Raw genomic sequence first — 56020 nt, 5'->3', positions numbered from 1 at the left:
GCGTCGACGCCGCCGAGTTGGGCGATGTGACTGCGCTGATCGCGTCTCGCTTTCCGAATGCGAAGGTGATCGCGTCGGCGGTGCCGGGCATCGACGGCACGCGACCGCTGTCGCCCGATACGCTGCCCGCGTCGCTCCAGGATGTCGATGTGGGCGTCGTGAGAGGGCGCTTCGGCGTCGCCGAAACAGGCTCGGTGTGGTTCAGCGAGCAAGAGTATGTCGTGAACTCGATCGGCTATCTTTCGCAGCATCTCGTCGTGCTGCTCGATCCCGCGCTGCTCGTCGAAGGCTTGCAGCAGGTGTATCGACGGCCCGATTTCAAATCGGCGCGCTATGCGGTGCTCGTCACGGGACCGTCGGCGACGGCGGATATCGAAGGCGTGCTGATTCGCGGCGCACAAGGCGTGCGCTCGCTGACCGTCGTGTGGCTTGCATGAAGCGTCAGCGCTTCCAGAAGATCGCGACGGCGATCCCGCCGAAGGCCAGCCATTTCACGAGGTAATAGACGGTCCGGTTCCACGCTTTCAATCGCTTGGCCGACGAGCCGGATCGAATACAAATACTTGAACGCGCGGTTCAATCCGCCGGTGCGGTCGCTGACCCCGCTTCAAATAGCAGCGCCGCCAGCCGCGCCGGAAAAGTGAATTGAAGCCAATATCGTTGTATTTGGCGGCCGCCTGGATCTTGTTCGCGTCGAGCAGTGCGATGGCCTCGGCGCGTATCGCTTTCCAATGCGCCCTGATCGGGCGAGTTCGGGAAAGAACGTGGATTGCAGGTAGTGCGACGACGGCACGCGCCAGAACAGATGGATGAAGCCGTTTAGCGCCGACATAAACGTCGAATGATCTGAAAGCTGTCGGAAGAACCCGTGCCGGATCTTGCCGCGCCCGTGTATGTAAGCCGCACAAGCAATAAAGATCGCCAACACCAGCCAGCGCATTTATTGCTCCTTCGCGCACAAACGGCTACACAAATCCGGCCTGGACGGCAGGCTGGCGTTGGGCGCGCGAAAGGCGGGGCCAAAAAGCAAAAAGCCCAGTTGCGTGACTGGGCTTTTTGGCTGAAGCGCTTGGCTCCCCGACCTGGGCTCGAACCAGGGACCTACGGATTAACAGTCCGGCGCTCTACCGACTGAGCTATCGGGGAACAACTTAAACATGTGCAACTGAGATAAAAAACCCAGCCGATTGACTGGGTTTTTTTGAAACCGACTTGCTGGAGTATTTGGCTCCCCGACCTGGGCTCGAACCAGGGACCTACGGATTAACAGTCCGGCGCTCTACCGACTGAGCTATCGGGGAACATCTACAGCAGAGAAGCGAAAGTATAGGGGGCCAAGATTATCGTGTCAACGCCCAATCTTCACTCAATAACCAATTTTTTCAATTGGATCGAAACATTCGCTCTGGCGCGCGAATCAACGCTCGAGCAGATTCAGCTTGTCCTTGACGTCCTTGAACTCGTCCGCCTCGGGAAGCGATCCCTTCGTCTTGGTAATGCTCGGCCAGTTACGCGCCAGTTCAGCGTTCAGTTCTGTGAAGTGCTGCTGGTCCCCGGGCACGTCTTCTTCGGCGTAGATCGCGTTCACCGGGCACTCGGCCACGCACACGGCGCAGTCGATGCACTCGTCCGGATCGATCGCGAGAAAGTTGGGACCTTCGCGGAAGCAATCCACCGGGCACACGTCCACGCAATCGGTGTACTTGCACTTGATGCAGCTTTCGGTCACAACGTGAGTCATTCGGGCTCCTGCATGCGAAATTCGTGGGGGCCGCGCCCTGGGCGGCTACATGGGCCGGGCGGTGCGCGTGCCGAAACGCATATTGTAGCGTAACGGTAAAAACGGGCGCGAGCCGTACGCAGCGCCCTTTATATCGATTCGTGATGTATGTATGCGCCGCTTCGTAAAAGGACCGAGCACTGGCATGCCGTTGCGCGCATTCGGGTAACATGGCCCCAAAGGCACAAGGCCTGGCGTCGGCAGAAGGCCGAGCGCATGGCCAACCCGCGTGGATGTTCCATCAGAACCATGATCATCAATTCGCTGCTCGATACCGACCTCTACAAGTTCACGATGATGCAGGTCGTCCTGCATCACTTTCCCGCCGCGCATGTCGAATATCGCTTTCGCTGCCGCACGCCGAATGTGGATCTCGTGCCGTACATCGACGAGATTCGCGATGAAGTGCGCCAGCTCTGCAATCTGCGCTTCAAGGAAGAGGAACTGGATTATCTGCGGCGCATGCGCTTCATCAAAAGCGACTTCATCGATTTCCTCGCGCTCTTTCATCTGAACGAGAAGTCCATTCGCATCGCGCCGTCGCCGAAGAAAAATGGCGAGATCGACATCGAGATCGAAGGGCCCTGGCTGCACACGATTCTCTTCGAAATTCCGGTGCTCGCGATCGTCAACGAGGTCTATTTCCGCAACACGCAGCGTAAGCCCGAGTACGAAACCGGCCGCGAGCGTCTGCGCGACAAAATCAAGCTGCTCGCCACGCCGCCTGAATATTCCGATTGCAAGATCGCCGATTACGGCACGCGCCGCCGCTTCTCGGGACAGTGGCACGAGGAAGTCGTGCTGACGTTGAAGGACAAGCTCGGCGCGCAGTTCGCCGGCACGAGCAACTGCTTCTATGCGATGAAGCACGGCCTGCGTCCCTTGGGCACGATGGCGCACGAATACTTGCAGGCGTGTCAGGCGCTGGGTCCGCGTCTGCGCGACTCGCAGATTTTCGGCTTCGAGATGTGGGCGAAGGAATATCGCGGCGATCTCGGCATCGCGCTGTCGGATGTCTACGGCATGAAGGCGTTCCTGCGTGACTTCGACATGTACTTCTGCAAGCTGTTCGACGGCGCGCGTCACGATTCGGGCGATCCCTTCGACTGGGGCGAGCGTCTTCTCAGGCATTACGAGGAGAACCGCTGCGACCCGCGCACCAAGGTGCTCGTGTTCTCCGACGCGCTCGACATCCCCAAGGTGCTGCAACTCTACGAGCGGTTCCGCGGGCGCTGCCAGCTCGCCTTCGGCGTCGGTACGAATCTCACCAACGATCTCGGCTATCAGCCGCTGCAGATCGTCATCAAGATGGTCCGCTGCAACGGCCAGCCGGTCGCCAAGCTGTCGGATTCGCCCGGCAAGAACATGTGCGACGACAAGGCGTATCTCGCCTATCTGCGTCAGGTGTTCGGCATTGCGCAGCCGGTGGGCGAAGACTGACGGCCCCGCATTCGTGCATTCGGCCTATGCCGTTCGGCCGAGGTTCGTGCGCGAACGTCGCTCGCTATAATTCGAACGCGTCGTCGATCAGTCCGGCGCGCACGAATCTCAAGCACGCCAGACAGAGGACGGCACCATGGATACATCGGCCGCGCGCCGCAATATTCTCATGCGCATTCGCAGCGCGCAGCGCCGTCGCGGCACGCCTACGGAAGCCGAGCGCGAGGCGGCGCAGGAGTATGTCGAGCGGCATCCTGCGGGTCCGCGTCCTCCGCTGCCTCAGAACCGTGATGAGCTGATCGCGCGCTTCAGGCTCGAAGCCGAGCGTCTTTCCACGACGGTCGCCAACGTCGAATCGCTCGCGGATGCGCCCGCCGAGGCCGCGCGCTATCTGCAATCGCTGAATCTTCCCGTCGATGTCGTCGCGTGGCCCGCGCTAGGCGCTCTGCCTTGGGCGCAAGCGGGCATTCAAGCGGCGCTGCGCAAGCCAGCCGACGCCGATCTCGTCGGCATCACCGGCTGTTTTTGCGCAACGGCCGAAACCGGTTCGCTCGTGCTGCTTTCGGGCGCCGATACCCCCGCATCGGGCGCGCTTCTGCCTCAGACGCATATCGCGATCGTGCCGGCGTCGCGCATCGTGGCGGCGCACGAAGACGCGTTCGCGTTGATGCGCGCCGAAAGGGGCGAGTTGCCGCGGGCGGTGAACTTCGTGTCGGGGCCGTCGCGCACGGGGGATATCGAACAGACCATCGTGCTCGGTGCGCATGGGCCGTATCGCGTGCATGTGATCATCGTGCGCGGAGCCTGATCCGATGCGGCATTTTCTTTCCGGCGCGGTCTGCGCCGGGCTGGCGCTGACCGCGGCGCCAGCCTTCGCGGCAGCGCCCGATGGCGCAACGCTTCCTGCAACGTGGGGCATCCCGTTCATCGGCATCCTGCTTTCCATCGCGGTGTTTCCGCTTGTCGCACCGAAACTCTGGCATCACCACTTCGGCAAGATCGCGGCCGCGTGGACCGTCGCGTTTCTCGCGCCGTTCGCGCTCGCGTTCGGTCCCGGCACGGCGGGGAGCGTACTGGTTCACGCCCTGCTCGAAGAATACGTGCCGTTCATCGTCCTGCTGGCGTCGCTTTATACGGTGGCGGGCGGCATCTGCGTGCGCGGCAATCTGCACGGCTCGGCGCGTCTCAATACCGGGCTGCTCGCGCTCGGCGCCGCGCTTGCGAGCATCATGGGCACGACCGGCGCGGCCATGCTGCTGATCCGCCCGCTCTTGCGCGCGAACGACAATCGCAAGCACGTCGTGCATGTCGTCGTGTTCTTCATTTTTCTCGTCGCGAATGCGGGCGGCTCGCTCACGCCGCTCGGCGATCCGCCGCTCTTCCTCGGCTTTCTGAACGGCGTCGGCTTCTTCTGGACGACAGTGCATCTCGCGCTGCCGATGCTCTTCGTCTGCGGCGTGCTGCTCGTCGTGTTCCATGTGCTCGACAGCTACTACTGGCGCCGGCACGACGCGCGGCCTGCGTTTCTGGATCCGACGCCCGATACCCCGCCGCTCGGCATCGACGGCAAAGTCAACTTCGCGCTGCTCGCGGTGATCGTTGCGCTCGTGTTGATGAGCGGCTTATGGAAACCCGGCATCGCGTTCGACGTGTTCGGCACCGAAGTGAAATTGCAAAATCTCGTGCGCGACGTGCTGCTCATGGCCGTACTGCTGGCCTCGCTCGCGCTCACGCCCAAGCGCGCGCGCGCGGGCAACGCATTCGACTGGGCGCCCATCGAGGAGGTCGCGAAGCTGTTCGCGGCCATCTTCATCACGATCGCGCCCGTCATCACGATCCTGCGCGCGGGCGAGGCGGGCGCATTCGCGGGCATCGTGCACGCGGTGTCGGATGCGCACGGCAAGCCGATCGACATCGCCTATTTCTGGGCGACGGGGCTGCTGTCCTCGTTTCTCGACAACGCGCCGACCTACCTCGTGTTCTTCAATCTCGCGGGTGGTGACGCACGCACGCTCATGACCACCGACGCCACCACGCTCGCCGCCATCTCCGCGGGCGCTGTCTTCATGGGTGCGAACACGTATATCGGCAACGCGCCGAATTTCATGGTGAAGGCGATCGCCGAATCGCGCGGCGTGCGCATGCCGAGTTTCTTCGGCTATATCGCATGGTCGGGCGCGGTCCTCCTGCCGATTTTTGCCGTTCTGGGTTGGCTATTTTTCTAGGAGCAATCGATGAAGAAGGTACTTGTCGCGCGTCCCACCTTTCCTGATGTGATCGAGCGCCTGAAACAGTATTTCGATGTCGACGTGAACCTCGGCGACGTCCTCCCGCAGGAAGAGTTTGCGCGCCGTATTGCCGACAAGGACGGCGCATTCACCGCGGGCGAATGGGTGGGCGAGAAGGAACTGGCGGGTGCACCGAACCTGAAAGTCGTCTCGAACATGGCGGTCGGCTACAACAATTTCGACATGAAGGCGTTCGACGCGCACAAGGTTCTCGGCACGAATACACCGAACGTGCTGAACGAGACCACCGCCGATTTCGGCTGGGCGCTGATGATGGCGGCTGCCCGCCGTGTCACCGAATCCGAGCACTATCTGCGCGCGGGCAAGTGGCAGAAGTGGTCGTTCGACTCGTTTCTCGGCGCCGATGTGTACGGATCGACGCTCGGCGTGATCGGCATGGGACGGATCGGCCAGGCGCTCGCGCGGCGGGCGCGCGGCTTCGACATGCGCGTGATCTATCACAACCGTTCGCGCGTCGCGCCCGACATCGAGGCGCAGCTGAACGCCGAATATGCGTCGAAGGAAGACCTGCTCAGGCGCGCAGATCATGTCGTACTTGTCTTGCCGTACACGAAGGAGAGCCATCACACGATCGGTGCGGCCGAGCTCGCGCTGATGAAGCCCACGGCGACCCTCACGAATATCGCGCGCGGCGGCATCGTCGACGATGCGGCGTTGATCGTCGCATTGCGCGACAAGCGCATCGCGGCGGCGGGCATCGACGTATTCGAGGGAGAGCCGGACTTCAACCCGGATTTCCTGCTGCTCGATAACGTGGTGCTCACGCCGCACATCGCGAGCGCGACCGAGGGCACGCGCCGCGCGATGGCCAATCTCGCGGCGGACAATCTCATTGCCGCGCTCGGCGAAGGGCCGCAAGCCGGAAATCCGCCCAACCCGATCAATCCGGAAGTGCTGAAGAAATGACGGAATTGTTGTATGGCGCTGTCGCTTCGCTGGCGATCGCGCTGGTCGTGTCGCTCATCGCGCTCATCGTCGCGATGCGGCGTAATTCCAATGCGCACATTTACGATGAGTTCGAGGCGCTCACCGATCGTGTAAACGATATGGGCGAGGCGCATGCGCGCGCGCAAGAACGGCTCGAACGTGGTCTGCGAGGCGACATTGCCGAGAGCGCGCGCGTGTCGCGTATGGAATCGCAAAGCGGCTTCACGCAATTCCATCAGACGCTCGCGACGCAACTGGCGAGCACGTCGAGCGTGCAGAACGCGCAGTTCGACGCGCTCGCGCAGCAACTCGCGCAACAAAGCCAGCAGGCGCGCGAGGATCAGGGCAACGCGCTGAAGCGCTTCGCCGATTCGATGTCGCTGCATCTCTCGCAGCTATCGGAGGCAAACGAGCGGCGACTCGGCGAAGTGCGTGCGACCCTCGAAGCGCGTCTGAAGGACATCGAGGCCAACAACGCGACGAAGCTCGACGAGATGCGCCGAACGGTCGACGAAAAGCTGCACGCAACGCTCGAACAGCGCCTCGGCGAATCGTTCAAGCTCGTGTCGGACAGGCTGGAGCAGGTGCATCGCGGCCTCGGCGAAATGCAGACGCTCGCCGCCGGTGTCGGGGATCTCAAGAAGGTGCTCACCAACGTCAAGACGCGCGGCATCTGGGGCGAAGTGCAGCTCGAATCGCTGCTGGAGCAATTGCTGACGCCGGACCAGTACGCGAAGAACGTCGCGACGATTCCGACGAGCAACGAGCGCGTCGAGTTCGCGATCAGACTGCCGGGCCGTCACGATGCGCCTGGCGCCCCGGGCGATGCCGCGACGCCCGTGTGGTTGCCCATCGACGCGAAGTTTCCCCGTGAGGATTACGAGCGTCTGATCGACGCGCAGGAGCGGGCGGACCTGGCCGGCGTCGAGGACGCGTCGCGCGCGCTCGAAGGCCGTTTGCGCGCGGAAGCGAAGTCGATCGCGCAAAAGTACGTCGCGCCGCCGCACACCACGGACTTCGCGCTGCTCTTTTTGCCGACCGAAGGACTCTACGCCGAAGTGTTGCGGCGCCCGGGCCTGAGCGATTCGCTGCAGCGCGATTATCGGGTGACCATCGCTGGACCGACTACGTTGACCGCGCTTCTCAATAGTTTGCAGATGGGATTTCGCACGCTCGCCATCGAGAAGCGTTCGAGCGAAGTGTGGCAGGTGCTCGGGGCGGTGAAGACGGAATTCGGCAAGTTCGGCGAAGTGCTGGCAAGAACGAAGTCGCAACTCGAAACCGTCACGCGCTCGATCGAAGCGGCGCAGACGCGCACACGGCAGATGGGCAAGCGCCTGCGCGATGTCGAGGCGTTGCCGGGAGAACAGGCGGCGGGGCTGTTGGGTGATGCGTCATCGCCCGAAAGCGACGACGACATGTGACCTACTGGGCGAGGCGTTCGAGCGGCTCGCCCGTCACACGCACGATGCGCCAGTCGGGCAGCACCGTCGCGCCCATCTTCTCGTAGAAGTCGATGGCGTTTTGGTTCCAGTCGAGCACCGACCACTCGAAGCGGCCGCATTGGCGCTCGACAGCGAGCGCGGCGAGCTTCTTCAGCATCAGCGTACCGAGACCGCTGCCGCGCATCGACGGGCGCACGTACAGGTCTTCGAGATAGAGGCCGCGTTTGCCGAGGAACGTGGAGAAGTTCTGGAAGAAGAGCGCGTAACTCACGACTTCACCTTCCTGCTCCGCGACGAGCGCTTCGGCAGCGGGACGCGCGCCGAAGAGGGCCTCGTGAACGCCTTCCTTGGTTGCGATGAACAGATGCGTGAGCTTCTCGAACTCCGCGAGCTCGTACATCAAGCCGAAGATCGCGGCGACGTCGGCGGGCGTGGCCGCGCGGATCGTGACATTCCCGTTCGCGGTACTCACGCTTCCTCCGGCGCATCGGACAGCACGATCTCGATGCCGCCGAAACGCGACGCCACCCAGTTGTACGCGTGGCAGGCGATCCACAGCAGGATGAAGCCGAGAATCGCGTTGAGCAGCAGCGCGCTCGTGACGGTGCTCACTTCCACCGAGCCGTATCGCACGAACGCGACCACGACGCCGAGCAGCACGATCGGCACGCTGAAGGTCAGGTACACGAGGATCAGCGCCTTGGCGGTCTGTCCGGGTGCAATGAATGAGATCTGCTTTTTCATGGAAGGAAAGCCCCGTCTATCGATGTAGGAATGTTTGTGCTGGCGACGTTCGTTGCGGCGTGCGTCAGATCAGACCGTCAAATGGCACGATCTCGACTTCGTCGCCGATGTCGATGTCGCCGCGCGCGTGCTCCAGCACGATGAAGCAGTTGGCTTCGCTCATCGAGCTGAGCACGCCGGAACCCTGCGGGCCCGTGGTGACGGCGCGAAAGCGGCCGTCGTCGCCACGCGTTGCGATGCCGCGCTGGAACTCCGTGCGGCCCGCGCGTTTCTTCATCGGCTCGGCGGCGATCGCGCGGATGACCGTGAGCGGCTGGCGCGTCGCGCCCGACATTGCAAGCAACGCTTCGCGCACGATGAAGTAGAACGTCGCCATCACGGCAACCGGATTGCCCGGCAGGCCGAAGAAGAGCGCCGACTTGCCCGTGCCCGCGCGCTCGCCCGACCACAGGCGACCGAACGCGAGCGGCCGGCCGGGGCGCATCGCGATCTTCCAGAAGGCGACGTCGCCGAGCGAGTTCATCAGTTCGCGCGTGAAGTCCGCGTCACCGACGGACACGCCGCCCGAACTGATGACGACATCCGCGCTTTCGGTCGCATGGCGCAGCGCCTTCTCGAGCGATGCCCGATCGTCGCGCACGATGCCGAGATCGACCGTTTCTACGCCGAGTCGCTTGAGCATCGCGAAGAGCGTGTAGCGGTTGCTGTCGTAGAGGCTGCCCGGGCTCAGCGTTTCGCCGACCGAGCGCAATTCGTCGCCCGTCGAAAAGAAGGCGGCGGTGAGACGCTTGCGCACGGACACTTCGCCGATGCCGAGCGACGCGAGCAGGCCGAGATCCGATGCGCGCACGATGCGGCCCGCGAGCAGTGCCGGTTCGCCCTTCGCGAGATCCTCGCCCGAGAGGCGCCGGTTCTGGCCCGCGCGGATTTTTGCGGTGGAGAAGCGGATCGCGTCGCCCTCGCGCGTGACGAGCTCCTGTGGCACGACGGTGTCGCAGCCCGCCGGAATGAGCGCGCCCGTCATGATGCGCACGCATTGGTCCGCACCCGGCGTGCTTTCGAAAGGCCGTCCGGCGAGCGCCGCGCCCGCGACGGACAAATCGAGCGTGTCGCTGCCGCGCAAGAGCGCCTCGCTCGCGAACGCATAGCCGTCCATCGCGGAATTGTCGAACGCAGGTACGTCGATGGGCGAAACCACGTCATGGGCGAGCACGCGTCCGAGCGCGTCATAGAGACCAACGCGTTCGACCTGCGCGTCGCGCATGCGCGGCATGGCCCATTGACGCACGATTTCCTGCGCGGCTTCGACGGGAAGCGCGTCTGGATCGTACTGGGCGACGCAGGCGGAGAGTTCCTTGGACGTGGTCATGAATCGCGTGGATCGCGCCGGAACCCGGCGAAGAAGCAGCCACGAGGCCGCGCGGTGATTGAACGCCCGAACGCGGATTGCCGCAATGGCGGACGTGAGAGTCAGCGGCGTTCCAGCTCGGCCAGCTGCTGTAAATCGTTGATATTGTAAAACGCGCGTTCATCGTGAAATCGGACTTCCATCGCCTTGTGGCGCGCGTACCACGCGCGGACCTTGCGCTCTCCCTGGTCGAGCGAGGCGTCGAGATCGTCGGCGAGCGAGGTGCGCAGAAGTGCGAAAACCGGGTGCGCCATGACTTGTCCGGATCCATCGACCGTTGCGGCGTACGCGATGTCGCCGCCGTGCGTCTCGAGCGCCTGCATCAATGCGGCGCCGATATGTTCATCGACGAAAGGCGCGTCGCAAGGCGCGGTCAAGACGTATTCGGTGGTCGCGCCGCGTAGTGCGGCGGCGATGCCGGCGAGCGGACCGGGATATTCCGCCCGCGCGTCCGGAATGACGCGCGCGCCGAACGCCGCCCCCAGGCGCTCGTAGTCTTCGATGGAACGGTTTGCGCTGATCAGCAGCGCGCCCGCCTGAGGCGCGATACGGCGCATGACATGCAGTGCGAGCGGCTCGCCGCGAAACGGCTGCATGCCTTTGTCGACGCCGCCCATGCGCGAGCCGCGTCCGCCCGCGAGGACGAGGGCGGTGACATTCGATGAGGAGTGAGCGTTCAGCACGAGCGAGCGCCGCTCAGCCGCCGATGTACGACATCTCGACGCGACGCGCATCCTCGCGCGACGGTGCCGACGTGCTGCCGCGCAATTGCGAATAGCGGTCGCCGCGCGCTTCCCAGATGCGCGCGATGGCCGTCGCCACTTCCTCGTCGCTCGCGCCGCCGCGGATGAGCCCACGCAGGTCGTGGCCCGACACCGCGAAAAGACAAAGGTAGAGCTTGCCTTCGGTCGAGAGCCGCGCGCGCGTGCAGGAGTCGCAAAAGGCTCGCGTGACGCTGGAAATCACGCCGATTTCGCCGCTGCCGTCGCGATAGCCCCAGCGCTGCGCCGTTTCGGCGGCCGTATGCGCTTCGAGCGGTTCGAGCGGGAAATGCGCGTCGATGCGCTCGACCACTTGCGCCGACGGCAGCACTTCGCTCATGTTCCAGCCGTTCGACGCACCGACATCCATGTATTCGATGAAGCGCAGAACCGTGCCGCTGTTTTTGAAATGACGCGCCATCGGCACGATTTCCTGATCGTTCGTGCCCCGCTTCACGACCATGTTCACCTTGATCGGATCAAGCCCGGCGGCCTGCGCCGCTTCGATGCCGTTCAGCACGTCGGCGACCGCGAAATCGGCGTCGTTCATGCGGCGAAAGAGTGCATCGTCCAGAGCGTCCAGACTCACCGTGACGCGTGACAAGCCCGCGTCGTTCAGAGACCGGGCCTTGCGCGCGAGCAGCGAGCCGTTCGTGGTCAGGGTCAGATCGAGCGGGCGGCCTTCCGGCGTGCGCAGAAGCGCGAGCCGCTCGATCAGAAATTCGATGTTCTTGCGCAGGAGCGGCTCGCCGCCCGTCAGGCGAATCTTCTCGACGCCGTGCGCGACGAACACGCGAGCGAGGCGCTCGATCTCCTCGAACGAGAGCAGGGCGGCGTGGGGAAGGAACTGGTAGTCCTTGTCGAACACATCGCGCGGCATGCAGTACACGCAGCGGAAGTTGCAGCGGTCCGTCACCGAAATGCGCAGGTCGCGCAGCGGGCGCGCGAGCGTGTCCGTGAGCAGTCCGGCCGGCGACGTCGCCGCTCCGGAGAAATCCGGAATCGCGCTGATATCGGCGAGAGGAATGATGCGTCGGGACATGATGACTCGGCTCGGATCGGCCACTGCGGCCTTGTTCGAATGACGGTTGTAACGTCTCATTTTAGCGGAACCGGGCGTTCACACGCACCGACCCGAGGTCGCGGTTTTCCCGCGGTCCGGCTTTTGGCGGGGCGAAAAAAAACGCCATCGACGGAATCGATGGCGTTTTTCTGCTTTTGCCGGTTCGCCGAAGCAAACCGGCTCACGCGCGCTTAGTGGACGTGCTTGCTGGTTTCCACTTGCTGCATCGGCGTGGTGTCGGCAGGCGGGAGCGCCTTGCGCTCGCGCGGCACGCGCACCGCAGCCGGCTCGCGTGCGGCAGCGGCGTTCGCCTCGCGCAGCTTGCCTTCGTCGGTGTTGACCCAGACGAGACCCGCGCGCTCCAGCATCGGCTGGAGCGTTTCGACGGCGATCGGCGTCGACGTCGCGGGCGCGGCCGGCGCGGCGGACTTCACCGGCTCCGCAACGACGGCGACGGGCGCTTGCTCGGACACGGGGGCTTGCGCTTGCGTGCTCTCGACCGGCTTCACCGGCTCGACGATCGTTGCCTCCGGCGTCGGCGCGACCGCGGCGGTTTTCGCCGGCTCGGCTGCCTCGGCGGATTCAGCCGCTACCGGTTCGGCAGGCTCCGGCGCCGTTTCGACCCGCTGGGCCGCTTCGACAGGCTTCGACTCTTCCGTCGCGGCAGACGCGAACGGATCGGCCGTCGTCGTCTCGGCAACCTTGGATGTCGGTCCGAACGGGTTCTCGATCGCCGCGGAAGCGGGTTTGGCGAAGAGATCGAACGTGGCCGGCTCGGGCGTCTGCGCCTTCAGTTCGAAGGGCTCCGCTTCGATGGTCCGGGCAACCGGCGCTTCTTCTGCTGCGGCGGGCGCGTGCTCTTGCGGTTTCGCCTTGGCTTCGACCGGCTGAGCGACGGGCTGCTCGATCGCCTGCTCGACCGGCTGAGCTGCGGCGGGCCGGCTTTCGCGACGCGCGGCCGCTTCCTGCGCGGCTTCGGCGTCGAATACGCCGGCTTGCGCGGAGACGCTTTCGGCCGAACCTTCCGCCTCGGCGACGTCGGCTGCGTGATTCACCGTCATGCCATCCTCTTCGCGCTCGCGGCGGCCGCCACGGCGGCCACGGCGACGGCGGCGGCGCTCTTCACCTTCACGCGCGGCTGCCTGCTCGGCGGCGGCATCGATGCCGGCCTGTTGCGCATCGACATTGACTTGCACCGCTTCGACGATCTCCGACGGCACCGTTTCGCCCTGCGTCAGCGCCTCGACGGCGGCTTCCGGTTGCGGCTTGCGGCGCTCGCCACGTTCCGCGCGATCAGGACGTTCACCGCGTTCGGTGCGTTCGGTGCGCTCACCGCGTTCGACACGCTCGCCACGGTCGGGACGCTCACGGCGCTCCTGGCGCTCGGTCGCTTCCGGACGAGCGGCGCGTTCCGCGTTGCGATCGCGGGCTTCGCGCGGCTCACGCGCTTCACGCGGCTCGCGGGTTTCGCGCGCCTCACGCGGTTCACGAGCCTCGCGCGGCTCGCGGACTTCCCGCAGTTCACGTCCTTCGCGGCCGCCACGCGCCTCGCGATCTTCACGACGCGCGCCCTGGCGGCCCGCACCGTTGCCACCCGTTGCAGCGCCTGCGGCTGCGCCTTCACGCCCGGCGCCGCTGCCGCCACGACGGTTGCGGTTGCGATCTCCGCCGCCCGCGCGCTCGCCGCGTTCGCGCGGAGCGCGCGTGGCCGGCTCAGCTTCGACGGGCGCCGGAGCGGGCTGCGCTTGCGGCTGAATACCGAACAGATTCTTGATCCACGCGATGAAACCGCCGCTCGCCGGCACCGCGGCCTGCACGGGCGCGGCTTCGACGGGCGCGGGCTTGACCGGTGCGCTCGGCGCCGGCTTTTCGGGCGTGATGCCCTTTACGGCCGCTTCCTGCTTCGGTTTCACTTCTTCGGTGCGCTTGCTGTAGCCGGTTTCCGACTCCAGTTCGCTCGCTGCTTCGACGGCCATCTTCCACGACGCGCGCGGCTCGTCGAGGCGAGCATCGTCATGACGCAGACGTTCCAGCTTGTAGTGCGGCGTCTCGAGATGCTTGTTCGGGATCAGGACGACGTTGACCTTGAAGCGCGACTCGATCTTGTTGATTTCCGAGCGCTTCTCGTTGAGCAGGAAGGCGGTCACCTCGACCGGCACCTGGCAATGGATCGCCGCGGTGTTTTCCTTCATCGCTTCTTCCTGAATGATCCGCAGCACTTGCAGCGCGGACGATTCGGTGTCGCGGATATGACCCGTGCCGTTACAGCGCGGGCAGGTCACGTGGCTGCCTTCGGACAGCGCCGGACGCAGACGCTGGCGCGACAGCTCCATCAGGCCGAAACGCGAGATCTTGCCCATCTGTACGCGTGCGCGGTCGTGCTTGAGCGCGTCTTTCAGGCGTTGCTCGACTTCGCGCTGGCTCTTTGCCGACTCCATGTCGATGAAGTCGATCACGATCAGGCCGCCCAGATCGCGCAGACGCAACTGACGTGCGACTTCATCGGCGGCTTCGAGGTTGGTGCGCGTGGCGGTTTCCTCGATGTCCGCGCCCTTGGTCGCCCGCGCCGAGTTCACGTCGATGGCGACGAGCGCCTCGGTGTGATCGATCACGATCGCGCCGCCCGAGGGCAGCGGCACCGTGCGCGAGTACGCCGTTTCGATCTGGTGCTCGATCTGAAAGCGCGAGAAGAGCGGTACGTCGTCGTGATAGCGCTTCACCTTTTGCAGGTTGTCGGGCATCACGATATCCATGAAGGCGCGCGCCTGATCATGAATTTCGGTCGTGTCGATGAGAATTTCGCCGATGTCCGGCTGGAAGTAGTCGCGGATCGCGCGGATCACGAGGCTCGATTCGAGATAAATGAGCATCGGCTGGCCGGCGACGCCGCTCTGCGACGCGGCTTCGATCGCGCGCCACAGTTGCATCAGGTAGTTCAGGTCCCACTGGAGCTCTTCGGCCGAACGGCCGATGCCGGCGGTCCGCGCGATGATGCTCATGCCTTCGGGCAATTCGAGCTGCGCCATGGTTTCGCGCAGTTCCTGCCGTTCGTCGCCCTCGATCCGGCGCGACACGCCGCCGCCGCGCGGGTTGTTCGGCATCAGGACGAGATAGCGGCCGGCCAGCGAAATGAACGTGGTCAGGGCCGCGCCCTTGTTGCCGCGTTCTTCCTTCTCGACCTGAACGATGAGTTCCTGGCCTTCGCGCAGCGCGTCCTGGATGCGCGCGGAGCGCATCTCGACGCCATCGCGGAAATACTGGCGGGCGACTTCCTTGAACGGCAGAAAACCGTGGCGGTCCTCGCCGTAGTTGACGAAGCAGGCTTCGAGCGACGGCTCGATGCGAGTGACGACTCCCTTGTAGATATTGCCTTTGCGCTGTTCGCGCCCGGCAGTTTCGATGTCGATGTCGATGAGCTTCTGCCCATCAACGATGGCGACGCGCAATTCTTCTTGCTGCGTCGCGTTAAACAGCATGCGTTTCATGAAACGGCTCCAGAGCGGCTCCGTCCTTCCTCGTCGTGCGAATCGGCGTCAGTGACGTCAAACATCACGCGCGCGAAGCGGGAGGGTGGGCGTGCCACGCTTTTTGTGTGTTGTCACAAAGCACGCTGGAGCGGGACTTCTGGCGGGAGAATTGCCGAAAGCAGGCTGCGGCGCCCGAATGGGGCGGCCGCGCCGTGGGGCTCATTGCGAAGCGACTGCGAGGCGTTCGATGCGTCGCGCGGCGCGTGGCGAGGATGAACGGCGGCGCTGCGGTTCCGCGTCTCAAAATGGACGCGCCGAACCAACCCGCGCTCTTGCGAAGAGCCTGATTCCTCCCAACGGCGGCTGCGGGGCCGAGCGGTCTCGCACAAACCAGCGCGATGCTTCGTGACCGATCTTCCTTGCTGCCATGCCGCGCCGTCGCGGCCGCGGGCCCGATTGCTCCCGTCGGCGCGCGGCCGTGTGTCTCGCCTCATTTGCGGCGTTACCGCGCTTCGCAGAAATCAGCGCAGCAGCGGTTTTCGCCGGCAGTTGTTCGCAAAACCGGCGAGCTTCGATTTGTCTGTTTCGCCCGCTCGATGGCAGGGTCGATCCAGGCTGGCATCCGGATTTGCTTGCCGGGCGCCGTCGCTTCTCGCCGATAAAATTCTTTTTGACCAAAAATCCGTTACCGTCGGCGATCGACCCGACCGAACGCGCCTGTGGGCTCCGTCCCTGCCGGTGATATCGCCGTGCGTGCAACTCGTCGCTCTCGATTTTCCGGGTGAGCAACCGACCTTGGGCGCAAGTAAAATGATGGTTTATCGCTTGCACCTGTACAGTCTGATTAATTCCGGCCGCTGCTTGATCCTAAGCGTCGACTTTTTCAGGCTGCTCGCAAATTATATTCAGAATGAATGAGTTAGGCAAAACATCCCATAAACAGGTCGCAAGCGAACAGGTCTCGATGATTGAAGTCGACGAAACCGCCGCGGGTCAGCGAATCGACAATTTTTTGCTGCGCGTGTGCAAGGGCGTCCCCAAGAGCCATATCTACCGCATTCTTCGTAGTGGCGAAGTGCGCGTGAACAAGGGGCGCATCGACGCGGCGTACCGGCTCGAACTAGGCGACCTCGTGCGCGTGCCGCCGATCCGCACGGCGCAGCCGGACGAGGCGCCGGTTTCGTCGAACGCGCCGGCCGCCGAGTTTCCGATCCTGTTCGAGGATGACCATTTGGTCGTCATCGACAAGCCGTGCGGCGTCGCGGTGCATGGCGGCAGCGGTGTCGCGTTCGGCGTGATCGAGCAACTGCGCAACGCACGGCCGCACGCGAAATTCCTCGAACTGGTGCATCGGCTGGATCGGGAAACTTCCGGCGTGCTCATGCTCGCGAAGAAACGTGCCGCGCTCGTGAACCTGCACGAGCAGATCCGCGAGAATCGCATCGACAAGCGCTATTACGCGCTCGGTTATGGCGACTGGCAGAGCGATTGGGGCCGCAGACGCATCGTGAAGGCGCCGCTGCACAAGTACGTCGCGGCCGATGGCGAACGGCGCGTGCGTGTCGAGGAGAACGGGCTGCCGTCGCACACGGTATTCAATCTGATCGAACGCTGGCGCGGCTACGCGTGGGTCGAGGCGGAACTGAAGACGGGCCGCACGCATCAGATTCGCGTGCATATGGCGAGCATCGGCCTGCCGATTGCGGGCGACGCCAAGTACGGCGATTTCGCGTTGAACAAGGAACTGGCCCGTCCGAGCGCCAAGCCGTCGCTCAAACGCATGTTCCTGCATGCCTATCGCCTGAAAATTACCCATCCGGCAACGGGCGAGCCTTTGCAGTTTGAAGCGCCGCTGCCCGCCGAATGCAAGCGCTTCATCGAGCAACTCAAAAACGGAGAACCAGCTTAAATGGCGCGGCAGCAATTCGATCTGATCGTTTTCGACTGGGACGGCACGCTGATGGATTCGACCGCCCATATCACGCGCAGCATTCAGGCGGCGTGCCGCGATCTCGGCCTGCCGGTTCCCGCCGACGAGTCCGCGAGCTACGTAATCGGTCTGGGCCTGAAGGACGCGTTGCAGATTTGCGCGCCGACGCTCGATCCGTCCGACTACCCGCGCCTCGCCGAGCGTTACCGCTTCCATTTCCTGACGATGGGCCAGAAGACCGAGCTCTTCGACGGCGTGCGCGAGTTGTTGCAGGAATTGCGCGACCTCGGCTATTTCCTCGGCGTCGCGACGGGCAAGAGCCGCGTCGGACTGAATCGCGCGCTCGACGAATCGCGGCTCACGAGTCTCTTCGACGGCACGCGCTGCGCCGACGAGACATTCTCGAAACCGCATCCCGCAATGCTTCACGAACTCACGCGCGAACTCGGCCAGGATCTCGCGCGCACGGTGATGATCGGCGACACCACGCACGACCTGCAGATGGCGATCAACGCGGGCGCCGCGGGCATCGGCGTCGGGTACGGCGCGCATCCGGCGGACTCGCTTGCGGTGCTCAAGCCGCAGTTTTGCGCCGACAGCGTTGCGTCCCTGGCCGGCTGGCTGCGGGAGCACGCATGACGGCGCCCGCGCAGGATGCGGTGCGCGTGTGCGCTGCGGAAGAACTCGTCGATGGCGGCGCGGGCGTGCGCGTTCCGGCAACGGAGGCGAGCGGCGACGCCGTCGTCTTCTTCGTGCGCTACGACGGCAAGCCGCACGGCTATCTGAACCGCTGCGCACACGTGCCGATGGAGCTCGACTGGAACGAGGGCCAGTTCTTCGAAAGCTCGGGCCTATACTTGATGTGCGCGACGCACGGGGCGATCTACGAACCCGACACCGGAAAATGCGTCGGCGGTCCGTGCCGCGGCGCGCGCCTTCGGCCCGTGACGGTCGAGGAACGCGATACGCCGGAGGGCCGCGCGGTCTTCTGGCTCCCTGACGACGCGTTGCGTCCCGCCTGATTCCCTTCTCAACACGTTCATCACGCATGTCCGACAACCTTCCGCCGCGCGGCAACGACAATTGGGAGCGCGACGCGCTCGAACGCATCGCGCTTGCCGCCATCCGCGAGCAGCGCGCCGCGCGGCGCTGGCGTATCTTCTTTCGCTTCGTGTTTCTTGGCGTGATCGGGCTGATCGCGTGGGGCGTGTTCGATTTCACCGGCGAGCGCGTCGCGAAGGCGGGCAAGCACACGGCGCTCATCGACCTGCAAGGCGAAATCTCCGCGAACAGCAATGCGAGCGCCGACAACATCGACGGGGCGCTTCAGAGCGCGTTCGAGGACGAAAACACGGCGGGGGTGATCCTGCGCATCAACAGCCCGGGCGGCAGTCCGGTACAGGCGGGCATCATCAACGGTGAGATCCGGCGGCTGCGTACGAAGTACCCGAAGACGCCGCTGTACGTGGTCGTCGACGACATGTGCGCCTCGGGCGGCTATTACGTCGCGGCGGCGGCCGACAAGATTTACGTCGATCGCGCGAGCATCGTCGGCTCGATCGGCGTGCTGATGGACGGATTCGGCTTCACCGGCCTGATGGACAAGCTGGGCATCCAGCGCCGCATGCACACATCGGGCGCGAACAAGGGTGCGTTCGATCCGTTCTCGCCCGAATCGCCCGCCATGAACGCGCACGCACAGGAGATGCTCGATCAGATCCACACGCAATTCATCGACGCGGTGAAGCTGGGACGCGGGAAACGTCTGAAGGACGACCCGGAGCTCTTCTCCGGGATGTTCTGGACGGGCGAGAAAAGCGTCGAGCTCGGTCTCGCGGATGGTTTCGGCGATGCCAGCTACGTGGCGCGCGAGATCGTCAAGCAGCCGGATATCGTCGATTACACGCAGAAGGAGAGCATCAGCGAGCGTGTCGTGAAGCGCTTCGGCGCCTCGGTCGGCGATGCCGCCGTGCGCGCGCTCACGCTCGGCGGCAAGCCACAGTTGCGCTGATTACGACGCGAGCAACAGAAAAATCGCCGGACGCTTGTGCAGGTCCGGCGCGGTTTGTTTCTTCCAGTCGGCTGCGGTGCGCGTGACGATGGTTTCGCCCGGGAGCGTCAAGTCGACGGCGACGCAAATCAGCGTCGACGGCGCGCAGGTCGCGATCAGCGTGTCGAGCATCGCGCGGTTCCGATAGGGCGTCTCGATGAAGATTTGCGTCTGATTGGCTTTGCGCGATAGCTGTTCCAGCTCGCGCAGCCGCTTGCCGCGCTCGCCGGCATCGACGGGCAGATAGCCGTTGAACGCAAAGCTCTGGCCGTTCATGCCCGACGCCATCAACGCAAGCAGAATCGAACTCGGACCGACGAACGGCACGACTTTCACGCCGCGCTGATGCGCGCGCCGCACGAGCAGCGCGCCGGGATCGGCTACGGCAGGGCAGCCGGCTTCGGAGACGAGACCTGCGTCGGTGCCGGCCAGAATCGGCGCCAGAAGCTTGTCGATGTCGGCGGGCGGCGTGTTGACATTCAGCTCGCGCACGTCGATTTCCTGAATCGGCCGCTGCGTGCCCACTTTTTTCAGAAAAGCGCGCGTCGTTTTCGCGTTCTCTCCGATGTAATACGCGAGCGCAGCCGCCTGCGCGCGCACCGGTTCGGGCAGGACGTGCGCGAGCGCGTCGGCGTCGCCTTCGCCGAGCGTATTCGGGATCAGATACAGAACGCCGCTCATGCCGCCCCCAGAACCGGATATCCGGCGTTCACCAGCATGCCGGTCAGCGCGATCAGCGGCAAACCGATCAGCGCGGTCGGATCGTTCGAATCGATGGCTTCGAGAAGCGCGATGCCGAGGCCTTCGGCCTTCGCGCTGCCGGCGCAGTCGTATGGCGTTTCTACGCGCAAGTACGTCTCTATCTGCGCGTCTGAATAGCGGCGAAACCGCACGCGTGTGATGACGTCGGCGGATTGCGCGTTGCCCGTGCGGCTGTCGAACAGGCATAGCGCACTATGAAATTCCACGCTGCGGCCGCGCATCGCCTGTAGCTGTGCGACGGCTTTTTCGTGCGTGCCGGGCTTGCCGATCTGCTTGCCGTCGAAGGTCGCCACCTGGTCGGAGCCGATCACGAGCGCGCCGCCCCCGTGGCCATCGATGCGCTCGGCCGCGGCACGCGCCTTGGCGATCGACAGCCGCACGGCGGTCGCCTCGGGGGTCTCGCCGGCGAGCGGCATCTCGTCGATATTCGGCGAGACGACATCGAAAGGAATGCGCAGGCGCTCGAGCAACTCGCGCCGATAAGGTGAACTGGACGCCAGAATGAGGCGCAGCGGCGTTTTCAAAGCTTCGGACATGGAGCGGATCCGGCAAAAAGGGGTGTAAAAACGACGGACGGCAGGTCCGCCCTTAAGTATTTGACTCGAAAGAATAAAGCCGATATGATTTTGGGCTTTTCATCGGTACTTGCGCGGCGAACTTGCCTGCTCGGGCCGATGAGCCCGGTAGAAGAAGCGGGGCAGAGGCAAGCAGAAGCAGAAGCGCTTTCAGCTGAAAATGCCTGGCAGCACGCCAAGAAGCACGAATGTCGGCCCGATGCAAATTCGGGCAAGCCACGCGTGGTCCGGTGTAGCATCGCGGTGCATACTGAGCACTCACCGGAAGCACTAACCCAGCAAGGCCCAAGCAGGAGCGCACATGACTCAGAATCCTGGCAAACCTGTGAGCCCCGCCGATCTGCGCGCGCTCGACATTTACGACTTCGCCAAAAGCGGCAGGCAAGCGGCCGGCGCGCTGCGCTTGTCGCAGATGCCGCGCATGTTAGCCGAAGTGCCGGCGGAAGCGCCAGACCGCGACACCGTGTTCACCTGGCAGGGCGAGGGCTCGACCCAGCCGGAACTGCAGGACGACGGCACGGAGGCGCCGCAGCCGTATCTGCGCCTTGCGGTGCACGGCTCGGTGTGGCTCATGTGTCAGCGCTGTCTTCAGCCGTATTCGCAACATCTCGATGTCGACGCAACGTATCGGATCGTGGCGACGGAAGAAGAAGCGGACGAATTTCCGCTCGACGACGATGAAGTCGAAGTGATCGTAGGCTCGCGCCAGTTCGATCTCGTCGACTTGATCGAAGAGGAATTGTTGTTGTCCTTGCCGCTCGTGCCCAAGCACAACGTGTGTCCCGAGATCCACGAAAGCTTGCTTCCGGGCGCTGCGGACGACGAGCCGGATGAAGGCGGTGCGCAGGAAGCGGACGAAAAACCGAATCCTTTTGCCGTGCTGGAGAAGCTGAAGCAGGGCGGATCCGACAACAAGAAGCACTGAAATGGTTTTGTAGCACGCAACAAACTGGTAGCGCGATGTGCGCACCCGATGGCCGAACGGCCGAGGGCTGTCGGCGGATCGGGCTGTGTTAGAATTCGCAAAATTTTTCTGGAGTAATCATGGCAGTTCAGCAAAACAAGAAGTCGCCGTCGAAGCGCGGCATGCACCGTTCCCACGACTTCCTCACGACGGCTCCGCTGGCTGTCGAGCCGAGCACGGGTGAAGTGCATCTGCGCCACCACGTGAGCCCGAACGGCTACTATCGTGGCAAGAAAGTCATCAAGACGAAGAACGACTAAGCGTTCGTCGACGCCTGATGCGCCCGTCGTAACCGTTTTGCGGGCACGCGGGCGCAACTCGCTCTTGACACTTTCCCGGTACGACGAGAAGGCGGCATTTCACTGCCGCTTTTTTGTGCCCGAAATTCGTCGCATTCCATGACTGTAAAGATAACCATCGACTGCATGGGAGGCGACCACGGTCCGGCCGTGACCGTTCCCGCTGCCGTCAATTTCGTGCGCTCGCATCCCGACGCGCACCTGATGCTCGTCGGTCTCGAGCAGCCCATTCGCGCTCAGCTGAAAAAGTCGAAGGCCGTCGATGAGCCGCGCCTGACCGTCGTTCCCGCAAGCGAAGTCGTCGCGATGGACGACCCCGTCGAAGTGGCGCTGCGCAAGAAAAAAGATTCGTCGATGCGCGTCGCGCTCAACCTCGTGAAGGAAGGGGAGGCGCAGACCTGCATTTCCGCCGGAAACACCGGGGCGCTCATGGCGGTTTCCCGCTATGTGCTGAAGACGCTCGCCGGTATCGAGCGTCCCGCCATCGCGTTCGCGATGCCGAGCCAGAAGGGTTACACCACCGTGCTCGACCTCGGCGCCAACGTCGATTGCGAACCCGAACATCTGCTTCAGTTCGCGGAAATGGGCCACGCGCTCGTATCGGCGATCGAAGGCCGCGAGCGGCCCACCATCGGCCTGCTCAACATCGGCGAAGAAGTCATCAAGGGCAACGAAACGATCAAGCGCGCGGGCGAGCTCCTGCGCGCGAGCACGCTCAACTTCTACGGCAACGTCGAAGGCAACGACATCTATAAAGGTACGACCGATGTCGTCGTGTGCGACGGTTTCGTCGGCAATGTCGCGCTGAAGACTTCCGAAGGTCTCGCGAAGATGCTCGCCGACATCATCAAGGAAGAGTTCAGCCGCTCGTTCGCTTCGAGGGCGATGGCGCTCGTTGCGCTGCCCGTGCTCAAGCGATTCAAGAAGCGTGTCGATCCCGCGCAATATAACGGCGCGGCATTGCTCGGCCTGCGCGGGCTCGTCATTAAAAGCCACGGTTCGGCCGAGGCCTTCGGGTTTGAGTGGGCTATCAAACGCGGGTATGATGCCGTCAAAAATGGCGTGCTCGAACGCCTGGTGCGCGCGATGGAAGAGAATGCGCCCGCCGCGCGCGAGGCCGACGCGACCGTTTTCGCGGCGAGTGCGCCGGCTGCGGCGGATCAATCGATCCAGCAGCCCGCTTCACAGCCCGCTTCCCAGCCCAACTCGCAGCCGAACCCGCCGGGCGAGTCCGGTACTGCTCTACACTCGAAGGCATAATGGCTCAATCCAATCTTTACTCTCGCGTGCTGGGCACCGGCAGTTACCTGCCGTCCGAGCGCGTCACGAATCAGGACTTGGCGGACCGTCTCGCGAAGCAGGGCGTCGAGACGAACGACGAATGGATCGTCGCGCGCACCGGGATTCACGCCCGTCATTTTGCGGCTCCGAATCAAACTACCAGCGATCTCGCGCTCATCGCGTCGCAGAAAGCGATCGAGGCAGCCGGCATCGATCCTCAATCGATCGATCTGATCATCGTCGCCACATCCACGCCGGACTTCGTGTTTCCGAGCACCGCCTGCCTGCTGCAGAACAAGCTCGGCATCAAGAACAACGGCGCGGCGTTCGACGTACAAGCCGTGTGCTCAGGTTTCGCGTACGGCGTCGCGACCGCGGACAGTTTCATTCGCAGCGGCCTTAACCGCACCGCGCTCGTCGTCGGCGCCGAGACGTTCTCGCGCATCCTCGATTTCAACGATCGCACCACGTGCGTGCTGTTCGGCGACGGCGCCGGCGCGGTCGTGATGCAGGCGTCCGAAGAGCCGGGCGTGCTGTCGAGCGCCCTGCACGCGGACGGTAGCTATTCCGACATTCTCTGCACGCCGGGCAACGTGAACGGCGGGGTGATCGAAGGCAGTGCGTTCCTGCACATGGATGGTCAGGCCGTGTTCAAGCTTGCGGTCAACGTGCTGGAAAAGGTGGCGCTCGAAGCGCTCGACAAGGCGAAGCTCGCACCGGAAGACATCGACTGGCTGATCCCGCATCAGGCCAATATCCGCATCATGCAGAGCACCTGCCGCAAGCTGCATCTGCCGCCGGAACGCATGGTCGTGACGGTCGGCGAGCACGGGAACACGTCGGCGGCATCGATTCCGCTCGCGTTCGACGTCGCAGTGCGCGACGGCCGCATCAAGCGCGGCGACAACGTGCTCATCGAAGGCGTGGGCGGCGGCTTCACGTGGGGCGCGTCGGTCATCCGTTACTGATCGTTCATCGATTCCCTCTACTCATTCGCAACTGATCCCTTCGTCACGATAGCCGCCGCGCGCCGCATGCGCGCGTGGCGCGTGCACAGACACCGACGACATCGCGGATCATTCCAATCAACGAGGACGATATGAAATTTGCGTTCGTTTTCCCCGGACAGGGCTCGCAATCGGTCGGCATGCTCAACGCCTTTGCCGATCACGCCATCGTGCGCGAAACGGTGCAGCAGGCATCCGACGCGCTCGGCCAGGATCTCGGCAAGCTGATCGCCGAAGGCCCCGCCGAAGAATTGAATCTGACGACGAACACGCAGCCCGTTATGCTGACCGCGGCCTACGCAATCTACCGCGTATGGGAAAAGGAAACGGGTCTGAAGCCGGCGCTCGTCGCGGGTCACAGTCTCGGCGAATATACGGCGCTCGTCGCGGCCGGCGCGCTCGCATTCACGGACGCCGTGCCGCTCGTGCGTTTCCGCGCGCAGGCGATGCAAAGCGCCGTGCCGGTGGGCGAAGGCGGCATGGCCGCGATTCTCGGCCTCGACGACGACACCGTGCGCGCCGTGTGCGCGGAGGCGTCGTCGGCGGGTGTCGTCGAAGCGGTGAACTTCAACGCGCCCGCGCAAGTGGTGATCGCGGGTTCGAAGGCGGCGGTCGAGAAGGCGTGCGAAGTGGCCAAGGCAAAGGGCGCGAAGCGCGCGCTGCCGCTGCCGGTGTCGGCGCCGTTCCATTCGTCCCTGCTGAAGCCTGCATCGGACCAGTTGCGCGCCTATCTTGCGAAGGTCGAGATCAAGGTGCCGCAGATTCCGCTGATCAATAACGTCGATGTCGCGATCGTCTCCGATCCGGTCGCGATCAAGGACGCGCTCGTGCGCCAGGCCGCCGGTCCGGTGCGCTGGGTGGAATGCGTCCAGGCGATGGCGAAAGAGGGCGTCACGCACGTCATCGAATGCGGTCCGGGCAAGGTGCTCGCGGGTCTGACCAAGCGTATCGACGGCAATCTCGTCGGCGGCTCGGTCTTCGACCCGGCATCGCTCGAGGAAACGCGCAAACTGATCGCTGGCTGAGGAACAACGACATGAGTCTGCAGAATCAAGTAGCAATCGTCACGGGCGCGTCGCGCGGCATCGGACGCGCGATCGCGCTCGAACTCGCGAAGCAGGGCGCGACGGTCATCGGCACGGCAACGAGCGAAAGCGGCGCGGCCGGCATCAGCGAAGCGTTGCAGCAAGCCGGCGGCAAGGGCCGCGGCGCGGTGCTGAACGTGAACGACGCGGCCGCGGCGGATGCGTTCATCGACGGCATCGTGAAGGAATTCGGCGCGCTGAACGTGCTCGTCAATAACGCGGGCATCACGAAGGATCAGCTCGCGATGCGCATGAAGGACGACGAATTCGACGCCGTCATCGACACGAACCTGCGCGCGGTCTTCCGTCTGTCGCGGGCCGTGCTGCGCCCGATGATGAAGGCGCGCGGCGGGCGGATCATCAACATCACGTCCGTGGTCGGTTCGTCGGGCAATCCGGGTCAGGCCAATTACGCCGCGGCGAAGGCCGGCGTCGCGGGCATGACGCGCGCGCTCGCGCGTGAAATCGGCAGCCGCGGCATCACCGTGAACTGCATCGCACCGGGTTTCATCGACACGGACATGACCAAGGTGCTGCCGGAAGAGCAGCGCACCGCGCTGACCGCGCAGATACCACTTGGCCGACTGGGCGCGCCGGAAGATATCGCGCATGCTGTGGCGTTCCTGGCATCGCCTTTTGCCGGCTACATCACGGGCACCACGCTGCACGTGAACGGCGGCATGTACATGTAACGCCTTAATAGGCATTTCGCTGAATTTCGCTTAATATCCGCGCCGGGACGGGCGCGCGAAATGCTCAAGAAGCTTCGTGCGCACCGCTTCAGCGCGGCAGTGACAAATTGATGCGACTGCGGCGACAGCCCTCTTGATGAAGGGCGTCGGACGACGGAGCATGGAACTGACGCGCCGTATTTTGCGGGTCCAAACCTGATAAAATGCGCGCACTCGTATTTTTGAACTTTTTTCCCTCGGAGGGCTGCATGGACAACATCGAACAGCGCGTGAAGAAGATCGTCGCCGAACAACTGGGCGTGGCGGAAGCCGAAATCAAGAACGAAGCATCGTTCGTGAACGATCTGGGCGCTGACTCGCTCGATACGGTCGAACTCGTGATGGCGCTGGAAGACGAATTCGGCATGGAAATTCCCGATGAAGAGGCCGAAAAGATCACCACGGTTCAGCAAGCGATCGATTACGCTCGCGCGAACGTCAAGGCCTGAGGCCGGACGCGCCAGCGACTCATCGCTCAACCAGTTGATGCATCGTCGCTGCAAACCGATTTGACAGCCACAGGGCACACAGGGCGTTTCCTGTGGCCGCTGTGGCTTTTGTTTTTCGTCATTCTATGGATAAGGGGTTACCGTGAGCCGTCGTCGAGTTGTTGTTACAGGCCTGGGGCTCGTTTCGCCTGTCGGCAATACTGTTGCCGACGGCTGGGCCAATCTGGTCGCGGGCAAGTCGGGCATCGCCAATATCACGAAGTTCGATGCGACGAACTTCTCCACGCGTTTCGCCGGCGAGGTGAAGGGCTTCAACATCGAAGACTACATGCCCGCCAAAGAGGCGCGCCATATGGATACCTTCATCCATTACGGCTTTGCCGCGGGCGTCCAGGCCGTGCAGGACAGCGGCCTCGAGATCACCGATGAGAACTCGGAGCGCGTGGGCGTCGTGGTCGGCTCGGGCATCGGCGGTCTGCCGATGATCGAAATCACGCAGACCGAGCTGCTCAATCGCGGCCCGCGCCGCATTTCGCCGTTCTTCGTGCCGGCATCGATCATCAACATGATCTCCGGCCATCTGTCGATCCGCTTCGGCCTGAAGGGCCCGAACCTGTCGATGGTCACGGCCTGCACCACCGGCCTGCATTGCATCGGCGAGGCGTCGCGCCTGATCGAATACGGCGATGCGGATGTCATGATCGCCGGGGGCGCGGAAGCGACGGTTTCCCCGCTCGGCATCGGCGGCTTCGCGGCGGCGCGCGCGCTTTCGCAACGCAACGACGATCCCGCGACGGCGAGCCGCCCGTGGGATACCGACCGCGACGGCTTCGTGCTCGGTGAAGGCGCGGGCGTGATGGTGCTCGAAGAGTACGAGCACGCGAAAAAGCGCGGCGCGAAGATCTATGCCGAGGTGCTCGGTTACGGCATGAGCGGCGACGCGTACCACATGACCGCGCCGCCGGAAGACGGTGACGGTGGCCGCCGCGCGATGGTCAACGCGATGAAGAACGCGCGCATCAATGCGGACGAGGTGAACTACGTCAACGCGCACGGCACGTCGACGCCGCTCGGCGACATCGCCGAGACGATCGGCATCACGCGCGCGCTCGGCGATCAGGCAAAGAAGGTCGTCGTGAACTCCACGAAGTCGATGACGGGTCACCTGCTGGGCGGCGCGGGCGGTCTGGAGTCGGTGTTCACTGTGCTTGCGATCCACAATCAGGTGTCGCCGCCGACCATCAACATCTTCAACCAGGATCCGAAGTGCGACCTGGACTACTGCGCGAACACGGCGCGGGAAATGAAGATCGACGTAGCGGTGAAGAACTCGTTCGGCTTCGGCGGCACGAACGGCTCCCTCGTCTTCAAGCGCCACTGAGCACGGCGCGCTCGTCATCAAGGGAATCGATATGGCGGGCGCGCGGGAAGATCGGCCGCATCGGGAAATCGGCACTACGCCGGGCGTCGCGATGCGGCCGTCGCGTTTTCTGCTGGGCGCGATGCTCGGATTCGCGGGTGTCGTGGGCGCGTCGGTGTTTCAGTGTGTCCTCGCGCACGCCGAACACGCCGGGCATGCATCGGTGGCCTGCGCGGCGACGTTGGCGGTGCTTGCGCTCGCGTCGTATCGGTGGATGCGGGCTCAGCCTTCGGCCATCGGCCTTCTGTCGGACGGCCTCACGATCCGGAGCCGGACCGGGGCGGTGCGGTACACGCGCATCGCGGGATGCGCGCAATGGAGTGGACAACTCCTCGTCCTGACGGTTCTGGACACGCGTGAGCGGCGCGAAACGCTCGTCGTCGCTGCCGATTCCGTCGATTCCGATACCTTTCGGCAACTCTCGGTGCAGGCCCGCCGCGCCGCAGCTTCCCACCTGTAACGACTGTAACGGCACATGAGCGTACCGGTTGCCTTAAAGGCGGTAACGCTACAATAGCCCTCCGCGCAACACCCAAAGTTAAACGGATTTCACAGGTGAGCGAAAAAGAAATCGACCAATTGCTGGTCGAGCGTGTCCAGAAAGGTGACAAGGCCGCGTTCGAACTGCTGGTCGCCAAATACCACCGCAAGATCATTCGACTGATCTCGCGCCTCGTGCGCGACCCCGCCGAGGTCGAGGACGTCGCGCAGGACGCCTTCATCAAGGCCTACCGTGCGCTGCCGCAATTTCGGGGTGAATCTGCGTTCTATACCTGGCTCTACCGGATTGCCGTCAACACGGCGAAGAACTACCTTGCGACACAGGGCCGCCGCGCTCCCACTTCTACCGAGGCCGATGCTGAAGAAGCGGAAACTTTCTCCGACGCGGACCAACTAAGGGATATCAACACGCCTGAGTCGATGTTGATGAGCAAGCAGATCGCCGAAACGGTCAATGCTGCGATGGCGCTGTTGCCGGAGGAATTGCGCACTGCCATCACGCTCAGGGAAATTGAAGGTCTGAGTTACGAGGAAATCGCTGAAATGATGGATTGCCCGATCGGCACCGTCAGATCGAGAATTTTTCGTGCTCGCGAAGCCATTGCGGCAAAATTGCGTCCGTTGTTGGACACTCCCGAAGGCAAGCGCTGGTAGGCAGCGGAAATCCTAGGGGCAGGGACGCGATATCTGGGTTGGTGGTGTCACAACGGGGTGTGGTCAAGGATGGGGAGCATCATGGGGTCGGTCTCGATGCAGAATCAAACACAGGCGGGTTTGCGCGGCGAGCGCATGTCGGCGTTCGTCGACGGTGAATCGCTCGAAGAAATGGGCGGTGTCAGCCAGTTTCTCGCGGACCTGAAAAGCGACGAACGTGCAGCGTGGTCGGCCTATCACCTGATCGGCGACGCCCTGCGTTCCGACGATCTCGCGGTCAGCCCGGCGCGCAGCAGTGCGTTCATGGCCGCATTCTCCGAGCGCTTCGAAGCCGAAGCGCATGTGCTTGCTCCAGCCGCGGCGGCGAAAGCGCGGGGCGGCGTGCTGCGCCGTCGCGTGATGCCGGCCTTTGCGGTGGCCGCGGCCGCCGCCACACTGACGTGGATCGTCGTGCCGCAACTGCAAGGCGTGGGCGGCCGAGCCGACACCCAGGTGGCGAGCGTCGCACCGGCGGATTCGATGCAGCGCGTCGCGCTCGCGTCGGTGCCCGCGGCAACCACGCGCACGCCGATCGTGGAAGCGAACATCATCCGCGACGCGGATCTCGATCAATACCTCGAAGCGCATCAGCAATTCTCCCAGCAGCCTTCGATGCCCGGTTCCATGCCTTTGATTCGCGCGGCGGCTACGTCGCAGGGCCAATAATTTGATGCTGAATGTGCGGTTGAATAAAACAAGATACTGGGGGCGGCTGCCGGCGTTGATGCTCTGCGCAGCCGCGTTGTTGACGGCGGCATCGGGTTCCTACGCCCAGGGAGACGATCCCGCCGCTGTTCGCAAGACAGCCGCCAGCCTGCTCAACCGCATTCATGAAGCGGCACAGCAGCAGAATTACGAAGGGACGTTTGTCTATCAACGCGGCGCGACGGTTCAATCGTCGCGTATCACGCATGTCGCGACGCGCGGCGACGGCGAATACGAATCGCTCGAAAGTCTCGATGGCGCGCCGCGCAAGATGCTGCGTCACGACGACGACATGTTCACGTTCGTGCCGGAACGGCATCTTCTCGTCGTCGAGCATCGGCAGAACCGGGATTCTTTCCCCGCGCTGCTCGCAACCAGCGGCGACCAGGTGCTCGGGGTCTACGAGCCGAAGCTTCTGGGCAACGATCGTGTCGCGGGCGTGGACAGCCAGGTGCTGGAACTCGATCCGAAAGATTCCTGGCGATTCGCCTACAAACTCTGGGCCGACGCGAAAACCGGCTTGCTGCTGCGCGCGCAGACGCTCGATCCGGACGGTCAGGTGCTCGAACAGCTTTCATTCTCGCAAGTGCGCATCGGCGGGCCGATCGACAAGGCGCCGATCGCGAACGGCATCCGCGGCACGTCGGGCTGGACCATCGTGCGGCCGCCCGTTCAGCCGGTCGACATGGAAGCGCAAGGCTGGCAACTGACGCCGAATATCGCGGGTTTTCGCAAGATTCGCGAGCTTCGCCGTCCGATGGCGTCGAGCCAGCAGGGCCAACCGCCGATTCCGGTCGATCAGGCCGTGTTTTCGGATGGCCTCGCGACGATCTCCGTTTTCGTCGAGCCGGTCGAAAAAAATACGCGCAAGGAAGGCGCGGGCAATAGCGGCGCCACGCATGTTTTGGTGAAGCGCCGCGGGGATTTCTGGATCACCTTGCTGGGCGAAGTGCCGCAAGCCACATTGCAGCAATTTGCTTCTACCATAGAATACAAGCCTTCCAAGTAATCCAGATCCCGGCCTTACATATGAGCAACTTCTCGCTGCGCAAGTTCATCGCGGCCGCGGCGCTCGCCGTGTGCCTGCCGTTCGTATCGCAATCTGCGTCAGCGGCGCCCACGGTGAACCTGCCGGACTTCACGACGCTCGTCGACAAGGTGGGGCCCTCGGTCGTGAACATTCGCACGACCTCGCGCGTTGGTTCGAGCAGCGACCTGCGCGGTCTGCCGCCGGGCCTCGATGAAGGCGATATGTCCGAGTTCTTTCGCCGCTTCTTTGGCATTCCGATGCCCGGCCAGCCTCCGCGCGGCGGCGGTGGCGGCAACAACGGCGGCGGTGGCAGCGGCGGCGACCAGGGCAAGGGCGGTAGCCGCAGCGCGCCCGACGACAACCAGGACAACTCGGAGCAAAGCAGCGGCGTCGGCTCGGGCTTCATCCTGTCCACCGATGGTTACGTGATGACCAACGCGCACGTCGTCGACGATGCGGACACCATCTACGTCACGCTCACCGACAAACGCGAATTCAAGGCGCGGCTCGTCGGCGTGGACGAGCGCACGGACGTGGCCGTCGTGAAGATCAGCGCGACGAATCTGCCGGCGATCACCATCGGCGATTCGAACAAGGTGCGCGTCGGCGAGTGGGTGCTCGCAATTGGTTCGCCGTTCGGCCTGGACAACACGGTGACCGCGGGCATCGTCAGCGCGAAGGGCCGTGACACGGGCGATTACCTGCCGTTCATTCAGACCGATGTCGCCGTGAATCCGGGCAACTCGGGCGGTCCGCTCATCAACATGGCGGGCGAGGTGATCGGTATCAATTCTCAAATCTACAGCCGCACGGGCGGCTTCATGGGCATCTCGTTCGCGATTCCGATCGACGAAGCGATGCGCGTGGCGGATCAGCTGAAGGCGTCGGGCAAAGTCGTGCGTGGGCGCATCGCGGTGGCGATTGGCGAAGTGACAAAGGATGTCGCGGATTCGCTCGGGCTGCCGAAGGCGCAGGGCGCACTCGTTTCTAGCGTCGAATCGGGCGGTCCGGCCGACCGGGCGGGCGTGCAGCCGGGCGACATCATCCTGAAGTTCAACGGCCAGAACGTCGAGACCGCGACCGATCTGCCCCGCATGGTCGGCGACACCAAGCCCGGTACCAAGACCACGCTGACGGTCTGGCGCAAGGGCCAGACGCGCGATCTGTCTGTCGTCGTGGCTGAAATGCAGCCGGACAAGGTCGCGAAGACCGAGCAGAAGAAGGCGCCGCAACCGAAGGAGCGCGCGAGTAATTCGCTCGGGATGGCGGTAAGCGACATTCCGGCCGACCAGAAGAAGGCGCTCAAGCTGTCGAGCGGCGTTCAGATCGATGCCGTCGAAGGGCCGGCGGCGCGCGCAGGCTTCCAGAAGGGCGACATCATCATGCGCATCGGCGATACGGATATCACGAGCGCGAAGCAGTTCCAGGAAGTCGCGCAAGGTCTGGACGCCAGCAAGATGGTCGCCATTCTCGTGCGTCGCGGCGACAACACGCAGTTCGTGCCGCTGCGCCCGCGCGTGCCGGCGCAGAAGTAAGCGCATGACGTCGTCTTCGGGCGCGCCTTTTGTGCTGTACGGGCGCGCCTGGTGTCATCTCTGCGAGGAGATGCGGGCCGAACTGGAGCCGATCGCCGCGCGGCACGGTATGGCGATCGAATGGATCGATATCGACGAAGATCCGCTGCTGGAGGCGCGCTACGACGAGCGCGTGCCCGTGCTCACGCTCGACGGCGTCGAGTTGTGCCAGTACCGGCTCGATCTTCGCGCCGTGTACGCGGTGCTCGGCGCGCGTGAGCCGTAAGTGCGGCAAAGGCGAAATCCGCCGGGCCACCCCCGTTTTCGGCTAAAATGCAGAAGTTTTCCCCCAAATTTTCAAGGCGTGCTCCGCGTTGGTGAGGGCGCGCCTTTTTCGCTTTTTTTGGCTTGCGGCACTGAATGGATCATATTCGAAACTTCTCGATCATCGCGCACATCGACCACGGCAAGTCGACGCTCGCTGACCGCATCATCCAGTTGTGCGGCGGCTTGTCCGACCGTGAGATGGAAGCGCAGGTGCTCGATTCGATGGACCTCGAGCGCGAGCGCGGCATCACGATCAAGGCGCAGACCGCGGCGCTCACCTACAAGGCGCGTGACGGCAAGGTCTACAACCTGAACCTGATCGACACACCCGGGCACGTCGACTTCTCGTACGAAGTCAGCCGCTCGCTGTCCGCGTGCGAAGGCGCGCTCCTCGTGGTCGACGCGAGTCAGGGCGTCGAGGCGCAGACGGTGGCCAACTGCTACACCGCGATCGAGCTGGGCGTCGAAGTCGTTCCGGTGCTCAACAAGATCGACCTGCCGGCGGCGAATCCGGAAAACGCGATCGCCGAAATCGAGGACGTGATCGGCATCGACGCGACAGACGCCGTGCATTGCAGCGCGAAGACCGGTCTGGGCGTCGAGGACGTGCTCGAATCGCTGATCGCGAAAGTGCCGCCGCCGAAGGGCAATGTGGACGCGCCGCTGCAGGCGCTCATCATCGATTCGTGGTTCGACAACTACGTCGGCGTGGTGATGCTGGTGCGCATCGTCAACGGCACGCTGAAGCCGAAAGACAAGATCAAGATGATGGCGACCGGTGCGCAATACCCGGTCGAGCACGTCGGCGTATTCGCGCCGAAGTCGACGAACCTCGCGCAACTGTCGGCGGGGCAGGTGGGCTTCGTGATCGCGGGCATCAAGGAGCTGACGGCCGCAAAAGTGGGCGATACCGTCACCCTCTCGAATCGCGCCGCCGAAGCGCCGCTGCCGGGCTTCAAGGAAGTGAAGCCGCAGGTTTTCGCCGGTCTCTATCCGGTCGAGGCGAACCAGTACGACGCGCTGCGCGAATCGCTCGAAAAGCTGAAGTTGAACGACGCCTCGCTGCAATACGAGCCGGAAGTGTCGCAGGCGCTCGGCTTCGGTTTCCGCTGCGGCTTTCTCGGCCTGCTTCATATGGAAATCGTGCAGGAGCGGCTCGAGCGCGAGTTCGACATGGACCTCATCACCACGGCGCCGACGGTGATCTACGAGGTCGTGCAGCGCGACGGCACGACCATCTCCGTCGAGAACCCGGCGAAAATGCCGGAGCCGCCGAAGATCGAGGAAGTGCGCGAGCCGATCGTCACGGTGAACCTTTACATGCCGCAGGAATATGTCGGCTCGGTCATCACGCTGTGCACGGCCAAGCGCGGTTCGCAGGTCAACATGCAGTATCACGGCCGTCAGGTCCAACTGACGTACGAAATCCCGATGGCGGAAATCGTGCTGGACTTCTTCGACCGCCTGAAGTCGACATCGCGCGGCTATGCGTCGATGGATTACGAGTTCAAGGAGTATCGCGCGGCCGATGTCGTCAAGGTCGATATGCTCATCAACGGCGACAAGGTCGATGCGCTGTCGGTCATCGTGCACCGCTCGCAAAGCCAGCATCGCGGCCGCGAAGTGGCGTCGAAGATGCGCGAACTGATTCCGCGTCAGATGTACGACGTGGCGATTCAGGCGACCATCGGCTCGAACATCATCGCGCGCGAAAACATCAAGGCGCTGCGCAAAAACGTGCTCGCGAAGTGCTACGGCGGCGACATCACGCGCAAGAAGAAGCTGCTCGAAAAGCAGAAGGCCGGCAAGAAGCGCATGAAGCAGGTCGGCTCGGTCGAAATCCCGCAAGAGGCTTTCCTCGCGATTCTGCGCGTCGATGAATGATGCTGGCGCCGCGAGGCAAACAACGATAACAACCGGAAGCGATTGATGAATTTCGCATTGATTCTTTTGATGCTCGTCGTCTTGACGGGTATTGCATGGGTGCTCGACAAACTGGTGTTTCTGCCGCAACGGCGGCGCGCCGCCGAGGCCACAGTGGCGGAGTTCGACCGCCAGCAGGAGCGCGTAGGGGAACGGTTCGCTGATGAAAACGCCGCGCAGACGCGCGCCCGCCTGCGCGACGACAAGCTGCGTCAGCCGTGGTGGCTCGAATACACGGCGAGCTTCTTTCCGGTGATTCTTGCGGTGTTCGTGGTGCGCTCGTTCATCGTCGAGCCGTTCAAGATTCCGTCGGGCTCGATGGTTCCGACCTTGCTCGTCGGCGACTTCATCCTCGTGAACAAGTACGAGTACGGTCTGCGCATGCCGATCACCAACGCGAAGCTGACGAACGGCAGCCCGTTGAAGCGCGGCGATGTCGTGGTGTTCCGCTATCCGAAGGACGAATCGGTCGACTACATCAAGCGTGTCATCGGTCTGCCCGGCGACACGGTCGCGTATGAAGACAAGAAGCTCACGATCAACGGCAAGCCGGTGCCCGAAACGCCGCTGCCGGACTATTTCGATGACGAGCGCATCGGATACGCGAAGCAGTTCGAGGAAGACCTCGACGGCCGCAAGAACGCGATCCTGAACAATCCGCAAGTGCCGCCGTTTGTCGTCGGCGCGGACGACTTCCCGTTTCGCGACAACTGCAACTACAACGCGCAGGGCGTCACGTGCAAGGTGCCCCCGGGCAATTACTTCATGATGGGCGATAACCGCGACAACAGCGCGGACAGCCGCTACTGGGGATTCGTGCCGGACAACAACATCGTCGGGCGCGCGTTCTTCATCTGGATGAACTTCAGCAATCTGAAGCGCATCGGTTCGTTCCAGTGAAGCAAGTAACGCCGGTTGGTCTCCATCAGACGACCGGCGTTCGTCACGATTAAAACAAGCTTCGAAACGGCGTGAAGAAGCGCGGCTAACACCGTCTCGCCACGCGTTTTCCGGCGTCGGCCGGCGGAATCGTCCGCCCCCGCGCCCGCGTTATACTCTCTCCATGCCATCTTCTCCGTTGGAAAGCCGGCTGCGGTACGAATTTCGCAATGCGGAATTGCTGCGCCAGGCGATGACCCACCGCAGTCACAGCGCCACGCACAATGAACGGCTCGAATTTCTCGGCGATTCCGTTCTAAATTGCGTGGTGGCGGCGCTTTTGTTCCAACGATTCAGCAAACTCGATGAAGGCGACCTGTCGCGCGTGCGCGCGAATCTGGTCAAACAGCAGTCGCTTTACGAGATCGCGCAGGCGCTCAACGTGTCCGAAGGCCTGAGGCTCGGCGAAGGGGAACTGCGCAGTGGCGGTTTCCGCCGTCCGTCGATTCTGGCCGATACCCTCGAAGCCATCTTTGGCGCGATCTTCCTCGATGGCGGTTTCGACGCCGCATACACGGTCATCAAGCGGCTCTACACGCCGGTGCTCGATCACATCGATCCGCGCACCATTGGCAAGGATGCGAAGACGCTGCTGCAGGAGTATCTCCAGGGTCACAAGATCGCGCTGCCGACTTATACCGTGATCGCGACTCACGGCGCCGCGCACAATCAGCAGTTCGAAGTCGAATGTACGGTGCCGAAGCTCGACGTTAAGGTGTCGGGTTCCGGCGCGAGCCGCCGCGCCGCCGAACAGGCCGCCGCTAAAAAGGCGCTCGACGAAGTGGTGGCCGCCGCGCCGACGCTCGGCGTCAAGCCAAAGCGCAAGGGCGCGCGCGCCGCGAAGCAGGTCGAACCCGAAGTGGTCCCCGGCGTCACCGGCATTCAGACGGCACTCGATCTGCGTTCTCCCGACCGACGCGAGCGCCATCATGCTCAGCACGGCGCGCAAGCAGGCGCGCCGGAACGTCCGGCCACCGCGCCGCTCGCCGTGATCCGTGCGACGCATGTCGAGCCGTCCGCGGGCGCCTATGCCGCCGCCGACAAGCCCGACCGCGCCGTGATCCACAAGCCGGAGAAAGCGGCGAAAGGCGACACGATGCAGGCGTCCGAGCGAAGCGCCAACGCAGACAAGCCCGCGCCATCCGACGATCGCGACGACGAGCCCGCAGCCGACACCGAGACGCGCAACACCACGAGCCCGGATGTGATCGCGGGCCGCATCGTGCGTGCCGCCGACGCCGGCCACTGACGCGCGCCGCCGCGCACATCGCGCACACGCGCCCCAACGATTTCTTGCCGCACACATCTATGAACGCTCCTACTTCTTCCGGTTTCCGCTGCGGCATGGTCGCGATCGTCGGCCGTCCCAACGTCGGCAAGTCGACGCTGATGAACGCGCTCGTCGGTCAGAAGGTGAGCATCACCTCGCGCAAGGCGCAGACGACTCGTCATCGCATCACGGGCATCAATACGCTCGACGACGCGCAGTACATCTTCGTCGATACGCCCGGCTTCCAGACACGCCATAGCACCGCGCTCAACCGCTCGCTGAACCGTGCGGTGACGTCGACGCTGACTTCCGTCGATGCGATTCTCTTCGTGATCGAAGCGGGCCGCTTCGGTCCCGACGACCAGAAAGTGCTCGACCTGATCCCGGCCGGCACTCCCACGCTGCTGATCGCCAACAAGCTCGATCGCGTCGGCGACAAGGATGCGCTTTTTCCCTTCATGCAGCAGATGTCGGCGCTGCGCGAATTTCGCGAGATCGTGCCGCTGTCGGCCAAGCATCCTGAGGACATCAAGCGGCTTTTGTCCGTCGTGAAGCCCTATTTGCCGGAAGGCGAGCCGATCTACGGCGAGGACGATCTGACCGATCGCAGCGAGCGCTTCCTCGCGGCCGAAATCCTGCGCGAGAAAGTCTTTCGCTGGACCGGCGACGAGTTGCCGTACACGAGCACGGTGCTCATCGAAAAATTCGAGACCGAAGGGCGCCTGCGCCGCGTCTTCGCGACGATTCTCGTCGACCGCGACGGTCACAAGGCGATGATCATCGGCCAGAAGGGCGCGAAGCTGAAGCAGATCAGTACCGAAGCGCGACTCGACATGGAGAAGCTCTTCGATGGCCCCGTGTATCTCGAAACCTTCGTCAAGGTGAAGAGCGGCTGGGCGGACAACGAAGCCGGCCTGCGCGCATACGGCTACGAGTGATGCATGGACGACGGCTCGAACGACGCCCGGATGATTCCGCCCGCCGATGATCGTCCCGACGACGATTTCGACGCGGACGAGCGCCCGGCCACGCGCGCCGTGCCGAAGCGCAAGCGGGCGTCGCCGTCATCGTCGTCGTCCGTTACCGGGAGCGGCGAGAAGCGGCCACGCGCCGCACCGCGCTCCGACTTTCGTATCGCCGAGCAGCCGGGCTTCGTGCTGCACAGTTATCCGTATCGCGAGACGAGCCTCATCATCGACGTGTTTTCGCGCGATTTCGGCCGCGTCGCGCTCGTCGCGAAGGGCGCGAAGCGTCCCCATTCCGCGTTGCGCGGCGTGCTGCAGACGTTTCAGCCGTTGGGCCTGTCGTGGTCCGGCAAGGGCGAAGTCCGCACGCTGACGACCGCCGAATGGGTGGGCGGCATGCTGCCGCTGACCGGCGACGCGCTGCTCTGCGGCTTCTATGTGAACGAACTGCTCGTCAAGTTCTGCGCGCGCGAAGACGCGCATCCGGCGCTCTTCAACCACTACGTGCTGACGCTCTCGCGCCTCGCTCACGACGAGCCCGCCGTGCAGGTGTTGCGCTCGTTCGAGCGCGTGCTGCTGCGCGAAACCGGCTACGCGATGAATCTCACGCGCACCGTCACGCGCCAGCCGGTCGAGGCTGAAGGCCGCTACGTCTTCGATCCCGACCGCGGCGTGCGCGAAGCGTCGGACGACCTTCCCGCGCCCTGGCCGGTGATCTCGGGACAGACGCTCATCGACATGGAGCGCGACGATTACACCAGCCCGCAGACGGCCGCGCAGAGCAAAACACTGATGCGCTTCCTGCTGAACCACTACCTGGGCGGCGCGCCGCTCGCCACCCGTCAGATATTGATCGACCTGCAAAAACTATGAGCTTCTTTCTCTCATCGCCGGCGAGCGTGATCGATCTGGGCGTGAACATCGATCACGTCGCCACGTTGCGCAATGCGCGCGGCACGTCGTATCCCGATCCCATCCGCGCGGCGCTCGCCGCCGAAGAAGCGGGCGCGGACGCCATCACGCTGCACTTGCGCGAGGACCGTCGCCATATCGTCGATGCCGATGTGCGCACGCTGCGCCCGCTTTTGAAAACACGCATGAATCTCGAGTGCGCGGTGACGCGCGAGATGCTCGACATCGCGTGCGAGATCAAGCCGCACGATGTCTGCCTCGTGCCGGAAAAGCGCCAGGAAGTGACGACCGAAGGCGGCCTCGATGTCGCGGGCCGGTTCGAAGAAGTGAAGGCCGCGTGCAGGCAGCTCGCCGATGCGGGTGCGCGCGTATCGCTTTTCATCGATCCGGACGAGACGCAGATTCGCGCGGCACAGGAAGCGGGCGCGCCCGTGATCGAGTTGCACACGGGCCGTTACGCCGAGGCGCACGACGAAGCCGAACAGCAGCGCGAGTTCGAACGCGTCGCGTCGAGCGTCGATTTCGGCAACTCGCTCGGGCTCAAGGTGAACGCGGGCCACGGACTGCACTACACGAATGTCCAGGCGATCGCCGCGCTGCCGGGCATCGTCGAGTTGAATATCGGGCACGCGATCGTCGCGCACTCGATTTTCGCGGGCTGGGAGAACGCCGTGCGCGAGATGAAGGCGATCATGGTCGCGTCGCGCCTCGCGTCGATCCACACTCGCTGAGCGCGCACGTCATGGCCATCTACGGAATCGGCACGGACGTCGTGCAGGTGAGCCGCGTCGCGGCGGTGATGAAGCGCACGAAGGGGCGGTTTGCCGAAAAGGTGCTCGGCCCCGACGAGTTGCGCATCTATCACGCGCGCAACGCGCGCTCGGAAGTGCGCGGGCTCGCGTTTCTCGCGACGCGCTTTTCGGCGAAGGAAGCGTTCTCGAAGGCGATCGGCCTCGGCATGCGCTGGCCGATGACCTGGCGCGCGCTGCAGACGCTCAACGAGCCGAGCGGCAAGCCGATGATCGCCGCCTCCGGCGAACTGGCCGAGTGGCTCGCGCAACGCGGCATCACGGCGAAGATCACGGTCAGCGACGAGCGCGATTACGCGGTGTCGTTCGTCATTGCGGAAGTGCCCGATCAGGTCTGAGTTCAATCCAACCAACACACAACAATCCAATTGAATCCGATGAAACGCACTCCCGGGCCCGTCATGTTCGACGTCGCCGGCACGACGCTGAACGACGCGGATATCGAGCGCCTCACGCATCCGATGACGGGCGGCATCATTCTGTTCGCGCGACATTTCGAAAACCGCGCGCAGCTCGTCGCGCTGACGGATGCGATCCGCGCGGTACGCGACGATATCCTGATCGCTGTCGATCACGAGGGCGGGCGCGTGCAGCGCTTTCGCACGGACGGCTTCACCGCGCTGCCCGCGCCGGGCAAGCTCGGCGAGCTTTGGGACCGCGACGTACTGGCCGCGACGAAAACCGCGACCGCGTTCGGCTACGTGCTCGCGGCGGAGTTGCGCGCGTGCGGCATCGACATGAGCTTTACGCCGGTGCTCGATCTGAATTACGGACAGTCCAAAGTCATCGGCGATCGCGCGCTGCATAGCGATCCGCGCGTCGTGACGATGCTCGCGAAGAGCCTGAATCACGGCCTCGCGCTCGCCGGCATGGCGAATTGCGGCAAGCACTTTCCGGGTCACGGTTTCGCTGAAGCCGATTCGCACGTCGCGCTGCCGACCGACGATCGCCCGCTCGAAGAAATCCTCGACGCCGACGTGCGCCCGTATGACTGGCTCGGCATGTCGCTGTCATCGGTGATTCCGGCGCACGTCATCTACACGCAGGTCGACGATAAACCCGCTGGCTTCTCGCGCATCTGGCTGCAGGACATCCTGCGCGGCAAGCTTGGCTTCACCGGCACGATCTTCAGCGACGATCTGTCGATGGAAGCCGCCCGCGCGGGCGGCACGCTCACCGAAGCGGCAACCGCCGCGCTGAGCGCGGGCTGCGACATGGTGCTGATCTGCAATCAGCCGGAGGAGGCGGGCAAGGTGCTGGAACAGTTGCGCTATACGCCGCCGAAGGCATCCGAACAGCGCCTGAGGCAGATGCGTCCGCGCGGCAAGGCGTTGCGCTGGAGCAAGCTGCAGGCGCAGGCCGACTATCAGGCAGCGCGCTCGCTCGTCAAAGAGACGCTCGGCTAAAACTAAAACGCCACGACCTGAATCGTGGCGCTTTGCTTCTGGCGCCGTCGTGAATCACGACGATTCCAGCTTCATCCGCTGGAGCTTGTTGTAGAGCGTCTTCGGGCTGATGCCGAGCAGCGTCGCCGCGCGATGGCGCGTGCCGCCGACCGCTTCGAGCGTCGCGCGGATCAGCATGTCCTCGACGTCCGCGAGTGCCGTGCCGACCGTCACCTGCACGCTGCTGCCGTTCAGGCCGCGTCCGCCGAGACCGCCCGGCTCATCGACGCGCAGCGTTTCGATCGTCTCGCCTGACGCGTGATACGCGCGCCGCACGCGCTCGCGCATTTCGCGCACGTTGCCCGGCCATTCGCTCGCGATGCACTCTCGAATGAAAGCCGGACTGATCCGCTTCGGCGACCCGCTCGTGATCCCGGCGATGTGGTTCTCGCGGTTCAGTTCATCGACGAGCGTCTCCGCGATGAGTGCGATGTCGTCGTCGCGATCGCGCAACGGCGGCAGCACGATCGACGACGCCGACAGCCGCTGAAACAGATCCTCGCGCATTGCGCCGCTCGCGACCGCCTCGCGCATCGGCAAGCGGGAGGCGGCGATCAGCCGGAAGTCCGTCATGATGCGGTTGCTGCCGCCCACGCGCATGAACGTCTGCGAATCGAGCGCGCGCAAGAGCGCTTCCTGCTGCGCGGCCGGCAGCGAATCGATCTGATCGAGGAAAAGCGTGCCGCCGCCCGCCTGTTCGAGCAGGCCCGGCTCGCGGTTCTCCGCGCCGGCGAATGCGTTGCGTTCGTGGCCGAAGAGGACGCTTTCCATCGAACGCTGCGAGCCGTCGCCGTTGCGGCTCGCGGAGCAGTCGAAGGTGACGAACGGGCCTTTGCGCCGGCGGCTCAATTGATGGATCGTGCGTGCGGCGATCTTCTTGCCGGTGCCCGGCTCGCCGCAGATCAGCACGGCGGCTTCCGTCGGCGCAGTGTGCTCGATCAGATCGTAGACGTGCTGCATCGCGGCGCTGCGGCCGATCATGTCGCCGAAGTGGCCCAGCTCGCGCAGCGTCGAGCGCAGCGACTGGACTTCCTCCGTGAGCTCGTACGGCCTCGGAATGCGCGCGAGCAGGCTGCGCAAGCGCGGAATGTTCACCGGTTTGAGCAGGTAGTCCCAAATGCCGTGCCGCAGGCCTTCGATTGCGCTTTCGACCGTCGCGTTGCCGGTCATCACGATGACGGGCAGTGCGCCATCGGGCGGTTGCGACGGCAAGCTCGGCAGGAGGTCGAGGCCGGAGCCGTCCGGAAGATTCAGGTCGATCAGCACGACATCCGGGATGAAGCGGGTCAGCGCGGAGCGCGCTTCGGCGAGCGTCGTGGCGGTATCGACGGAAAAGCCGTCTGCCGTGAGGATCGCGGACAGGCCGGAGAGGCTATTGGGATCGTCTTCGACAATCAGTGCGTGTGGCATGGCGAACCAACGTATCAAAGTGGACTGTAGTGCGCCGTCTCCGCGTAGGATCCGGCGAGTCGTGGGCGGGCAACGGCGCCTCGTTCCGGCGTCTGGCGCGTAGCCCGCTGCGGTTTTCGTCCTGCGTTACTCGTTCTTCATCTCGTGTGCGAGCGCGTCATTGCGACCTGAGATGCAATTCGTTGCTGACGGATTGCACGCCCGGTACGCCTCGCGTCACGGCGAGCGCTTTCTGAATCTGTACCTCCGAATCCACATACCCCGACAACTGCACGACGCCGCGATACGTCGCGACGCTCATCGGCAAGACTTTCAGTTCCGGGTCCGCGACGAGCGCGGCTTTCACACGAGCGGCAAGCGCAGCGTCGTCGGTGATGATCTCGCTGGCCCCGTTCGTGTTCGCTGATGTCGCCGGGCTGGACTTGCAGCCGGCGGTGAAAGCGAACGCGGGCAATGCGAGCGCCGCGACGACCAGAAACCGGCTTCGGATGAAAGGCGTGCTTGGCATGTCGGTTCTGAAATCTGGATTTGCACGATCGAGCAGAAATCGTGCCACGCAGTTATTTTTTCCGATGGAAGCGCTTCCCGCAGACCTTTCGCGGATGTTTCATTTGATCGCAATCGAGCCTAAACGGGGCGCGACCGGTAAAGTTTGCCTGAATTTGTCAAAAAATTCATGCAAAAGAAAAAGCGCCCGCGATGGGGCGCTTTTTTGCTGCTGGGCGGCGATGCGTTTTTGCAGCCGCTCAGCTAACGATGCAGTTGCGCGAGGCTTACGCGCGGCTGCGGTATTCGTTCGTGCGGGTGTCGATTTCGATCTTGTCGCCGATGTTGCAGAAGAGCGGCACTTGCAGCTCGAAACCGGTGTTCAGCTTGGCGTTCTTCAGGACCTTGCCCGACGACGTGTCGCCCTTGACGGCCGGTTCGGTGTAGACGATTTCGCGAACCAGCGTGGTCGGCAGTTCGACCGAGATGGCCTTCTCGTTGTAGAACACGACTTCGCACGCCATGCCGTCTTCGAGGTAGTTGAGCGCGTCGCCCATCATTTCGGCTTCGACTTCGAACTGGTTGTAGTCAGCGTCCATGAAGACGTACATCGGGTCCGCGAAGTACGAGTACGTCACTTCCTTGCGGTCGAGCACGACGACGTCGAATTTGTCGTCCGCCTTGTAGACGGTTTCCATGCCGGCTGCCGTCAGCAGGTTCTTGAACTTCATCTTCACGACCGCGGCGTTGCGGCCCGATTTGTTGTACTCGGCGCGCTGCACGACCATGGCATCGTTGCCGATCATGACGACGTTGCCGACGCGGAGTTCTTGTGCGGTCTTCATAAAACTAGGTCCTGTACGAAAGGATTTGGCTTGAATGCCTGGAATGAATCGATCGGACGGCGGCGCTGCCGGTATTTTGCCGCCGCCGTGCGAGAGTTCTGCTAACGAGGGAGGGACCTTGCGTTTGAGCCGGCCCATGCGGCGAAATGCTGGAACTGCGACCTGCTTCCTCGGATAACCGCTTATTTTAACTGAGTTTTTGCTTATTTGGCCAGTCGCATGGCGCGCCTTGGAACGCGCGACGCGATGCTCATCGCACGAGGCGCGACGCAACATGTGCGACGAGATTGCCCGCCAGATCGCCGACGCCCGCCAGCTCCTTCGCCCAACGCGCCGCGCACGTCTCCAGCTTCGCTCGATGACGCCAGAAATCGGCCCAGTCCGGCACGCCCGCGCCGTTCCACGCGTGCCAGAAACGCGCGACGGCGTCGCGCGCGGACGGGTCGAGCGTGCGCGTGTAATGCGCGAGGGCGGCGTCGAGCTTCGGCACGTGGGCGTCGTCGGCTTGCGGGTAGATATGCCAGACGAACGGCTTGTTCGCCCATTGGGCACGCACGAAGGAATCCTCGCCTCGCACGAAGTTGATGTCGGCGGCCCAGAGCAGTTCGTCGAAGCGAGGCTGCTCGACGAAGCCGAGCGCGTGCGCCCGCAGCGCGCCCGCGCGCGCCGACATGCCGGCCGCGAACCTGGGCAGGCCGAAAAACCGCGCGAGTGCGCCGGAAATGCGGCCTTCAGGCACGAGCAGCACGACTGGCGCATCGCCGTCGCGCCATTGCGCGAGAAGCGCGTCGACCGCCGGATTTTCATAGGCGAAGAGGGACACGACCGTCTCACCGTCGCCCGGCCGCTCGACGTCGACTCGCTCGCGCCACCAGGCATCGGCATCGAACTGATCGCGGCGCGTATCGAGATCGCGCTCCTTCAGCACGCCGCCCGTGCCCTTGCCGAGGCCCGGGAAAAAGAAGCTCTTGTCGAGCGGATAGCGCGGGTGCGGAGACGGCCGCAGGTGGAAATCCGCGACCCAGTCCTCGCCGCTCAGGTATTCGAGATTGATCCAGACGGGCTTCGGGTCGCGGCGCGCCATCGCGGCGATGTACGCGTGCGGCAGCTCGCACGCGAACGCCTCGATCACGACATCCGGAATGGCGAGCGTGTCGCCCGCGTGCGATGGATCGCGCCAGTGCTCGATCGTGACCCCCATCGCATCCTGACGCGAAAGTGTTGCGTCGACCTCCGGGCAGAGCGCATGAAAGACCTGCAGATCGTCGACGCAAAGACGCACGCGCCAGCCGTGCTCCGCGTGCAACTGGCGCGCGAGACGCCAGCAGACGCCGATGTCGCCGAAATTGTCGACCACCGCGCAGAAGATGTCGCAGGCGAGTTCCGGGGCGGCGGGATGGGTAGTCATGAGGACGAAGGCGCGCGGCGTAATGTTCTAAACTGGCGATTCTAGTGCGACACGCACGCTCGTGTCCGTGGGCCTCGCGTTAAGAGGCATCGACTAGAGGGATATCGCCTGAGACTTCGGTTTTGGTCGCTCTACCCTCCGCAGGCGGCCCCCTTGTGGGCCGCGCCCTTGTAGTAGGGGTGGTTTCGGCCACTCCTGGATGGAACGAACCGCGGTGCAGCTTGGCCGTGAAACGTGTTGCATTAGTCTGGTTATCACCAGATTCCGCCCAGTCAGCGGCTTCACTTCCGCTGACAAAGCGGAGTGTTGTTTGCAGCGTTCGCCGCCTAGTGTGGTGAACCCGCTACACGATACGAGCGAAAGCTCGGGATGTCATTGTTCGGCCCGACCTGCAGTTTGGGGGAGGGCAGTGAACCTGCTGTACGACCAGCAGTAGCCTACGAGGACATGCGTCACTGGCAACGGTGGGGTGTGAAGCTCCTCGGACAATGTAGCCCCCGGAGGTATCGGGCGGACCGTTCCCGTGAGGGGATTGTTCGGAGACTCCCAGCAGCGAGGGGGTCGAGGAGCTAGGCTGGCTGATAAGGTTAATGTAAGTGAACTGCTGATAAACCTCGTTACCAGTGAGGAGCCAAAGCTGCTTGAAACATCGGGCTCTAACCAAAACGGTACGTGGTCGGATAGCCCACTTAGAATTTGGGCTACGTCGTTACAGCACCACCGGGGGATAGGCAGAACCTACGTCAGTCGTGTGACATGCCGGGAACGTGGTAAGCCCGTATGGTCGCCAGCGCTGTACGGCTGGCAGACGGACCGTAAGGAACGTTGTTGATCATGCGGGTATGGGAGGACGGAAAAAGCGAATGCCGGGCTGTAATGGCACGGATAGGGGTTGAGACATTATCCCACGCGAAAGCGGGCAGACTTCCGTCTGGTCTACCGTCGCAAGGCGGCTGACTACCCTCTGTAACTTGGTCAGGTACGGGTGCATGCGCCCGTACTGAGGTGTTTGTCCGAGATAGGGGCGCACGCGCTCCTATTGAGGTGTCTGTTGTTCCCTAGAGGGGTGTGTCTGCCCCTCTGGGGAGATGCGCCTTCTGCCTGGGGACTTTTTCCAAGTAGGAGAGCAGCATGAAAGTATCTGGTCGAAAGACCGGATCTGCGCTTTCCCACGCGCCTGTCAACTGGAATGCCGTCAATTGGCGGAAAGTTGAGCGGAACGTGAGAGGGATGCAGATTCGAATTGCGAAGGCGACGCGGGAAGGTGACTGGCGCAGGGTGAAAGCCCTGCAACGGATGCTGACTCGCACGTTGTCCGCGAAGCTGTATGCGATACGACGTGTTACGCAGAACCAGGGTGCGCGAACGGCTGGAGTCGATTGCGAACTGTGGGACTCGCCTGAGAGCCGGTGGGAAGCCATCGGCAGGTTGAAGCGGCGCGGATATAAGCCTTTGCCATTACGGAGAGTTTTTATCCCCAAGGCCAATGGAAAGGAGCGTCCTTTGGGCATTCCGACCATGCGGGACAGGGCGATGCAAGCCTTATATCTGCTGGCTTTGGAGCCGGTAGCAGAGTCGACGAGCGACCCGAACTCGTATGGGTTCCGGATCAATCGTTCAACGGCTGACGCTATGGGTCAGGTACGAGCTTGCACGTCCCGGAGGAATTCGTCCCGATGGGTACTGGAAGCGGATATCAAAGGCTGCTTTGACCACATCAACCACGATTGGCTGGAAAACCATGTCCCCATGGACAGGGAAATTCTCCGAAAGTGGTTGAAGGCTGGCCTGATTTACAAGGGGCAGCTACAGGCGACTGAGGCCGGTACGCCGCAGGGAGGCATCATCTCCCCGACGCTGGCAAACGTGACGCTGAACGGGCTGGAGCGTGAACTGATTGCGCACCTCGGTGCGAAATTCGGGATCGCAAAGGCAAAGAAGCTGAAAGTGAATGTGGTGCGATACGCGGATGACTTCGTGATCACCGGCGACTCGAAAGAGATTCTGGAAAACGAGGTCAGGCCTTGGGTGGAAGCATTCCTTGCTGTTCGAGGCCTGCAACTGTCAGAGGCAAAAACGCGGATCACCCACATTGATGAAGGCTTCGATTTCCTTGGGTGGAATTTCCGGAAGTACTCGGGAAAGCTGCTCATCAAGCCGAGCAAGAAAAACGCGCAAGCGTTTTATCGCAAGGTGGCGGAAACGATCAGCGGCAACAAAACGGTAAAGCAGGAGGTTCTGGTCCAACTGCTGAACCCGATGTTGCGCGGATGGGCGCAGTATCACCATCCGGTCTCGGCCAAGCAGACGTACAGCCGGATGGAGCATCTGATTTTTCGGAAGCTCTGGCGGTGGTCGAAGCGGAGGCATCCGCAGAAGAGCGCTGTATGGGTGAAGCAGAAGTACTTTCACTCTGTCGGTGCCCGGAATTGGGTGTTTGCCGTTCGCACGGAGCGCGAGGACGGCAGTTGGGGGCTGAATGAGTTGTACCAGCTTAGCGGTACAGCTATCAAATGGCACACGAGGATCAAGGGCGAGTTCAATCCTTTTGATCCGAAGTGGGAGCAGTATGGCGAGACCTTGCGGCAGGGGCGCATGTGGGAACAGATGCGTTACCGAAAGCAGTGGGCCGCGCTATATCTGTCACAAGGCGGGCTATGCGCGCATTGTGGCTGTGCCTTGACGGACGAAACGGGTTGGCACGACCATCATCTGGAATATCGGATGCATGGCGGCACCGACGCCTTGTCCAACCGGGCGCTGCTTCACCCGCACTGCCACCGGCAAGTGCACGCTGGAAAACTAGTTGTAACTAAGCCGGTTCTGTCGTAGACAGAACTTTGTTTGTAGATTTGAGCCGTATGCGGGGAAACTCGCACGTTCGGTTCTCGGGGGGCCCGGCTTTCGCAAGAAAGTCGGGCTACCCGACAGATAACGCGCCCGGCACGGCTCACCGCCGTGCCTATGCTTTTCCGCCCCCTTGCTGCATGACTGACACCGACGCCCCCCAACCGGATTTCGACCCGAAAAAGACGCTCGCCCAACTGCCGCATCTGCCCGGCGTGTACCGCTATTACGACGGCGATGGCAACGTGCTCTACGTCGGCAAGGCGCGCAATCTGAAAAAGCGCGTGTCGAGCTACTTCACGAAGACGCTGCATTCGCCGCGCATCGCGATGATGGTGACGCGCATCCGCAAGATCGAGACGACTGTCACGCGTTCGGAAGCGGAAGCGCTGCTGCTCGAGAACAATCTCATCAAGGCGCTCGCGCCGCGCTACAACATTCTTTTTCGCGACGACAAGTCGTATCCGTTCCTCAAGCTCACGGGCCACACGTTTCCGCGCATGGCCTACTACCGCGGCGCGGTCGACAAGAAAAACCAGTACTTCGGCCCGTTTCCGAGCGCGTGGGCGGTGCGCGAGAGCATCCAGATCCTGCAGCGCGTATTCCAGCTGCGCACCTGCGAGGACTCGGTCTTCAGCAACCGCACGCGGCCGTGCCTCCTGCATCAGATCGGGCGCTGCACGGCGCCGTGCACGGGGCTCATCACGGAAGAGGATTACGCCCGCGACGTGTCGAACGCATCGCGCTTCTTGCTCGGGCGGCAGGGCGAAGTGATGAAGGAACTGGAACAGAAGATGCACGCGTTCGCCGCCGATCTGAAGTTCGAGCAGGCCGCGGCGGTGCGCAATCAGATGAGCTCGCTGTCGACCGTGCTTCATCAGCAGGCGATCGAAGTCGGCGGCGAGAGCGACGTCGATATCCTCGCGGTCGTCGCGCTCGGCGGCAAGGTCTGCGTGAATCTCGCGATGGTGCGCGGCGGGCGGCATCTCGGCGACAAGGCGTATTTTCCGGCGCACGTCGAAAGCGCGATGGCGCTGGACGATGAAGACGATCTGCCCGAGCTTGCCGACGCTGCGGAAGCGGCCCCCGCCACGCCCGCCGACGCAGCGCCCGCCGATGTCGAAGCAATCGTGCAGGCAGCCGAACAGGATGCGCGGGCCGCCGAATCGTTCACGCAGACGAGCCTCGAGACGGTGCAAGCCGCATTGGAATCTGAAGCTGAAGCTGAAGCTGAAGCCGAAGCCGAAGCCGAAGCCGAAGCCGAATCTGAGCCTGAACCGCGCGAAGGCGCGCTCGAATCCGAGGTGCTCGAAGCCTTCATGGCGCAGCATTACATCGGCAATCGCGTGCCGCCGGTGCTCGTCGTGAGTCATGCGCCGTCGAGCCGCGAGCTCGTCGATCTGCTGATGGAGCAGGCGGGCCACAAGGTCACGCTGCTGCGTCAGCCGCAGGGACAGAAGCGCGCGTGGCTCTCCATGGCCGAAAACAATGCAAAGCTCGCGCTCGCGCGTCTTCTGTCGGAGCAGGGGTCGCAGCAGGCGCGCACGCGCTCGCTTGCCCAGACGCTTTCCATGGAGATGGACGATCTCGCGCAACTGCGCATCGAGTGCTTCGACATCAGTCATACGATGGGCGAGGCGACGCAGGCGTCGTGCGTCGTGTATCACCATCACAAGATGCAGTCGGGCGAATACCGGCGCTACAACATCAACGGCATCACGCCCGGCGACGACTACGCCGCGATGCGCCAGGTGCTCACGCGCCGCTACGAGAAGATGGTCGCGCAGGCCGCCGCGAATGCAAACGACGAAGCGACGACCCTGCAACCCGACGATGCCGCCGACCCCAACGTCACGCCCGATGCCGCCGAACCCGTGGCTGCGGGCGGCACGCTGCCCAACATCGTGCTGATCGACGGCGGAAAAGGGCAGGTCGAGATCGCGCGGCAAGTTTTCTCGGAGCTCGGGCTGGATCACGGCATGCTGGTCGGTGTCGCGAAAGGGGAAGGGCGCAAGGTGGGCCTCGAAACGCTGGTGTTCGCCGATGGCCGTGCTCCGCTCGAGCTCGGCAAGGAAAGCGCGGCGCTGATGCTCGTCGCGCAGATCCGCGACGAGGCGCACCGCTTCGCCATCACCGGCATGCGCGCGAAGCGGGCGAAAGCGCGTCAGACATCGCGGTTGGAAGAACTGGAGGGCGTCGGTGCGAAACGGCGTCAGCGGCTGCTTTCGCGATTCGGCGGATTGCGCGGCGTGCAGGCGGCGAGCGTCGAAGACCTGGCGAGCGTCGAAGGCATTTCGCTGGCGCTGGCACAGCAGATTTATCGTCAGTTGCATTGAGCCGCAAGCGCCTGCCGCACGGCGTGCCGCCTTGTGAGCGCGGGGTCGACGCGGCACAATGTCGGCTTCCTTACACGTCCCTCAACCGCTTTCGCCCATGCCGTTCAATCTACCGATCTTCCTGACGTGGCTGCGAATCGTGCTGATTCCACTCGTGGTGGGCGTGTTCTATTTGCCGGACATGATGATGAGCCCGGAGCATCGCAACCTGCTCGGCATGATCATTTTCGTACTCGCGGCGCTCACCGACTGGTTCGACGGCTTTCTTGCGCGCAAGCTCAATCAGACGTCTTCGTTCGGCGCGTTCCTCGATCCGGTCGCCGACAAGCTGATGGTCACCGCCGCGCTGCTCGTGCTCGTGCAGTTGTCGCGGCTGAATGCGGTGATCGCGCTCATCATCGTCGGCCGCGAGATCACGATTTCCGCGCTGCGCGAATGGATGGCGCAGATCGGCGCATCGAAGAGCGTTGCGGTGAATCAGCTCGGCAAGTTCAAGACCGTATGCCAGATGGTCGCCATTCCGATGCTGCTGTTTTACGGGCCGCTGAAGATCGCCGGCACGCCCTGGATCATCGACACGCGCGTGTGGGGCTTGTGGCTCATCTACGTCGCGGCGTTTCTCACCGTCTGGTCGATGCTCTACTACATGAAGCTCGCGTGGCCTCAGATTCGTGAGCGCGGCGGCATGCTGTGAGGGATCGTAGCGATCATTGCAAAAAATTGCGTCGAACCCATAAATTCCTCTCACAAAACAGTTGACAGCCCTCTTTGGCTTCTACATAATCTCGTTTCTCTGATGCACGGCGCGACGCAACAAGCGAAGCGAGAGCAAAGGAGAGCAGTAGTCAATGCGGGAGTAGCTCAGTTGGTAGAGCGCAACCTTGCCAAGGTTGAGGTCGCGAGTTCGAGACTCGTCTCCCGCTCCAGATTTTGAAAGTTTCGATGTCATCGGCGCTGAATTGGCAAGCGCAGCGAGGCGTCGGAAACTGGCAGTTTAGCGTTGCAGGATAGTGCGGGAGTAGCTCAGTTGGTAGAGCGCAACCTTGCCAAGGTTGAGGTCGCGAGTTCGAGACTCGTCTCCCGCTCCAGTCAAAGGGGAAGCCAAGCTTCCCTTTTTGTTTGGTGGCACAGCCGGCATGATCGCCGGCATGCACCAAAACCGCTTTTGGCGCGGTAGCAAAGCGGTTATGCAGCGGCCTGCAAAGCCGTTTAGACCGGTTCGACTCCGGTCCGCGCCTCCACTTGAAAAGCCCTGATCCGTCAGGGCTTTTTTCTTTTCGGCCCGCCGGTATTCAGCCGATTCTGCGTCCCGCCCGTCGCGGCACGACACGGCATAATTGCCATACTTCCGCCACACGAACGCCAATGACCGATCCACTCTCTCAACTCGAATGGCGCTGGAAGCGCTTCGACGACCTGACGACCGCCGAGGTCTACGACATGCTCGCCGCGCGTAGCGCCGTGTTCGTCGTCGAGCAGAATTGCGTGTATGGCGACATCGACGGACTCGATCTCGATGCGTGGCACCTCCTCGCATACGGCAAGGCCGACGAGCGTCCCGCACTCGCGGGCTATCTGCGCGTGCTGTTGCCGGGCCGTCCAGACGAAAGCGAGAAGCACGTGCGCATCGGCCGGGTGCTGACGACCGCCAGGTTTCGCAAGATGAAGCTCGGCAACACGATGCTCGAGCGCGCGCTCGAGCACATCCTGAAGCAATGGCCCGATCAGCCGATCAGCCTGCACGCGCAAGCGCATTTGCAACGCTTCTACGGCGCGTTCGGCTTCGTGCCGTCGTCGGGGCTGCATGATGAAGACGGCATTCCGCACGTATGGATGCGCCGTCCTGGCTTCGAATCATGATGTCGTGGCCTTCGGGCCGGTGAGCGGCGCGCCCGCGCCGCGTCCGACACGTTCCTTCCTTAGCCGCGAGCGCGCCGACAGCCGCAGCCAGTGACGCAGCGCGATCAGTGCGCCGATGACGCTCATCATCGATCCCGGAATCCATAGCAAGAGCCCGCCGATCTGCTGATCGCGCATCGGCGTGATCCATGTGAACGCGCGGCCGCAGATGGAGTAGATCGGATACAACTCGTGCGGCGTGAAGAAGATATAAGCGCCGAGGATAATCTGCGGCGGAATGGCGGCGATCACGACGAGTATGCGTCTGCCGGGCGCGAGCCGCGCGGGCGGCGCCGGACGCGGATCGAGAATCAGCCACCAGAAGAGCAGACCGTCGATCACCATGCTCCAGTTCATCACGCGGTAGAGCCGGTAATCGAGCATCGCCTTGAAGTGGATCGGTGAAAGCAGCCAGAAGTAGATCAGCCCGACGAACAGCGCGACCGCGATCGCGGGATTGAACACGATATCGAAGAACATGCGCGCGGCTCGGGTCTGCGCTGCCGGGCGCAGCCAGCGTTGCCGCCAGGCGAACGGAACGCCCGCGCGCAATGCCGCACCGGGATACGACAGAGCGATCAGGAACGGCCCGAGATGATGCAGCACCAGATGCTGCATCCGATGCATGAAGAATTCATGCTCGAAGAAGTAGTCGAGCCGCGTGTGGAGCGCGACATAGAGCGCGATCAGGCCGAACCAGAACGCAATGCGACGCGAGATCGACACGCGCGCGTGCCGCGCGCCGCGCGCGAACAGCATCCCCGCGACGAGCACGGCGATCACGACCGTCGGTGACGGCTCCCACGGATCGAGCCAATACAAAAGCGTGGTCATCGTCAGGCGTCCTTCGCGTGAATCACGCGCTTCAGATCGTTCGCGATGGCGTCGATGGAATCGTGGTCGGTCGCGAGCAGGCGCGCGTGGCCGGCGGCATCGAAGATATAGACGGCCGAGCTATGCGTGACTTCGTATTCGCCGTTCGGGTCGCGCTTTTCCATCTGATACGCGATGCGATAACGCTGCGCGACCGATTCGATCGCGCGTTCGGTGCCTGTCAGACCGACGGCATGCCTGTCGTCGAAGGCGCGCACGTAGGAGCGCAGGAGTGCGGGCGTATCGCGCGCCGGATCGACCGAGACGAACACGATGCGCGTGTTGTCCGCGTCCGCGCCCACGCGCTGGAGCACCTGCATGAGGCGCGCCATGGTTTCGGGGCAGACGTCGGGGCAATGCGTGTAGCCGAAATAGACGAGCGTCGTTTTGCCCGCGAAGGACTGTCCGGTGACGGGCGCGCCGGCATCGTCGACGAGCGAGAAGTCCAGGTCCGGCAAATGACCCGCTACATCGGTCAGATGCCACGGCTCGGCGGGCTTCGAGCAGGCGGCGAGCGCACACAGCGAAAGAAGGGCGATGAGGCGCCGGGGCCGCGTGAACCGTGCGGAAGGATGGAGGAACGAAGCGTGCATCGGAAAGTGCGTTGCAGGATGATTCGGTATGAACTCCTGTCGCAAAATACACGCCTTTCGCGGCGCCGCCAGCGCATCATGTCGCGATCGGACTATTTTTGAGACGATTTGCCGCATGACCCAGGCGCGCTGAAAGGACCAACGGCGAGGGCTGTAAGCTAAGACCTTTCTTAAACGAAAGCTTTCGCGCGGTAAGATGCGCACGCATTGCGACGTTCGAAACGGGCGCGCGCCACATCACAGGCAACCACAGGCCAAAGATCGATGCTCACTCTTCCCGATTCCCTGTCTCTTGCCGAGACCGCTTTCTTCTTCGATTTCGACGGCACGCTCGTCGAACTCGCCTCCACGCCCGACGGCATCTTCGTGCCGCGCTCGGTGCCCGACATCCTCGCAGCGCTCCGGCGCGCGACCAACGGCGCGGTCGCGGTCGTGTCGGGGCGCGGCATCGACAATATCGACTCGTTCCTGCAGATGGCCGACTTGCCCGTCGCGGGCATGCACGGCGCGGAACGGCGCGATTCGAACGGCGACGTCCAGCGCATCGGTTTCAACGACGAGCGGCTGCTGCGCATGGAGCACGCGCTCGAGAAGGTCGTCAACGCGAATCCGGGCATGTTGCTGGAAATCAAGGGCGCGGCACTCGCGCTGCATTACCGCAACGCGCCCGACCGCGAGCCGGCCGCGCGCGCGGCCACGGAGAAGCTCGTCGCTGAATACGCGGACGCCTACGTACTGCAACCGGGCAAGATGGTCTACGAGATCAAGCCGAAAGACGTCGACAAGGGCCGCGCGGTGCGCGCTTACATGGGCGAGCCGCCGTTCACGGGCCGCAAGCCCGTATTCATCGGCGACGATCTCACCGATGAGAAGGGCTTCGCGGTCGTCAACGAGTTCGACGGGCTGTCGGTGAAGATCGGGCCGGGCGAGACGGTGGCGCGGGCGCGCATCGAATCGGTCGAATTGTTGCTGGACTGGTTGCAGGTGATTGCGGGCACGGCGGGGAAGCACGCGTGAGCCGGCTGATCATCGTTTCGAACCGCGTCGCGCCGATTTCCGAAGGCGGCCCCGCAGCGGGCGGTCTCGCAGTCGGCGTGTACGACGCGCTGAAGGAAACCGGCGGCATGTGGTTCGGCTGGAGCGGGGACGTGCTCGCGTCTCATCCCGAGGGCATCAAGCTCGAAGAACACGGGCCGGTGACCTTCGCGACCATCGGCCTCGTGAGACGCGACTACGACCAGTACTACCGCGGCTTTTCCAACGCGACGCTGTGGCCCGCGTTTCACTATCGTCCGGACCTGATCGAGTTCGATCGCCACGAATACGACGGTTATTGCCGCGTGAACCGCTGGCTCGCCGAACAGCTCGCGCCGCTGCTCAGACCCGACGATGTGATCTGGGTGCACGACTATCACCTCATTCCGTTCGCGCAGGCGCTGCGCGCGCTAGGCGTGAAGAATCGCATCGGCTTCTTTCTGCATATTCCGTTTCCGGCGCCGCAGATTCTGCTGAGCGTGCCGCGCCATCGCGAGCTGGCGGAGGCGCTCTGCGCGTTCGATCTGCTCGGCTTCCAGACCGCGCCCGATCTGCGCGCGTTTTGCGATTACATCGAAACGGAAACGGGCGGCACGCTGCGGCGCGACGGTACCGAGCCGGTCGAAGTTCGCGCGTTCGGCCATACGCTTCGCGCGGCGGCGTATCCGATCGGCGTCTATCCCGACGAGATCGCTGCGCTCGCGAAGGACGGCGAAAGCGGGCGGGACGTCGAGATCGTCAAGGCGACGCTGCACCATCGCAAGCTCGTGATGAGCGTCGATCGCCTGGACTATTCGAAGGGCCTCGTCGAACGTTTTCGCGCGTTCGAGCGGTTGATCGAGCACGATTCGCATCAGCGCAACAACGTGTCGTTCCTGCAGATCGCGCCGCCGACACGCTCCGATGTCGACGCCTATCGCGACATGCGCTTCCAGCTCGAGGCGGAATCGGGCCGCATCAACGGCCGCTATGCCGAGCTCGACTGGACGCCGATTCGCTATATCCATCGCCAGTATGAGCGGCCGGTGCTCGCCGCGCTGTTCCGAGAGGCGCATGTCGGCCTCGTCACACCGTTGCGCGACGGCATGAATCTCGTCGCGAAGGAGTATGTCTCTGCGCAGGATCCGGACGATCCCGGCGTGCTCGTGCTGTCGCAGTTCGCGGGCGCGGCGCGCGAGCTGACGGCCGCGCTCATCGTCAATCCGCTCGACATCGACGGCATGGCCGACGCGCTCGCCACCGCGCTCGAGATGCCGCTCGACGAACGCAAGGCGCGCTACGGCGAGATGATGCAGCAGCTTCGCGCCAACAACGTCTCCGTCTGGCGCGACAACTTCCTGCGCGATCTGAAAGCGGGC

At 63.4% G+C, this 56020-nt stretch carries 54 protein-coding genes, 5 tRNA genes and 1 pseudogene (2 of these 60 only partly in view); 42 read left to right on the top strand and 18 right to left on the bottom strand.

The annotated features are described in order from the left end of the window. A protein-coding gene (locus NCT32_RS09815) for an LUD domain-containing protein (RefSeq protein WP_061120522.1) crosses the window boundary here: on the top strand, window positions 1-437 show its 3' portion. 145 nt of this gene lie to the left of the window's left edge; 437 of the gene's 582 nt are visible here — the last part of the coding sequence; its start codon lies beyond the left edge, outside the window; it ends in the stop codon at window positions 435-437. Window positions 438-441: 4 nt separating this feature from the next. Here NCT32_RS09815 and NCT32_RS09810 read toward each other — a convergent pair. The 4 genes and pseudogenes from NCT32_RS09810 to fdxA all read right to left on the bottom strand — a co-directional run bounded on the left by NCT32_RS09810 (window position 442) and on the right by fdxA (window position 1741). Then, window positions 442-940, bottom strand: a pseudogene (locus tag NCT32_RS09810) (hypothetical protein). A gap of 130 nt (window positions 941-1070) precedes the next feature. After that, window positions 1071-1146, bottom strand: a tRNA-Asn gene (locus NCT32_RS09805). 79 nt (window positions 1147-1225) lie between these two features. Then, a tRNA-Asn gene (locus NCT32_RS09800) sits at window positions 1226-1301 on the bottom strand. A gap of 116 nt (window positions 1302-1417) precedes the next feature. Further along, window positions 1418-1741, bottom strand: coding sequence for a ferredoxin FdxA (fdxA, locus tag NCT32_RS09795; protein ID WP_061120523.1), 324 nt, complete (start codon window positions 1739-1741; stop codon window positions 1418-1420). A gap of 288 nt (window positions 1742-2029) precedes the next feature. Between fdxA and pncB the strand changes: the two genes are divergently transcribed. The 5 genes from pncB (at window position 2030) to NCT32_RS09770 (ending at window position 7880) form a co-directional block, all read left to right on the top strand. After that, a complete protein-coding gene (pncB, locus tag NCT32_RS09790; RefSeq protein WP_061120524.1) occupies window positions 2030-3220 on the top strand; it encodes a nicotinate phosphoribosyltransferase in 1191 nt (396 codons plus the stop codon). A gap of 136 nt (window positions 3221-3356) precedes the next feature. After that, entirely contained in the window at window positions 3357-4028 is a 672-nt protein-coding gene (locus NCT32_RS09785; protein ID WP_061120525.1) for a lactate utilization protein C, read from the top strand. A 4-nt stretch (window positions 4029-4032) separates the two neighbouring features. Then, window positions 4033-5445 carry a sodium:proton antiporter gene (locus NCT32_RS09780; protein WP_061120526.1) on the top strand — a complete coding sequence of 471 codons (1413 nt, stop codon included), beginning with the start codon at window positions 4033-4035 and terminating at the stop codon, window positions 5443-5445. A 9-nt stretch (window positions 5446-5454) separates the two neighbouring features. Then, entirely contained in the window at window positions 5455-6435 is a 981-nt protein-coding gene (locus NCT32_RS09775) for a D-glycerate dehydrogenase (RefSeq protein ID WP_061120527.1), read from the top strand. Continuing rightward, on the top strand, window positions 6432-7880 hold the full coding sequence (locus NCT32_RS09770) for a DNA recombination protein RmuC (RefSeq protein WP_061120528.1): 1449 nt from the start codon (window positions 6432-6434) through the stop codon (window positions 7878-7880). The genes NCT32_RS09775 and NCT32_RS09770 overlap by 4 nt, the downstream gene beginning before the upstream one ends. Before the next feature lies 1 nt (window position 7881). Here the strand turns inward: NCT32_RS09770 and NCT32_RS09765 are convergent, their stop codons facing one another. The 6 genes from NCT32_RS09765 to NCT32_RS09740 all read right to left on the bottom strand — a co-directional run bounded on the left by NCT32_RS09765 (window position 7882) and on the right by NCT32_RS09740 (window position 15362). Then, window positions 7882-8301, bottom strand: coding sequence for a GNAT family N-acetyltransferase (locus tag NCT32_RS09765; RefSeq protein WP_061120561.1), 420 nt, complete (start codon window positions 8299-8301; stop codon window positions 7882-7884). 68 nt (window positions 8302-8369) lie between these two features. After that, on the bottom strand, window positions 8370-8645 hold the full coding sequence (locus NCT32_RS09760) for a hypothetical protein (protein ID WP_008342276.1): 276 nt from the start codon (window positions 8643-8645) through the stop codon (window positions 8370-8372). 64 nt (window positions 8646-8709) lie between these two features. Continuing rightward, on the bottom strand, window positions 8710-10014 hold the full coding sequence (gene glp / locus NCT32_RS09755) for a gephyrin-like molybdotransferase Glp (RefSeq protein ID WP_061120529.1): 1305 nt from the start codon (window positions 10012-10014) through the stop codon (window positions 8710-8712). A 101-nt stretch (window positions 10015-10115) separates the two neighbouring features. Continuing rightward, the gene (mobA, locus tag NCT32_RS09750) at window positions 10116-10736 is read right to left on the bottom strand and encodes a molybdenum cofactor guanylyltransferase MobA (protein ID WP_061120563.1); all 621 of its coding nucleotides are present in this window, start codon (window positions 10734-10736) and stop codon (window positions 10116-10118) included. 13 nt (window positions 10737-10749) lie between these two features. Next, on the bottom strand, window positions 10750-11856 hold the full coding sequence (moaA, locus tag NCT32_RS09745; RefSeq protein WP_061120562.1) for a GTP 3',8-cyclase MoaA: 1107 nt from the start codon (window positions 11854-11856) through the stop codon (window positions 10750-10752). Window positions 11857-12068: 212 nt separating this feature from the next. Continuing rightward, window positions 12069-15362, bottom strand: a complete 3294-nt coding sequence (locus NCT32_RS09740; RefSeq protein WP_061120530.1) for an Rne/Rng family ribonuclease — start codon at window positions 15360-15362, stop codon at window positions 12069-12071. Window positions 15363-15749: 387 nt separating this feature from the next. Between NCT32_RS09740 and NCT32_RS09735 the strand changes: the two genes are divergently transcribed. Genes NCT32_RS09735 through NCT32_RS09715 form a run of 5 tightly spaced genes read left to right on the top strand, consistent with a single transcriptional unit; the run spans window position 15750 to window position 19285 of the window. Further along, window positions 15750-16262 (top strand): hypothetical protein, encoded by a 513-nt coding sequence (locus NCT32_RS09735; protein WP_143756391.1) that lies wholly within the window; start codon window positions 15750-15752, stop codon window positions 16260-16262. Continuing rightward, window positions 16255-17253, top strand: a complete 999-nt coding sequence (locus NCT32_RS09730; RefSeq protein WP_086961424.1) for an RluA family pseudouridine synthase — start codon at window positions 16255-16257, stop codon at window positions 17251-17253. Before NCT32_RS09735 ends, NCT32_RS09730 begins: the two co-directional genes overlap by 8 nt. Further along, entirely contained in the window at window positions 17254-17913 is a 660-nt protein-coding gene (locus NCT32_RS09725; RefSeq protein WP_061120532.1) for an HAD-IA family hydrolase, read from the top strand. Then, on the top strand, window positions 17910-18296 hold the full coding sequence (locus NCT32_RS09720; protein ID WP_061120533.1) for a Rieske 2Fe-2S domain-containing protein: 387 nt from the start codon (window positions 17910-17912) through the stop codon (window positions 18294-18296). The genes NCT32_RS09725 and NCT32_RS09720 overlap by 4 nt, the downstream gene beginning before the upstream one ends. Before the next feature lie 26 nt (window positions 18297-18322). After that, a complete protein-coding gene (locus tag NCT32_RS09715) occupies window positions 18323-19285 on the top strand; it encodes a S49 family peptidase (protein WP_061120534.1) in 963 nt (320 codons plus the stop codon). Here NCT32_RS09715 and NCT32_RS09710 read toward each other — a convergent pair whose 3' ends face one another. Together NCT32_RS09710 and NCT32_RS09705 are read right to left on the bottom strand one after the other, a co-directional pair. Continuing rightward, window positions 19286-20005 carry an SAM-dependent methyltransferase gene (locus tag NCT32_RS09710; protein WP_061120535.1) on the bottom strand — a complete coding sequence of 240 codons (720 nt, stop codon included), beginning with the start codon at window positions 20003-20005 and terminating at the stop codon, window positions 19286-19288. Next, window positions 20002-20622, bottom strand: a complete 621-nt coding sequence (locus tag NCT32_RS09705) for a Maf-like protein (RefSeq protein WP_061120536.1) — start codon at window positions 20620-20622, stop codon at window positions 20002-20004. Before NCT32_RS09705 ends, NCT32_RS09710 begins: the two co-directional genes overlap by 4 nt. Window positions 20623-20962: 340 nt before the next feature. Here NCT32_RS09705 and NCT32_RS09700 point away from each other — a divergent pair, with 340 nt between their 5' ends. The 22 genes from NCT32_RS09700 to nagZ all read left to right on the top strand — a co-directional run bounded on the left by NCT32_RS09700 (window position 20963) and on the right by nagZ (window position 40891). Continuing rightward, window positions 20963-21586 carry a DUF177 domain-containing protein gene (locus tag NCT32_RS09700; RefSeq protein WP_061120537.1) on the top strand — a complete coding sequence of 208 codons (624 nt, stop codon included), beginning with the start codon at window positions 20963-20965 and terminating at the stop codon, window positions 21584-21586. A 119-nt stretch (window positions 21587-21705) separates the two neighbouring features. Further along, entirely contained in the window at window positions 21706-21885 is a 180-nt protein-coding gene (rpmF, locus tag NCT32_RS09695) for a 50S ribosomal protein L32 (protein WP_035501683.1), read from the top strand. Window positions 21886-22023: 138 nt separating this feature from the next. Beyond that, the gene (plsX, locus tag NCT32_RS09690) at window positions 22024-23184 is read left to right on the top strand and encodes a phosphate acyltransferase PlsX (protein ID WP_061120538.1); all 1161 of its coding nucleotides are present in this window, start codon (window positions 22024-22026) and stop codon (window positions 23182-23184) included. Continuing rightward, window positions 23184-24173, top strand: a complete 990-nt coding sequence (locus tag NCT32_RS09685) for a beta-ketoacyl-ACP synthase III (protein ID WP_061120539.1) — start codon at window positions 23184-23186, stop codon at window positions 24171-24173. The genes plsX and NCT32_RS09685 overlap by 1 nt, the downstream gene beginning before the upstream one ends. Before the next feature lie 131 nt (window positions 24174-24304). Next, complete coding sequence (fabD, locus tag NCT32_RS09680; RefSeq protein ID WP_061120564.1) at window positions 24305-25237, top strand: ACP S-malonyltransferase; 933 nt, start codon at window positions 24305-24307, stop codon at window positions 25235-25237. 11 nt (window positions 25238-25248) lie between these two features. Next, the gene (gene fabG, locus NCT32_RS09675; RefSeq protein ID WP_061120540.1) at window positions 25249-25989 is read left to right on the top strand and encodes a 3-oxoacyl-ACP reductase FabG; all 741 of its coding nucleotides are present in this window, start codon (window positions 25249-25251) and stop codon (window positions 25987-25989) included. A gap of 248 nt (window positions 25990-26237) precedes the next feature. Next, on the top strand, window positions 26238-26477 hold the full coding sequence (gene acpP, locus NCT32_RS09670; protein WP_004197638.1) for an acyl carrier protein: 240 nt from the start codon (window positions 26238-26240) through the stop codon (window positions 26475-26477). Between the two features lie 142 nt (window positions 26478-26619). Further along, window positions 26620-27858: a beta-ketoacyl-ACP synthase II gene (gene fabF, locus NCT32_RS09665; RefSeq protein ID WP_061120541.1), complete on the top strand. Its 1239-nt coding sequence runs from the start codon at window positions 26620-26622 to the stop codon at window positions 27856-27858. Window positions 27859-27889: 31 nt separating this feature from the next. Then, complete coding sequence (locus NCT32_RS09660; protein ID WP_061120542.1) at window positions 27890-28357, top strand: protein YgfX; 468 nt, start codon at window positions 27890-27892, stop codon at window positions 28355-28357. A 95-nt stretch (window positions 28358-28452) separates the two neighbouring features. Next, window positions 28453-29052 carry an RNA polymerase sigma factor RpoE gene (gene rpoE / locus NCT32_RS09655; RefSeq protein WP_035501673.1) on the top strand — a complete coding sequence of 200 codons (600 nt, stop codon included), beginning with the start codon at window positions 28453-28455 and terminating at the stop codon, window positions 29050-29052. 81 nt (window positions 29053-29133) lie between these two features. Then, complete coding sequence (locus tag NCT32_RS09650) at window positions 29134-29757, top strand: sigma-E factor negative regulatory protein (RefSeq protein ID WP_061120565.1); 624 nt, start codon at window positions 29134-29136, stop codon at window positions 29755-29757. 4 nt (window positions 29758-29761) lie between these two features. Then, window positions 29762-30805, top strand: a complete 1044-nt coding sequence (locus NCT32_RS09645) for a MucB/RseB C-terminal domain-containing protein (RefSeq protein ID WP_061120566.1) — start codon at window positions 29762-29764, stop codon at window positions 30803-30805. Window positions 30806-30825: 20 nt separating this feature from the next. Beyond that, window positions 30826-32361, top strand: a complete 1536-nt coding sequence (locus NCT32_RS09640) for a DegQ family serine endoprotease (RefSeq protein WP_061120543.1) — start codon at window positions 30826-30828, stop codon at window positions 32359-32361. 4 nt (window positions 32362-32365) lie between these two features. After that, window positions 32366-32626 (top strand): glutaredoxin family protein, encoded by a 261-nt coding sequence (locus NCT32_RS09635; RefSeq protein WP_061120544.1) that lies wholly within the window; start codon window positions 32366-32368, stop codon window positions 32624-32626. 134 nt (window positions 32627-32760) lie between these two features. Then, window positions 32761-34551, top strand: a complete 1791-nt coding sequence (lepA, locus tag NCT32_RS09630) for a translation elongation factor 4 (protein ID WP_061120545.1) — start codon at window positions 32761-32763, stop codon at window positions 34549-34551. A 45-nt stretch (window positions 34552-34596) separates the two neighbouring features. Next, window positions 34597-35490 (top strand): signal peptidase I, encoded by an 894-nt coding sequence (gene lepB, locus NCT32_RS09625; protein ID WP_061120546.1) that lies wholly within the window; start codon window positions 34597-34599, stop codon window positions 35488-35490. Between the two features lie 163 nt (window positions 35491-35653). Next, entirely contained in the window at window positions 35654-36778 is a 1125-nt protein-coding gene (gene rnc, locus NCT32_RS09620) for a ribonuclease III (RefSeq protein ID WP_086961426.1), read from the top strand. A 59-nt stretch (window positions 36779-36837) separates the two neighbouring features. Further along, entirely contained in the window at window positions 36838-37737 is a 900-nt protein-coding gene (gene era / locus NCT32_RS09615; RefSeq protein ID WP_250490121.1) for a GTPase Era, read from the top strand. 3 nt (window positions 37738-37740) lie between these two features. Further along, window positions 37741-38637 (top strand): DNA repair protein RecO, encoded by an 897-nt coding sequence (gene recO / locus NCT32_RS09610; protein WP_061120548.1) that lies wholly within the window; start codon window positions 37741-37743, stop codon window positions 38635-38637. Then, window positions 38634-39407 carry a pyridoxine 5'-phosphate synthase gene (gene pdxJ / locus NCT32_RS09605; RefSeq protein ID WP_061120549.1) on the top strand — a complete coding sequence of 258 codons (774 nt, stop codon included), beginning with the start codon at window positions 38634-38636 and terminating at the stop codon, window positions 39405-39407. Before recO ends, pdxJ begins: the two co-directional genes overlap by 4 nt. An 11-nt stretch (window positions 39408-39418) precedes the next feature. Beyond that, window positions 39419-39823, top strand: coding sequence for a holo-ACP synthase (gene acpS, locus NCT32_RS09600; protein ID WP_061120550.1), 405 nt, complete (start codon window positions 39419-39421; stop codon window positions 39821-39823). 39 nt (window positions 39824-39862) lie between these two features. Then, window positions 39863-40891: a beta-N-acetylhexosaminidase gene (gene nagZ / locus NCT32_RS09595; RefSeq protein ID WP_250490120.1), complete on the top strand. Its 1029-nt coding sequence runs from the start codon at window positions 39863-39865 to the stop codon at window positions 40889-40891. 54 nt (window positions 40892-40945) lie between these two features. Here the strand turns inward: nagZ and NCT32_RS09590 are convergent, their stop codons facing one another. The 4 genes from NCT32_RS09590 to earP all read right to left on the bottom strand — a co-directional run bounded on the left by NCT32_RS09590 (window position 40946) and on the right by earP (window position 45079). After that, window positions 40946-42340: a sigma-54 dependent transcriptional regulator gene (locus NCT32_RS09590; RefSeq protein ID WP_061120552.1), complete on the bottom strand. Its 1395-nt coding sequence runs from the start codon at window positions 42338-42340 to the stop codon at window positions 40946-40948. Between the two features lie 157 nt (window positions 42341-42497). Continuing rightward, complete coding sequence (locus tag NCT32_RS09585; RefSeq protein WP_061120553.1) at window positions 42498-42848, bottom strand: BON domain-containing protein; 351 nt, start codon at window positions 42846-42848, stop codon at window positions 42498-42500. Between the two features lie 265 nt (window positions 42849-43113). After that, complete coding sequence (efp, locus tag NCT32_RS09580; protein ID WP_061120998.1) at window positions 43114-43671, bottom strand: elongation factor P; 558 nt, start codon at window positions 43669-43671, stop codon at window positions 43114-43116. Window positions 43672-43921: 250 nt separating this feature from the next. Then, window positions 43922-45079, bottom strand: a complete 1158-nt coding sequence (gene earP, locus NCT32_RS09575; protein WP_250490119.1) for an elongation factor P maturation arginine rhamnosyltransferase EarP — start codon at window positions 45077-45079, stop codon at window positions 43922-43924. A gap of 1131 nt (window positions 45080-46210) precedes the next feature. On the opposite strand from earP, the gene ltrA reads away from it, so the two are divergent. The 7 genes from ltrA (at window position 46211) to NCT32_RS09540 (ending at window position 52122) form a co-directional block, all read left to right on the top strand. After that, window positions 46211-47911 carry a group II intron reverse transcriptase/maturase gene (gene ltrA / locus NCT32_RS09570; RefSeq protein ID WP_250490118.1) on the top strand — a complete coding sequence of 567 codons (1701 nt, stop codon included), beginning with the start codon at window positions 46211-46213 and terminating at the stop codon, window positions 47909-47911. A 155-nt stretch (window positions 47912-48066) separates the two neighbouring features. Continuing rightward, window positions 48067-50262, top strand: coding sequence for an excinuclease ABC subunit UvrC (gene uvrC, locus NCT32_RS09565; protein WP_250490117.1), 2196 nt, complete (start codon window positions 48067-48069; stop codon window positions 50260-50262). Between the two features lie 97 nt (window positions 50263-50359). Further along, the gene (pgsA, locus tag NCT32_RS09560) at window positions 50360-50956 is read left to right on the top strand and encodes a CDP-diacylglycerol--glycerol-3-phosphate 3-phosphatidyltransferase (RefSeq protein ID WP_061120994.1); all 597 of its coding nucleotides are present in this window, start codon (window positions 50360-50362) and stop codon (window positions 50954-50956) included. A gap of 156 nt (window positions 50957-51112) precedes the next feature. Next, window positions 51113-51188 (top strand) — tRNA-Gly (locus NCT32_RS09555). Window positions 51189-51274: 86 nt separating this feature from the next. Continuing rightward, window positions 51275-51350, top strand: a tRNA-Gly gene (locus tag NCT32_RS09550). A 79-nt stretch (window positions 51351-51429) separates the two neighbouring features. Beyond that, window positions 51430-51503, top strand: a tRNA-Cys gene (locus tag NCT32_RS09545). Window positions 51504-51627: 124 nt separating this feature from the next. Further along, window positions 51628-52122: a GNAT family N-acetyltransferase gene (locus tag NCT32_RS09540; protein WP_250490116.1), complete on the top strand. Its 495-nt coding sequence runs from the start codon at window positions 51628-51630 to the stop codon at window positions 52120-52122. Here the strand turns inward: NCT32_RS09540 and NCT32_RS09535 are convergent. Both NCT32_RS09535 and NCT32_RS09530 read right to left on the bottom strand, forming a co-directional pair. Then, entirely contained in the window at window positions 52117-52995 is an 879-nt protein-coding gene (locus NCT32_RS09535) for a cytochrome c oxidase assembly protein (RefSeq protein ID WP_250490115.1), read from the bottom strand. The genes NCT32_RS09540 and NCT32_RS09535 overlap by 6 nt on opposite strands. A 2-nt stretch (window positions 52996-52997) precedes the next feature. Continuing rightward, window positions 52998-53627 carry an SCO family protein gene (locus NCT32_RS09530; RefSeq protein WP_250490114.1) on the bottom strand — a complete coding sequence of 210 codons (630 nt, stop codon included), beginning with the start codon at window positions 53625-53627 and terminating at the stop codon, window positions 52998-53000. A gap of 264 nt (window positions 53628-53891) precedes the next feature. Here NCT32_RS09530 and otsB point away from each other — a divergent pair, with 264 nt between their 5' ends. Together otsB and otsA are read left to right on the top strand one after the other, a co-directional pair. Further along, the gene (gene otsB, locus NCT32_RS09525) at window positions 53892-54644 is read left to right on the top strand and encodes a trehalose-phosphatase (RefSeq protein WP_061120990.1); all 753 of its coding nucleotides are present in this window, start codon (window positions 53892-53894) and stop codon (window positions 54642-54644) included. After that, window positions 54641-56020, top strand: the 5' portion of a protein-coding gene (gene otsA, locus NCT32_RS09520; protein ID WP_250490113.1) for an alpha,alpha-trehalose-phosphate synthase (UDP-forming). The gene runs 6 nt beyond the window's last position; 1380 of the gene's 1386 nt are visible here — the first part of the coding sequence; the start codon lies at window positions 54641-54643; its stop codon lies beyond the right edge, outside the window. Before otsB ends, otsA begins: the two co-directional genes overlap by 4 nt.

Source organism: Caballeronia sp. INML2, from assembly GCF_023631365.1.
Lineage (GTDB): Bacteria > Pseudomonadota > Gammaproteobacteria > Burkholderiales > Burkholderiaceae > Caballeronia > Caballeronia turbans.
Note: the sequence above shows the minus strand (reverse complement) of the source record. Positions and strands in the feature narration are given on the sequence as shown.

Excerpts from the sequence above, each read along its gene's own strand:
- acpP (WP_004197638.1), top strand. The coding sequence starts at position 26,238 with ATGGACAACATCGAACAGCGCGTGAAGAAGATCGTCGCCGAACAACTG.
- pdxJ (WP_061120549.1), top strand. The coding sequence starts at position 38,634 with ATGAGCTTCTTTCTCTCATCGCCGGCGAGCGTGATCGATCTGGGCGTG.
- uvrC (WP_250490117.1), top strand. The coding sequence starts at position 48,067 with ATGACTGACACCGACGCCCCCCAACCGGATTTCGACCCGAAAAAGACG.
- NCT32_RS09645 (WP_061120566.1), top strand. The coding sequence starts at position 29,762 with ATGCTGAATGTGCGGTTGAATAAAACAAGATACTGGGGGCGGCTGCCG.
- lepB (WP_061120546.1), top strand. The coding sequence starts at position 34,597 with ATGAATTTCGCATTGATTCTTTTGATGCTCGTCGTCTTGACGGGTATT.
- rpmF (WP_035501683.1), top strand. The coding sequence starts at position 21,706 with ATGGCAGTTCAGCAAAACAAGAAGTCGCCGTCGAAGCGCGGCATGCAC.
- NCT32_RS09730 (WP_086961424.1), top strand. The coding sequence starts at position 16,255 with ATGAATGAGTTAGGCAAAACATCCCATAAACAGGTCGCAAGCGAACAG.
- NCT32_RS09535 (WP_250490115.1), bottom strand. The coding sequence starts at position 52,995 with ATGACCACGCTTTTGTATTGGCTCGATCCGTGGGAGCCGTCACCGACG.
- NCT32_RS09705 (WP_061120536.1), bottom strand. The coding sequence starts at position 20,622 with ATGTCCGAAGCTTTGAAAACGCCGCTGCGCCTCATTCTGGCGTCCAGT.
- NCT32_RS09720 (WP_061120533.1), top strand. The coding sequence starts at position 17,910 with ATGACGGCGCCCGCGCAGGATGCGGTGCGCGTGTGCGCTGCGGAAGAA.
- NCT32_RS09760 (WP_008342276.1), bottom strand. The coding sequence starts at position 8,645 with ATGAAAAAGCAGATCTCATTCATTGCACCCGGACAGACCGCCAAGGCG.
- NCT32_RS09780 (WP_061120526.1), top strand. The coding sequence starts at position 4,033 with ATGCGGCATTTTCTTTCCGGCGCGGTCTGCGCCGGGCTGGCGCTGACC.
- NCT32_RS09785 (WP_061120525.1), top strand. The coding sequence starts at position 3,357 with ATGGATACATCGGCCGCGCGCCGCAATATTCTCATGCGCATTCGCAGC.
- moaA (WP_061120562.1), bottom strand. The coding sequence starts at position 11,856 with ATGTCCCGACGCATCATTCCTCTCGCCGATATCAGCGCGATTCCGGAT.
- ltrA (WP_250490118.1), top strand. The coding sequence starts at position 46,211 with ATGAAAGTATCTGGTCGAAAGACCGGATCTGCGCTTTCCCACGCGCCT.
- NCT32_RS09530 (WP_250490114.1), bottom strand. The coding sequence starts at position 53,627 with ATGCACGCTTCGTTCCTCCATCCTTCCGCACGGTTCACGCGGCCCCGG.
- NCT32_RS09660 (WP_061120542.1), top strand. The coding sequence starts at position 27,890 with ATGGCGGGCGCGCGGGAAGATCGGCCGCATCGGGAAATCGGCACTACG.
- NCT32_RS09775 (WP_061120527.1), top strand. The coding sequence starts at position 5,455 with ATGAAGAAGGTACTTGTCGCGCGTCCCACCTTTCCTGATGTGATCGAG.
- NCT32_RS09715 (WP_061120534.1), top strand. The coding sequence starts at position 18,323 with ATGTCCGACAACCTTCCGCCGCGCGGCAACGACAATTGGGAGCGCGAC.
- earP (WP_250490119.1), bottom strand. The coding sequence starts at position 45,079 with ATGACTACCCATCCCGCCGCCCCGGAACTCGCCTGCGACATCTTCTGC.
- NCT32_RS09725 (WP_061120532.1), top strand. The coding sequence starts at position 17,254 with ATGGCGCGGCAGCAATTCGATCTGATCGTTTTCGACTGGGACGGCACG.
- NCT32_RS09590 (WP_061120552.1), bottom strand. The coding sequence starts at position 42,340 with ATGCCACACGCACTGATTGTCGAAGACGATCCCAATAGCCTCTCCGGC.
- glp (WP_061120529.1), bottom strand. The coding sequence starts at position 10,014 with ATGACCACGTCCAAGGAACTCTCCGCCTGCGTCGCCCAGTACGATCCA.
- pncB (WP_061120524.1), top strand. The coding sequence starts at position 2,030 with ATGATCATCAATTCGCTGCTCGATACCGACCTCTACAAGTTCACGATG.
- fdxA (WP_061120523.1), bottom strand. The coding sequence starts at position 1,741 with ATGACTCACGTTGTGACCGAAAGCTGCATCAAGTGCAAGTACACCGAT.
- NCT32_RS09650 (WP_061120565.1), top strand. The coding sequence starts at position 29,134 with ATGGGGTCGGTCTCGATGCAGAATCAAACACAGGCGGGTTTGCGCGGC.
- recO (WP_061120548.1), top strand. The coding sequence starts at position 37,741 with ATGGACGACGGCTCGAACGACGCCCGGATGATTCCGCCCGCCGATGAT.
- lepA (WP_061120545.1), top strand. The coding sequence starts at position 32,761 with ATGGATCATATTCGAAACTTCTCGATCATCGCGCACATCGACCACGGC.
- pgsA (WP_061120994.1), top strand. The coding sequence starts at position 50,360 with ATGCCGTTCAATCTACCGATCTTCCTGACGTGGCTGCGAATCGTGCTG.
- rnc (WP_086961426.1), top strand. The coding sequence starts at position 35,654 with ATGCCATCTTCTCCGTTGGAAAGCCGGCTGCGGTACGAATTTCGCAAT.
- NCT32_RS09540 (WP_250490116.1), top strand. The coding sequence starts at position 51,628 with ATGACCGATCCACTCTCTCAACTCGAATGGCGCTGGAAGCGCTTCGAC.
- era (WP_250490121.1), top strand. The coding sequence starts at position 36,838 with ATGAACGCTCCTACTTCTTCCGGTTTCCGCTGCGGCATGGTCGCGATC.
- fabG (WP_061120540.1), top strand. The coding sequence starts at position 25,249 with ATGAGTCTGCAGAATCAAGTAGCAATCGTCACGGGCGCGTCGCGCGGC.
- NCT32_RS09770 (WP_061120528.1), top strand. The coding sequence starts at position 6,432 with ATGACGGAATTGTTGTATGGCGCTGTCGCTTCGCTGGCGATCGCGCTG.
- fabD (WP_061120564.1), top strand. The coding sequence starts at position 24,305 with ATGAAATTTGCGTTCGTTTTCCCCGGACAGGGCTCGCAATCGGTCGGC.
- NCT32_RS09685 (WP_061120539.1), top strand. The coding sequence starts at position 23,184 with ATGGCTCAATCCAATCTTTACTCTCGCGTGCTGGGCACCGGCAGTTAC.
- NCT32_RS09740 (WP_061120530.1), bottom strand. The coding sequence starts at position 15,362 with ATGAAACGCATGCTGTTTAACGCGACGCAGCAAGAAGAATTGCGCGTC.
- NCT32_RS09640 (WP_061120543.1), top strand. The coding sequence starts at position 30,826 with ATGAGCAACTTCTCGCTGCGCAAGTTCATCGCGGCCGCGGCGCTCGCC.
- NCT32_RS09765 (WP_061120561.1), bottom strand. The coding sequence starts at position 8,301 with ATGTACGAGCTCGCGGAGTTCGAGAAGCTCACGCATCTGTTCATCGCA.
- nagZ (WP_250490120.1), top strand. The coding sequence starts at position 39,863 with ATGAAACGCACTCCCGGGCCCGTCATGTTCGACGTCGCCGGCACGACG.
- NCT32_RS09700 (WP_061120537.1), top strand. The coding sequence starts at position 20,963 with ATGACTCAGAATCCTGGCAAACCTGTGAGCCCCGCCGATCTGCGCGCG.
- NCT32_RS09635 (WP_061120544.1), top strand. The coding sequence starts at position 32,366 with ATGACGTCGTCTTCGGGCGCGCCTTTTGTGCTGTACGGGCGCGCCTGG.
- otsB (WP_061120990.1), top strand. The coding sequence starts at position 53,892 with ATGCTCACTCTTCCCGATTCCCTGTCTCTTGCCGAGACCGCTTTCTTC.
- plsX (WP_061120538.1), top strand. The coding sequence starts at position 22,024 with ATGACTGTAAAGATAACCATCGACTGCATGGGAGGCGACCACGGTCCG.
- NCT32_RS09710 (WP_061120535.1), bottom strand. The coding sequence starts at position 20,005 with ATGAGCGGCGTTCTGTATCTGATCCCGAATACGCTCGGCGAAGGCGAC.
- efp (WP_061120998.1), bottom strand. The coding sequence starts at position 43,671 with ATGAAGACCGCACAAGAACTCCGCGTCGGCAACGTCGTCATGATCGGC.
- acpS (WP_061120550.1), top strand. The coding sequence starts at position 39,419 with ATGGCCATCTACGGAATCGGCACGGACGTCGTGCAGGTGAGCCGCGTC.
- NCT32_RS09585 (WP_061120553.1), bottom strand. The coding sequence starts at position 42,848 with ATGCCAAGCACGCCTTTCATCCGAAGCCGGTTTCTGGTCGTCGCGGCG.